Consider the following 57,671-nt stretch of genomic DNA (forward strand, 5'->3'; position numbering starts at 1 on the left):
GTCCCTGCCTTTTGATAGAAACGCCTTTTATCAGCAATTAGAACAACAACTCACAACGACCCGTGCTGAAGGGCTGTATAAAAATGAGCGGATCATCACTTCCGCGCAGCAAGCAGATATTGCTGTGGCGGATGGTCGCCATGTCATTAATTTTTGTGCCAACAACTATTTGGGTTTGGCAAACCATCCTCGCCTGATCGCAGCGGCCAAAAATGGCATGGATACTCATGGCTTTGGTATGGCCTCGGTGCGGTTTATTTGTGGTACTCAAGATACCCATAAAGAGTTGGAACAGAAGCTGGCCAGTTTCCTTGGCATGGAAGACGCCATCCTTTACTCATCTTGTTTTGATGCTAACGGCGGTTTGTTTGAAACCCTGCTGGGGCCAGAGGATGCCATTATTTCTGATGCGCTGAATCATGCTTCGATCATTGATGGTGTGCGGTTATGTAAAGCCAAGCGCTATCGCTATGCCAATAATGATATGAGCGAATTGAAAGCACAGTTGGAGCAAGCTAAAGCAGACGGCGCGCGCCATATTATGATTGCTACTGATGGCGTGTTTTCCATGGATGGTGTGATTGCTAACCTGAAAGGCGTTTGCGATCTGGCTGATGAGTACCAGGCATTAGTGATGGTCGATGACTCCCATGCCGTCGGTTTTGTTGGTGCGAATGGTCGTGGTACTCATGAATACTGCGAAGTGATGGATCGCGTTGATATCATCACTGGCACCTTGGGCAAAGCACTGGGTGGAGCATCAGGCGGTTATACGGCTGGCCGCAAAGAAGTGGTTGAGTGGTTGCGCCAGCGCTCACGGCCTTATTTGTTCTCAAATTCATTAGCCCCAGCAATAGTAGCGGCTTCTATTGAAGTGTTATCACTATTGGAAAACGGTGCTGAACTGCGTGATCGCTTATGGTCAAATGCACGTTTATTCCGTGAGAAAATGAGTGCCGCCGGTTTCACCTTAGCCGGTGCTGATCACGCCATTATTCCCGTCATGCTCGGTGATGCGACACTGGCGCAAGAGTTTGCCAATGCATTGTTGAAAGAAGGTATTTACGTTACAGGTTTCTTCTATCCGGTGGTGCCGAAAGGTCAGGCGCGGATCCGTACCCAGATGTCGGCCGATCATACGCCAGAGCAGGTTGAGCGGGCTGTTGAAGCCTTCATCCGTATTGGCAAACAGCTTAACGTTATTGCGTAAGGGATTTTGATGAAAGCACTATCCAAACTAAAAGCAGAAGAAGGTATTTGGATGACCGACGTGGCGCAGCCGGAGCTGGGCCACAACGACATCATGATCAAAATTCGCAAAACGGCTATTTGTGGTACTGATGTGCATATTTATAACTGGGATGAATGGTCACAAAAAACTATTCCTGTTCCGATGGTCGTCGGCCATGAATATGTCGGTGAAGTTGTGGCTATCGGTCAGGAAGTTAAAGGTTTTAGTATTGGTGACCGGGTGTCTGGCGAAGGTCATATCACCTGTGGGCATTGCCGTAACTGTCGCGGCGGCCGTACCCATCTCTGCCGCAATACCGTGGGTGTCGGTGTGAATCGCCCGGGTTCTTTTGCCGAATATCTGGTGATTCCGGCCTTTAATGCCTTCAAAATTCCTGACAATATTTCTGATGAACTTGCGGCCATTTTTGATCCCTTCGGTAATGCGGTACACACCGCGTTATCCTTTGATTTAGTTGGTGAAGATGTGCTGGTTTCCGGTGCTGGGCCAATTGGTATCATGGCTGCTGCGGTGTGTAAGCATGTCGGTGCTCGCCATGTTGTCATCACCGATGTGAATGAGTACCGTCTGGATCTGGCGCGGAAAATGGGTGTGACTCGCGCGGTTAACGTCAACAATGAAAATCTGAATGATGTGATGGCCGAACTGGGGATGACTGAAGGATTTGATGTCGGTTTGGAAATGTCCGGTGCGCCGCCAGCATTCCGTGCATTGCTTAATTCAATGAATCACGGTGGTCGTATTGCGATGTTGGGGATACCGCCATCTGATATGTCTATCGACTGGAATCAGGTGATTTTCAAGGGGCTGTTTATCAAAGGGATTTATGGCCGCGAGATGTTTGAAACCTGGTACAAAATGGCTGCATTGATTCAATCTGGTTTGGATTTAACCCCGATTATCACCCATCGTTTCTCCATCGATGAATTCCAGCAAGGCTTTGACGCCATGCGTTCGGGTAAGTCGGGTAAGGTAATATTAAACTGGGATTAAAATACCCTTCGGCCTTGAAGTTGCAAAGATGAAAGCGGGGCAGTCAGGTGATGGCTGCCCCGTTTTATTAAGGTTTATCCTCTTTAGGTTTATCAACCGGAGTCACGGGTGCCGCTGGCGGGAAATATTGCTGCCAATGTTTCTGCACAAATGTCACTGCCGGGCTTTGCATCAAGCTCTCACCTAAAACAATAAACATCTTATCGGCGTAGATTTTCTCTGGAGCATAGCCAGCTTTAGCGTTGCATTGCTTGATAGCTTTCAGGCGCTGGCCTTTTGCTGGGTCACGCGGCTTTGATTTACCCGGTGAAACAGTGCTGCTGCCACTATTATTATGTTCAGTAATATTGTGTGCCGGTTCATTCAGCAGAGCACTTGCTTTGACCAATACAATATCCGCAGGTAATTGAGGCAACATCTGTTGCAGCACTTTAATGGTGGCCGGATGCGGGTGCCCAATCGCAATCGCCGAGCCATTACGGCGCGCCAGCTCTACTGCGCGGTTAAACTGTTGGCGGATCGCAGCTTCATTTTGTGAGTCATCCAAAAAGACTTTGCGCTTAATCACTTTGACGCCAGTGCCTTCTGCAGCACGGCTGGCCTGGCTATTGCCTATGGTCACACTGTCGAGAAAATAGAGTTGATAGTGCTCCAGTACCTGCATGACTTTCTGCATGCCCGGTAAGCTGGAGGTCATGGCGCTACCCATGTGGTTATTCATACCGGTAGCGTAAGGGACGTTATTAACCGCCTGGCGAATGATACGCTGGATCTCTTCGCTACTCATTGATGGCTGTAATGTATCGCGCTCCAGCGGTTGCTTGCTCAGCGGTGCCATCGGCAGGTGGATCAGGATTTCTCGCCCTTGATTATGGGCTTTGATAGCCATCTCTTTGGCGTAGGGGGCGTTAGGTAATATAGCCACCGAAATAGGCAGTGGCATCTGTAACACCTTGTTTTCGTTCTGCGGGCGATAACCAAAGTCATCAATAACAATGGAAAGTTTACCCGCCAGTGCGGTGTTAGCGATGAGTAGGGTGGATACGATGATTAACCGACGTGTATTGAAATAGCGCAATAGGTGTTCCCTAATGTTGTTCTCTATCTTCCTAACCAAGGTTGTGGGTTAACGGCTTGTCCCTGACGGCGAATTTCGAAATAGAGTGATGGCTCACCCTGACCGCCACTGGTGCCGACCAGTGCTATCGGCTGGCCTGCCTTCACCTGAGCGCCAACATTGACCAGCGCGCTTTGGTTATAGCCATATAAACTCATATCACCTTTGCCGTGCTCAACCACCACGACCAGGCCATAACCCTGCAACCAGTCTGCCAGTAGCACCCGGCCATCCGCAATCGCTTTGACTTCGCTTCCTTCCGGTGCGGAAATGACCATACCTTTCCAGCGGAGCTCACCTTGCAAGGCTTCGCCGAAGCGATGGGTTACGTTACCCCGAACAGGCCAGACGGCTTGACCACCTGGACGCCCCAAACCACCCGTTCGCGCCATTAATGAGCGTTCACTTTCACTTGGTTTGTAGCTGGAACCGGTTTTCTTGGCTTGTTGCTCTTTGGCTTTAACTTGTTCGCGTACACGGGCCGCTTCTTTCGCTTCCCGCTCTGCACGGGCTTTGGCTTCACGTTCGGCTTTGGCGATTTGATCACGCAAACGTGATTCGTTCAGTTTTAGCTCCGCCAGACCTTGTTGATCTTTTTCCAACGAGGCTTCCAACGAAGTGAGGGTTTTCTTGCGCGCAGTTCGAGCTTCTTCCAGCTTTTGCTGCTGAGCTTTCTGCTCATCCAATAAAACTTTTTGCTGGTTTTTCTTTTGCTCCAGCGTTTTTTTCTCAACAGATAAATCGGTGCGGGTTTGTTTCAACTCCTCAATGGATTTTTGTCTAGCTTCATTGAGATAACTGAAATAGGCCAAAATACGCTCACTGCGTTGGCTCTCTTCACCACTTAAAATGAGTTGTAAACCACTGTGCTGACCTTGCTTAAAGGCTGCATCAAGTTGTTTTGACAGCAAGTTTTGCTGTTGGGATTGCTGCGTTTGTAGCTTACCAATCGAGGCAGTGAGACTGGATATTTCTTTATCCAGTTCCGTCAATGTACTTTGAGTTTCGCGCAAGCTGCGACTGGCCTGAGCAATAGTATTTTCTTGTTGTTTCAATTGGTCGAGCAAGGCACTACGTTGCTGCTTTTGTTGCTGGACACTTTTTTCTTTTTCAGCGATATCTTGCTGAATAGTTTTCAACTGGGTTTTGTTATCTGCTGTTTTTGCAGCTGGGGCATCAGCAGCATGGCTGGATAATGGCAACAACAATACGCCAGCGCAAAAAACGCTGGCGTACAGTGCTGACCACGGACGACGCATCAATTTATTCGGCAACGCAGACAAGCGCCTTGTATTGCCGGAGATGGTATCTTCCGTAACCATTGATATAGCAAATGACGCCTTTTCCTTCATAACGAAGGATTATTCCACGATGAACAGCGGCTTACCAGTCATCTCTTGCGGGATTTCCATTTCCATCAGTGACAGCATGGTTGGTGCGATATCAGAAAGTTTGCCACCTTCGACTGCTTTCACTTCTTTATTGCCGACATAAATCAGCGGAACAGGCAGGCTGGTATGGGCGGTGTGCGCCTGACCGGTCGCCGGGTCACGCATCTGCTCAGCATTGCCGTGGTCTGCGGTAATAAGCAATTGGCCATCCACTGCTTTCACGGCGGCAACCACCTGTTCAATGCAATTATCCAGAGTTTCTACTGCTTTTACTGCGGCATCGTAATCACCGGTATGGCCGACCATATCGCCATTCGGGTAGTTACAAATGATCACATCATATTTGCCGCTGGCGATAGCCCCGACCAATTTCTCAGTCAGTTCTGCTGAACTCATTTCTGGTTGCAGATCATAGGTTGCCACTTTTGGTGAGTTAATCAGAATGCGATCTTCACCTTTAAATGGTTCTTCAACGCCGCCGTTATAGAAGAAAGTGACGTGAGCATATTTTTCGGTTTCAGAAATGCGCAACTGTGTTTTGTCATGCTTCATCAGCCACTCACCGAAGGTATTCTCCAGAGAGGCTGGCGGATAAGCACAGGCAACTTTAATATCTGCCGCATACTCAGTTAGCATCACAAAATCGCCGAAGTTAACCACTTTATCGCGTTTGAAGCCGTCAAAGTCGGCATTCACAAAGGTGCGGGTGATTTGGCGGGCGCGGTCAGCACGGAAGTTCATGAAAATCAACGCATCACCATCGTTCATGGCCGCATCGGGTTCACCTGCGGCTTGAATAACGGTTGGTTTGACGAATTCATCATTTTCATTACGTGCGTAAGCGGCTTGCAAGCCGGCAACCGCGTTATCTGCGGTGAACTCGCCTTTTGCCTGAGTCAGCAAGTCGTAGGCCAGCTGTACACGATCCCAGCGGTTATCGCGATCCATGGCATAGTAGCGGCCAATGATAGAGGCAATGCGGCCTTTACCCAGCGCTGCAAATTTTTCAGTGAATCGTTTCAGTGAAGGCTCAGCACTACGCGGCGGGGTGTCACGTCCATCGAGGAATGCATGTAGGTAAATTGCTGTGGCACCACGTTTGGCTGCCAGTTCAACCATCGCCAGAATGTGGTCTTCATGACTATGCACACCACCGGCAGATAGCAGGCCCATGATATGGACAGCTTTGCCTGCTTTAACCGCTTTATCCACGGCGGCAGTCAGGGTTGGGTTGGTGAAAAAATCACCGTCTTTGATTTCTTTGTCGAGGCGGGTCAAATCCTGGTAAACAATACGACCCGCGCCCAGATTGACGTGACCCACTTCGGAGTTACCCATTTGCCCATCTGGTAAACCAACATCCAGACCTGAAGCGGCAATCAAGGTATGAGGCTGTTGCTGCCATAAACGATCCATAACCGGAGTTTTAGCATTCAGAATGGCATTATCTTGCTGCTCTTCGCGGTGGCCATAGCCATCCAGAATTGTCAGAACCAGCGGTTTTTTAGTGCTCGACATTGCATAACCTCTTTCTTATTAGAAAGGCGGTAATTTACTACAAAACCGGTTAAAAATAGCCCAAAGAGATCAACATTGGTGTGGGGTTTTGCGTAAAAATCACCAAAGGGACGATAAAACTTCCCGAGATTGCTCGCAGTTTCTGCAATAGCACTTGCATATTGGCTGTATTTGCCGCAACGCGCAGGTATACTCTGTGACCTTGAATATTATCCCCTAACTAACGGGAGTTTTTACCCCCATGTTGCAAGAAATTATGCAATTCATTAGCCAGCATCCGGTGTTGAGCTTGGCTTGGGTGGCGTTGTTCGTCGCCGTCATTTTCACCAGCTTTAAAACGACGCTGTCAAAAGTCAAAGAGATTACTCGTGGTGAAGCGACGCGCCTGATTAATAAAGAAGATGCGGTGGTGGTCGATATCCGCACTCGTGATGATTACCGCAAGGGTCATATCGCCAGCTCAATTAATTTGCTGCCAAGTGATATTAAAAACGGCAATCTGGCGGAGTTGGAAAAGCATAAAGCACAGCCTATCATTGTAGTTTGTGCCACAGGGACAACCTCCCGTGCTTCTGCTGAGCTGCTGAGCAAAGCTGGTTTTGAGCGGGTGTTTACCTTGAAAGAAGGTATCTCCGGCTGGAGTGGCGAGAATCTGCCACTGGCGCGCGGTAAGTAATATTTATATTCGCTATATCAATAGATTGTAACTTTAACTGAGGTGTACCATGGCGAAAATTGAGATTTATACCAAAGCAACCTGCCCATTCTGTCACCGTGCTAAAGCGCTACTGAACAGTAAAGGCGCCGCTTTTCATGAAATCGCAATTGATAACGACCCAGCCAAACGTGAAGAGATGATTGCTCGCAGCGGGCGGACGACGGTGCCTCAGGTATTTATTGATGGGCAGCATATCGGCGGCTGTGATGATTTACACGCCCTGGATGCGCGCGGTGGGCTTGACCCGCTGCTTTAACTCGTCAGTGGGCCCCATTAATGTAATGGAAAGAGCCCACGGCGAAAGTGCTGTTTAATAAGGACGTCTAACTTTAGGGTATCTATACACATGTCAGAACAAAACAACACCGAGATGGCTTTCCAGATCCAACGTATCTACACCAAAGATATCTCTTTCGAAGCACCAAATGCTCCGCAGGTTTTTCAGCAGGATTGGCAGCCAGAAGTTAAACTTGATCTTGATACTGCTTCCAGTCAGCTGGCTGAAGATGTGTATGAAGTAGTACTGCGTGTGACTGTAACGGCCTCTTTGGGCGAAGAAACGGCATTCCTGTGTGAAGTACAGCAGGGCGGTATCTTCTCCATCGCAGGTATCGACGGTACTCAGTTGGCACATTGCTTAGGTGCATACTGCCCGAACATTCTGTTCCCGTATGCGCGTGAATGCATCACCAGTCTGGTTTCTCGCGGTACTTTCCCACAGCTGAATCTGGCACCGGTTAACTTTGATGCCCTGTTCATGAACTATCTGCAACAGCAGGCTGAAGGCGAAGGTGCTGAACAACGTCAGGATGCCTGATGAACACCACCCATGCTTCAATGACTGTCATCGGTGCCGGATCTTACGGCACCGCATTAGCCATTACGCTAGCGCGTAATGGCCATCAAGTCGTGTTATGGGGTCACGACCCTAAACATATTCAAACTCTGCAACACGACCGTTGTAACCAGGCCTTCCTGCCCGATGTCCCTTTCCCCGACACCTTGTTATTGGAAACTGACCTGGCACGTGCGCTGGCTGCCAGTCGTGATGTGCTGGTGGTAGTACCCAGCCATGTCTTCGGGGCGGTATTGAACCAGCTCAAACCACACTTACGCCCAGATGCGCGTATTGTTTGGGCAACCAAAGGGCTTGAGGCAGAAACCGGCCGCTTGCTGGCTGATGTCGCGAGGGAAGTGCTGGGAGAGAGCATTCCGCTGGCTGTGGTTTCTGGGCCGACCTTTGCCAAAGAGCTGGCCGCCGGTTTACCCACTGCAATTGCACTGGCATCGACTGATGTGCAGTTTAGTGAAGACCTGCAACAGCTGTTGCACTGTGGTAAAAGTTTCCGCGTTTACAGCAATCCTGACTTTATCGGGGTGCAACTTGGTGGCGCGGTTAAAAACGTGATTGCGATTGGTGCCGGGATGTCCGATGGTATTGGTTTTGGCGCAAATGCGCGAACCGCATTGATAACCCGTGGTTTGGCAGAAATGACGCGTCTTGGTTCTGCATTAGGTGCGGATCCCTCCACCTTTATGGGCATGGCAGGGCTAGGTGATTTGGTGCTAACCTGCACAGATAACCAATCCCGTAATCGTCGGTTTGGCATCATGCTTGGTCAGGGATTAGGCGTACAAGAGGCGCAGGATAAAATTGGTCAAGTGGTTGAAGGTTACCGCAATACCAAGGAAGTTCTGGCGCTGGCTCAGCGTAATGGTGTAGAGATGCCAATCACTGAACAAATTTATCAGGTGCTGTACAGCCACAAAAATGCGCGTGAAGCGGCACTGACCTTATTGGGTCGGACCAAAAAAGACGAGAAAAGCGGCATTTAGTTGTTCAGCTGAAATAAAATAATAAAGATATACCCACAATCCTTGGTGTTGTTTCAGGAGCTTAGGGTATCAGTCGCTTCGGTCGTTCCCCGAAGTGGCTTGTTTATGGGCAGGAGTAGGCAATGTCGTCAGAAGAGTTAGAGCTGGTTTGGAGTAGCATTAAATCAGAAGCGAGAGCACTGGCCGAGTGTGAACCCATGCTGGCAAGTTTTTTTCATGCGACATTATTGAAGCATGAGAATTTAGGCAGTGCACTGAGCTATATTCTGGCGAATAAATTGGCAAATCCTATCATGCCTGCTATTGCCATCCGCGAAGTGGTTGAAGATGCCTATCGTGCTGATGCACAAATGATTGTGTCTGCTGCCCGCGATATTTTGGCGGTACGATTGCGCGACCCGGCGGTTGATAAATATTCCACGCCGTTGCTATACCTGAAAGGTTTCCATGCTTTACAGGCTTACCGTATCGGCCACTGGTTGTGGGCGCAGGATCGTAAAGCACTGGCAATTTACCTGCAAAATCAAGTTTCTGTTGCTTTTGGTGTGGATATCCACCCTGCGGCAACCATTGGTTGCGGCATCATGCTAGACCATGCGACTGGTATTGTGATTGGTGAAACTGCCGTGGTTGAGAATGATGTTTCCATTCTACAATCTGTCACCTTGGGGGGGACCGGTAAAACCAGTGGCGACCGTCATCCGAAGATCCGTGAAGGTGTGATGATTGGCGCGGGTGCAAAAATTTTGGGAAATATCGAAGTCGGCCGTGGTGCCAAAATTGGTGCGGGGTCAGTGGTATTGCAGGCTGTACCTCCCCATACGACAGCCGCCGGTGTGCCAGCTCGCATTGTCGGTAAACCAGAGAGTGATAAGCCATCGTTGGATATGGATCAGCACTTCAATGGGATGAGCCACGGGTTTGAATACGGCGACGGCATCTAATCCCCTTCGTCCTTGAAGCTGCAGGGGTGTTGGCTACGTTCGTTACTCGGCCCGTCCATGGGCCTCGCCTCTGCGAGGCCGCTGCAAACAGCGTTCAAATCGGTTCCCGACCGATTTGTCACCCGAATCACTGACTTGTCGTTGATCTTAGATAAATAAGCTCATCGGGATGAGTTCGTTTGCTGCCTTGCTACAACTCCAATTACTTTGGATAGACACCTTTCTATTGAGTTGCCAGCCGACCGCCGACATATTTTGGTCAAAAAAACTACTCTTTCAGTAACGCCCCCGGATAACCTAATTGCCGCCAGGCTTCGTACACCACTACAGATACGGCATTTGACAGGTTCATGCTGCGGCTGGCGGCAAGCATTGGAATTCTGATTTTCTGTTGGGCAGGTAATGCATCCAGAACATTGGGTGGTAAGCCGCGGGTTTCTGGGCCAAACAGCAGATAATCATTCACCTGATAATTCACTGCGCTGTGGGCCGGTGTTCCTTTGGTCGTCAGGGCAAATAAACGAGCCGGATTTGTGCCAGCAGATTGTGCGCCGTCGAGGTTTTCACTGTCTAAAAAGGCTTGATAGTCATGGTGGTGCTTAATATTAGCAAACTCATGATAATCAAGACCCGCGCGGCGTAAGCGTTTGTCATCCCAGGTGAAACCTAAAGGTTTAATCAGATGGAGCTGGCAGCCAGTATTCGCACATAACCGGATAATATTGCCGGTATTCGGCGGGATTTCGGGTTCAAATAAAACGATATTAAGCATATGTCCCCCCAAGAATGAGGGGCGTAGGTTACCAGAAACCCCCTCCCTGTGCAGCGGTTGCCTATTCTTGATGGATGTCGTAAAACAAAAATTTGAAAGCAAGGAGTGGAGTGTACCTACCGTGGTGTTTTTATAAGCTGATCACCATAGTCAGTATCAATGGGGTATTCATCATGACATCAGTTAGGGGAATTATAGACAATGCACCGGACCCACGTTGGGTTGCCATTGTTAACCGTGATAAAACCGCCGATGGTCAGTTTGTTTATGCGGTGAAAACCACCGGTGTATATTGTCGGCCCTCATGCTCGTCCCGTCAGGCTAAAGTAGAAAACATTGAATTCTATGCTGATAATGATGCAGCAGAGCTTGCCGGTTATCGGCCATGTAAACGTTGCCGGCCTACTCAGTTATCCCAAGCGCAGCAGCACGCAGAGAAAATCAGCCAGGCATGTCGATTAATTGAGCAAGCCGAAACGCCCTTTACACTTGATGCATTGGCGGCTGAATTGAATCTCAGTACTTTTCATTTCCACCGGTTATTTAAATCCATTACCGGGCTAACTCCCAAAGCGTATGCCTCCGCGACTCGCAATGCGCGCATTCGTCAGCAATTAGCGGGGAAAGGTTCGGTGACAGATGCAATTTTTGAAGCCGGGTATAACTCTAATGGTCGTTTTTACGAGCAATCTAATCAGTTATTGGGCATGACGCCGACTCGCTACCGCCAGGGTGGCCGCGATACCACACTGCGTTTTGCTGTTGGGGAAAGCTCTCTCGGCGCAATCCTGATGGCAAAAAGTGAACTGGGGATATGCGCTATTTTGTTAGGTGATGACCCGGCTCTACTGGTGCAGCAATTGCAGGATAAGTTTCCTCAGGCGGAGTTGATCGGTGGGGATGCTGAGTTTGAGCAATGGTTCGCGCAGGTGGTAGGGTTGGTCGAGGCTCCGCAGCTTGGGCTGGATTTGCCACTGGATATTCGTGGTACGGCATTCCAACAGCGGGTTTGGCAAGCATTGCGAGAAATACCGGCTGGAGATACTGCCAGCTATGCTGATATCGCCGCTAAAATTGGCGCACCGAAAGCGGTACGAGCAGTGGCGGGTGCTTGTGCTGCCAACATGTTAGCTGTTGCTATTCCTTGCCACCGGGTCATTCGCCAGGATGGCGCATTGTCAGGCTATCGCTGGGGGATTGAGCGCAAGAAGCGGTTACTGGAAAAAGAGCAGCAGGAAGCCTGGGATCAGCCCGATCCGGCATGATCGGCTTGTCGAGATGATACCTTGCGCACTTGGCATTACAGCTAATAAGCCAGGTGCGCAAGAAACGTATTAAACTTTAAGTGGATGCAGTGGCAGCCAGATTATCAGGCGCAGCCCGCCTAATGGGCTGTCCTCGGCTCGCACCCAACCGCGATGCTGATTAACCGCCGTTTCCACAATAGCCAATCCCAAACCTGTCCCGCCAGACTCACGATCTCGCGCTTCATCAGTGCGGTAGAATGGCCGGAATATCTGCTCACGGTCCTCTGGGCTGACACCTGGCCCATCATCATCGACAGTGATAGTTACCCCTTGATTATCCGAACTGAATGCCACAGCAATGTGATGATGAGAGTAACGCAGTGCATTACGCACGATATTCTCTAGCGCGCTGTCAAGGGCCGCAGGATTGCCAAATAAGGTCCAAGGCCCCGGAGGGGAAGTCACTTCCAATGTTTTGCCCATTTGGTCGGCTTCGAACTGTGCGTTTTCCAGCACATCAGACCAAAGTTCATTGGCCTTAATCGGCTCGCGATGTAACTCGTTTTTATGCTGACTACGGGATAACACCAGTAAATCGTTGATCATGCTATCTAGCCGTTGCGCTTCCATTTCGATGCGCTCCAGTTCCTTACCTTCACCATGACGGCGGCGCATCAGCGCAGTCGCCAATTGTAGGCGGGTTAGTGGAGTACGCAATTCATGGGAGATATCAGAAATCAGCCGTTGCTGGGCTACAACCATCCTGTCGAGTGCACTGATCATCTGGTTAAAACTGGCACCGGTGGCCAAAAATTCTTGTGGCCCGGACTCCAGCTCAGGGTGCTGTTTCAGGTTACCTCGCGCTACATCATCAGCGGCATTTTTCAACTTACGCGCCGGTTTTGCCAGACTCCATGCCAGCCATAGCAGCAGCGGTGCACTGATGAGCATGGTGGCAATCAATAACAACAGCGGCCGGTCAAACATCAAATTAATAAAATCTGATTGTGGGCTGCTGGCAGGGCGCAGCAGATAGAGTTGATAGTTATCCTCTCCATCGCGAATAGAGAATGGCCCGACCATCTCAACGCGGCCATATTTTTTCTTTTTCGGCTGATCTGAGTTATCTGACTGCCCGATAAAGTTACGCACCATTTGCATTTCGTGACGCTGAGCCCCGATGACACGGCCCTCGGTGGTCACTAATACTAAATGTTGACCCGGCGGCGCCCACTTTTCGATGGCGCGATAAAGCCTGCGCCACCACATGAGATCGTTGGCCGGGTCGCTGGCCAGTTCGGCCTCAATGTGTTGCTCCAGCATCGTTCCCTGACGCTGTTCGCTATCGAGCAAGGTGGTCATTTGACGTGAATCGAGCTTTGGCACCATCAACACCAGCATTAATACCAGCGCTAAGGTAAACCAGAAAATCGCAAAAATTCGCGTCGTTAAACTGTTAATCATGTTTCAGAGACCATCAGATACCCGCGTCCGCGCAGGGTTTTAAACCAAGGTAGCCCGTCTTTACGGTCCGGCAATTTGCGGCGCAGATTTGAAATATGCATATCAATAGCACGATCAAAAGGTGTCAATCGTTTCCCCAGCACTTCCTGGCTGAGGTGTTCGCGTGATACCACTTGGCCGAGATGCTGGGCCAACAGGTAGAGTAAGGTAAATTCAGTCCCGGTCAGTTCCAGAGACTGCCCTTCAAAGCTGGCTTCTTGACGGCCCGGATTCAATTGCAGGCAATCAACTTCCAGTGTTGGCGCGCTTTGATCGACATTTTGCTGCTGCTCACTCCAGTTCGAGCGGCGCAAGATAGCCCGAATGCGAGCCACCAGTTCACGGTCATTAAACGGTTTTGCGAGATAATCATCCGCCCCCAGCTCCAGACCCAGCACCCGATCTAAATCACTACCACGAGCCGTCAGCATAATCACTGGGGTCTGGTGGTGTTGACGTAACTCTTTCAAGGTTTCGATACCATTTTTGCGTGGCATCATAATATCAAGTAATAACAAGTCGATAGAACTGTCCAGCAGGTTCAATGCTTGTTCACCATCGTGAGCAACAACAACATTAAAACCTTCCATTTCCAGTAATTCTTTCAATAGCGACGTCAGTTCACGATCATCATCAACCAATAGGATTTTATGCATAATTGTTTCTCCTCTTGACGCAAAATACGTTATCAATTGCCGGTATTCCATGACTTTACTTAGCTTTACATGCCCTGACCCCAGTTTTACATGCACTGACGCTAGTTTGCAGCCGGGCCGGTAGACTGCTCCTCATTGAATCGCAGAGCAGTAAATCGCTTAGCAGATAGAAACCAGGAGTTAAATGATGCGCAAAGTAACTAAAGTAGCAACGTTAATCATGGCGTCAATGTTAGTTCTCGGCTCTCAAGCCGCCTTCGCCGGTGATAAGGCTGGGGCCACTGATGGCTGGTGCCACGGTGACGGTGCGATGATGAACAAGAAAGACGGTCGCGGTCACCATAACATGTTTGATGGCGTCAATCTGACCGAACAGCAACGCCAGCAAATGCGTGACCTGATGCGTCAATCTCGCCAAGACCAACCTCGAGTTGATCTCGCTGACCGTGAAGCAATGCACAAGCTGATTACCGCAGACAAATTCGACGAAGCTGCTGTGAGAGCGCAGGCCGAGAAAATGTCTAAAGACCAGATTGACCGTCAGGTCGAAATGGCCAAGGTGCGTAACCAAATGTTTAACTTGCTCACACCAGAGCAAAAAGCTGCCCTGAACCAAAAGCACCAGCAGCGCATTGAGAAAATGCAGCAGGCGCCAGCAGCACAACCCTCTTCTGCCCAGAAGTAAGTAGTACCCAGTAATACCCTGTTTTCCTTGCCATAGACACCATCCCTGTCTTTCGCCCTCCATGATGGAGGGCTTTTTTTTGTCTCAATTCCGTTATACTAATAACCCCTGAATATTATTCGGAATGAGTTATGGATCCGCAATATGCGCGCCTGGTTAAAGCTGCTGCGCTCAGTGCCACTGTGCTGGCATCAATCTTACTGATAATTAAAATTTTTGCCTGGTGGCATACCGGATCAGTGAGTTTGTTGGCCGCGTTAGTTGACTCACTGGTGGATCTGGCTGCCTCTTTGACCAACCTTTTTGTGGTGCGCTACTCGCTGCAACCAGCTGATGAAGAACACACTTTTGGTCATGGTAAGGCCGAATCACTGGCCGCGCTGGCGCAAAGTATGTTTATTTCCGGTTCGGCATTATTCCTGTTCCTGACTGGTTTTCAGCATCTGGCCTCACCGGAGCCATTGCAAGACCCAGGCCTTGGTATCTGGGTCACATTAATCGCATTATTCAGTACATTGATATTAGTTACTTTTCAGCGCTGGGTGGTACGAAAAACGCAAAGCCAGGCTATTCGAGCTGATATGTTGCACTATCAATCTGACGTCATGATGAATGGTGCTATTCTTATTGCATTGGCATTGAGTTGGTATGGGTTTCATCGGGCGGATGCGTTGTTTGCATTGGGGATTGGGGTTTATATTCTCTATAGCGCACTGCGTATGGGGTATGAGGCGGTGCAAGCCTTGCTGGATCGCGCATTACCCGATGATGAACGGCAGGAAATTATCAATATTGTGACGTCATGGCCGGGGGTGATTGGCGCTCATGATTTACGTACTCGCCAGTCGGGGCCAACACGTTTTATCCAACTCCATCTCGAAATGGAGGATATGCTGCCGTTGATGGAAGCGCATATTTTGGCGGATCAAGTGGAACGGGCATTATTACATCGGTTCCCAGGTGCCGATATCCTTATCCATCAAGATCCTACTGCGGTGGTGCCAAAAGAACGTCATGCGCATTGGGAGTTATAATTTATTCATCAGTTATTGCTACATTAACTACAGGTAAACTGTGGTTACATAATGGTTCAATCATGAAGAAAATACCGCCAAATGGCATGACTTGAATCAATTCAGCTTGGTCTTTTTGCTATAATATTCAATATTAAGCTCATCAAGCTGATTTTCTGTACTGTTCGCCTGTGCAAGACATAATCGGCAAATAAAGAATTTTAAAAAATCGCATCTACAAGTTCAGAGGTAGTCATGGTCAAGAAAATCGGTGTACTAACAAGCGGCGGTGATGCGCCGGGTATGAATGCAGCCATTCGTGGGGTTGTTCGTGCAGCTTTGTCAGCAGGATTGGAAGTTTACGGTATTGAAGATGGCTATCTTGGCTTGTTTGAGAATCGCATGAGGAAGCTGGACCGCTATAGCGTGTCAGATATGATTAACCGCGGTGGTACTTTCCTCGGTTCAGCGCGTTTCCCAGAGTTCCGTGATCCGGAAAAACGTAAAGTCGCCTTACAGAACATGAAAGAGCGTGGCATTGATGGCCTGGTGGTTATCGGTGGTGACGGTTCTTATGCTGGTGCAGACTTGCTGACCAAAGAAGGTGGTATTCACTGTGTCGGTTTACCGGGCACCATTGATAACGATGTGGCTGGTACTGACTACACTATTGGTTTCTTCACTGCATTGGGTACTGTAGTAGAAGCTATTGACCGCTTACGTGATACTTCTTCTTCACATCAGCGCATTTCCATCGTTGAAGTGATGGGCCGTTATTGTGGCGATTTGACACTGGCGGCGGCGATTGCCGGAGGTTGCGAGTTTATCGCGATCCCTGAAGTTGAATTCAAACGTGAAGATTTGGTTGCTGAAATCAAAGCGGGCATCGAGAAAGGTAAAAAGCACGCTATCGTTGCTATTACCGAAAAACTGGACAATATCGACGAGCTGGCTAAATACATTGAACAAGAAACCGGCCGTGAAACTCGTGGCACAGTGTTAGGTCATATCCAGCGCGGTGGTGCTCCGGTTCCTTATGACCGTATTCTGGCTTCCCGCATGGGCGCTTATGCTGTTGACCTGTTGTTGGAAAATCATGATTACTCACGCGGCGGCTTCTGCGTGGGTGTACAGAACGAGAAAATGGTGCATGAATTAATCTCCGTTTGTATCGCGCCAGAAAACAAGAAAAGTAAATTTAAAGAAGATTGGTACGACACGGCGAAAAAACTGTTTTAAAACAGTTAATAGCCCGAAAAAAAAGCCTCCGCTCGCGGGGGCTTTTTGCATTTAACAGGTTATATATTTCATATTGGTATAATCAAAAATTTTTTATTCTTTAATTGGCAGGAAAGTTTCTGGCACGCTCAGTATCAGGCCAACCAATTTGGTTAATAACAATAAATCTGGGGAGCGGGTTAATGCGTAAATGGGGTGTAGGTCTTTCATTACTGCTGCTGGCATCAGGTGCCATAGCAAAAGATATTCAATTACTGAATGTGTCATATGATCCGACACGTGAGTTTTATCAACAATATAACCAGGCATTTAGTAAGCACTGGCAAGAGCAAACCGGTGACAAAGTGACTGTGCGCCAATCACATGGCGGTTCTGGTAAGCAGGCGACCTCGGTGATTAATGGTATTGAAGCTGATGTTGTGACTCTGGCTCTGGCTTATGACGTCGATGCTATTGCTGAGCGTGGTCGTATTGATAAAGACTGGATTAAGCGCCTGCCGGATAACTCAGCACCTTACACATCAACTATCGTCTTCCTGGTACGTAAAGGGAACCCAAAACAGATTCATGACTGGTCGGATTTAGTGAAACCGGGCATCTCGGTCATTACACCGAATCCGAAAACTTCTGGCGGTGCGCGCTGGAACTATTTGGCAGCATGGGCCTACGCGTTAGAGCACAACAATAACGATCAGGCTAAAGCGCAAGAGTTTGTCAAACAACTGTATAAGAATGTGGAAGTATTGGACTCTGGTGCACGTGGCGCAACCAATACCTTTGTTGAACGTGGCATTGGAGATGTATTGATTGCCTGGGAAAATGAAGCCCTGCTGGCGGTAAATGAAGTGGGTAAAGACCAGTTTGATATCATCACGCCAAGTATCTCTATTTTGGCTGAACCGACGGTTTCGGTCGTGGATAAAGTGGTTGATAAACGCGGCACCCGTGAAGTGGCTGATGCGTATCTGAAATATCTGTATTCACCTGAAGGTCAGACTATCGCCGCGAAGAATTACTATCGCCCACGTGATCCGGCGGTAGCGGCCAAGTTTGCCAAGGAATTCCCGCAACTGAAGTTAATTACCATTGATGATGTGTTCGGTGGTTGGACAAAAGCCCAGCAGGTGCATTTCGCAACCGGCGGCGTATTTGACGAAATTAGTAAGCGATAAAGTAAGAAAATATAAAATAATGATTTGATAGCAGTAGTAGACTCAGCGCCCGTAAGTTAATGCTTACGGGCGTTTTGTTTTATCAGCCACGTCCATGCTTTGATTATTTTCACAACTTATCTCTTTCTTCCCGATTTGTTTGGAAGTACTAAAAAAAAACCGGAGCATCTGCCCCGGTTCAATAAACAGCTTAAAACCTAAATTAGGCTTTTTTAGCTGCTGCGGCTGCTTTCACGATAACCGCGAAAGCATCAGCTTTCAGTGATGCACCACCCACCAGCGCGCCATCGATATCAGGCTGAGTGAACAGTTCTGCTGCGTTCTTATCGTTAACAGAACCGCCGTACTGGATAATAACTTGTGCGGCAATGGCAGCGTCTTGTTTGGCGATATGGTCACGGATAAATTTGTGAACCGCTTGAGCCTGTGCAGGAGTTGCTGATTTGCCAGTACCGATAGCCCAGATTGGCTCATAAGCGATAACCGCGCCTTCGAATGCTTTAGCACCCAAGGTGTTCAGTACTGCGTCTAATTGCTTAGCGCACACAGCTTCAGTTTGACCAGCTTCGTTTTCTGCTTCGGTTTCACCGATGCACAATACCGGGGTCAGGCCGACTTCTTTCAGTACGCCGAATTTTTTCGCGATGAATTCATCACTTTCTTTGTGATAAGTACGGCGTTCAGAGTGACCGATGATGATGTATTGAGCACCAATATCTTTCAGCATTTCAGCAGAGGTTTCACCAGTAAATGCACCAGACAGATTCACATCAACGTTCTGTGCGCCCAGTGCGATACGGCTGCCTGATAATGCATGTTTAGCCTGGCTCAGATAGATAGCTGGTGGGGCAATAGCCACGCCACAACCTTCAACAGTGCTCAGTTCTTTACGCAGGTTAGCGATAAGCTCGTTAACCATGTGAGTGCTACCGTTCAGTTTCCAGTTACCCATAACTAATGGATGACGCATGTTTCTTCCTCCAACAAAGGGACACGAGGGTCAATAATAATGACTGCCCGACAGGCAGTTTACCTGTCCAACAGTATAGAGATGATTAGCGGTAATGGCTTTGCTTTTCGTCATTAATTGCGGCGAGATTATGCTTCAGATAGTGACAGCTTAATCGGTTCAACAGCGAAGGTAAGCCCCTTTTCGCCATTATCTGCCACCACATAGCGAATTGCGCCGACAGGATGGGCGAAGAAAGGTGATCCTTTGCCCTGGGTCAGCAGTTGCTGCACATTACTGATACTTTGTTCGAGTGTGAGTGTGGGTTCAAACTGACGCATCAGTGCTGCCATATAATTTACCGCGACCAGTCGGGCGGCTTTTTCTTCACTACCTTTGATCGGCAAATAAGTAATTTGTATGGTTTTTATCTTACCCGTACCCCTTTCTAACGCCGTGGAAGCATAGAGGTTTTCATTAATCTTGCTGGCTGCCCGGGTTAGCGGGGGCGCATCATCTTTTACCGTGATGGCGTGAAACTCACTGATTGGCAAGCTGGGGTTGGCGTGATTATACCGCTCACGGAATTTCACCAGAGTTAAATCAAAAGTTGGTGCGCCAGAAAGTAGATAAGGTGCCGTTGGTTGAGTCTCTTCAGCCTGTTGATAAGTGCCAGCATCGGGGTCGGCATGAGCGCGGCTAACCGTTGCTATTAGCAGCAGTATTGTCAGCATTGCGGTTATTTCTTTTCTCATGGCTACGCCGTTGTTAAGAGTGTGTGGAGGGAATTAAAACGGTAATTGGTGGTGATTGTCAAAATTCACTGCAAAGATTATAGGTTAGTTGCGGCGTTGGGTTACTCTATTGTGTATATCAACTTTAGGCTATATCAGTTAAATGGATCGAGTTATTGATGACAATACAGCAGTGGTGTTTTTCGTTTAAAGGTCGTATCGGGCGGCGTGATTTTTGGATCTGGATTGGCCTATGGCTACTGGCAATGCTGATTATTTTCGCATTAGCAGGGCAGAATTGGTTGCCAACTCAGACCGCCGCTTTTGCTATCGTATTTTTACTGTGGCCCACGGCGGCAGTGGTGGTTAAACGGCTACATGACCGCAATAAAGCCGGTTGGTGGGCATTATTGGTGGTACTGGCATGGATGCTGATGGCCGGTAACTGGCAGATGCTCGCGCCTGTCTGGCAATGGGGTGTTGGGCGATTTATTCCCACACTTATTATGGTCATGATGTTTATCGACTGTGGCGCATTTCTTGGCACTGAGGGGGAAAACCGCTTTGGCCCAGAGGCCGTGCCGGTGAAGTTTTTGGCTGAAAAAGCACAGCAGTGAATCAGATTTAATAAAGGAAAAGAGCTATTGCCCCTGAGGTTAATCATAACTCAGTGAGTGAAGGGTTTACCGTACCTAGGGGCACTTCGACGGCTTACGCCGTTACGACCCCAACGGCACGATTCCCCTTCATTTGACTTTGTTAGCTGTCCACGGGCGCTATTGCGCCCTTGAATATAAGGTACTGAGTCTTACCAGTACCGTTTGTTACCAATATTGTTCGCTGGTCATATGCCCTGGTTTACGGCGTAAATGTTTACGCATCCCGCGTTGTTCTTTCAGTATTTGCTGAGTATCACGTACCATTTGCGGGTTACCGCACAGCATGACGTGGCTATCTTCCGCATCAATTTTCAAGCCGACTGCCGCTTCCAGTGAGCCATTTTCAATCAGTGCGGGGACTCTGCCGGTCAATGACCCTGGGGATTCTTCACGGCTGACAACCGTCTGGATACGCAATTTGCCGTTATAGCGCTGCTCGAGCTGTTGCATTAGCGGCAGATAACTAAGGTCGCGGGCAAAGCGAGCTGCATGAACCAGCACCAGATTTTTAAAGCGCTCCAAATCACGCCCTTCCTGCAAAATAGACAGATACGGGCCAATGGCCGTGCCGGTTGCCAGCATCCATAACGTGTCGCAATCCGGAATTTCTTCCAACACAAAGAAGCCCGCCGCTTGCTTGGTCACCATCACTTCGCCACCCACTGCCAGTTGGTCAAGTCGTGGGCTGAGTTTCCCCTCTGGCACGGTGACCAGATAGAACTCCAGATTCTCGTCACTTGGCGCATTGACGTAGGAATAGGCCCGCTGTACCCGCTCGCCGTCAATATCTAAAGCCAGCTTGGCAAATTGACCGGCAGTAAAGGGATCAATTGGCGCATTGACCCGAATACTGAACAACGCGTCCGTCCAGTGTTCAATGTGAGTAATTTTGCCGCTAACCCATTCAGCCATAATTCTGATTCCCTTTATTCAAATACTTATCGAAAGGAGTACCTAAAGCGCAGGCGATATTTTAGGTCATTTGGTTGAAAAGTATTATCGATTACGTGTGACACCCTTCGCTCTTGCTGTAGCCACGAAATATGGACAGTTAACTTTACGACAATGGTGTTTTTATCTGCCAGTTGGCTATTTGGCAATATGTCGTGCTGGCTCGCTAAAAAATCTGAATTTGTTAGCTTATGCGCCCAGTAAGTGGTGTCGCAAAAATAGTGAGGTGTGTCGCAAAATATGGCTTTCGCTGCCAGGTATATGTGACACGAAGTCCGGCTAACAATTAGTTAAGATTATGAGAAAAATAGAAAATTTCCACCTGCTGGTGATGTTGATTCTGTTAGTTGCAGTCGGTCAAATGGCACAAACCATTTACGTTCCTGTTGTCGCGGATATCGCCCGCGACCTCTCGGTGCGTCCCGGCACTGTGCAGCGCGTGATGGCGGCCTATTTATTAACCTATGGCTTCTCGCAACTGATTTACGGCCCACTATCTGACCGGGTTGGGCGTCGGCCAGTCATATTGGCGGGCATGATGATATTTATGCTGGGTGCATTAGGTGCCTGGTTGGCAAATAGCTTGTCTCTGTTGGTCGCGGCCAGTGCTTTGCAAGGTATGGGGACGGGTGTCGCAGGTGTGATGGCACGAACCATGCCGCGAGATTTATATGCTGGCACCGCACTGCGTTACGCTAACAGTATGCTGAACATGGGTATTTTAGTCAGCCCGCTCATGGCTCCGGTCATCGGTGGGGTGCTGGCAAGCCTGTTTGGCTGGCGTGCATGCTATGCTTTCCTGCTTTTTTTATGTGGTGGCGTGGCATTTTGCATGTTCCGTTGGTTGCCAGAAACTCGCCCGGAGCAGACTGAGAAGCGGCGCATGCTGGCCAGCTTCCGCTTATTATTATCAGACCGCGCCTTTAGCTGTTATTTGGTGATGCTGATTGGAGCATTGGCGGGAATTGCAGTGTTTGAGGCCAGCGCCGGTGTGTTGATGGGCGGTGTGCTGGGGTTGAGCGGGGTGACGGTCAGTATCTTATTTATCCTGCCCATTCCTGCCGCGTTCTTTGGTGCATGGTATGCCGGTCGCGATGGTAAAACCTTCCATAACCTGATGTGGCATTCAGTGATCAGTTGTCTGCTGGCGGGCTTGATGATGTGGATACCTGGCTGGTTTGGCATTATGAATATTTGGACGCTGGTGATACCGGCGGCGCTGTTCTTCTTTGGTGCTGGGATGTTATTCCCGCTTGCCACGACAGGGGCGATGGAGCCATTCCCTTATCTGGCCGGTGCGGCGGGGGCTTTGGTCGGCGGGTTACAGAATGTCGGTTCAGGTCTGGCGACCTGGTTATCAGCGATGTTGCCGCAAACCGGGCAATTCAGCCTGGGGCTGCTGATGTTTGCTATGGCAGTCTTGATTTTGCTGTGCTGGTGGCCGTTATCTCACCGGATGCAACCGCAAGAACATCGGGTTTAACTGCGAAGAGATTCTTGTGAGCGAAGGGGTTAACGCACCTGGGGCGCTCCGGCGACTGGCGTCGCTACGACCCCAACGGCACGCTTCCCCTTCGTTTAACTTTATCAGCCGCCACCATTTTAATTTTTTGCTAAAGAATTCGTGAGACGAATTACAGCAAGAACTCATGCAGTGCCGGGTCTTTGCGATCAAGGAAATGGGTGGAGCGGATACGGCGGATAGTGCGGGATTTACCGCGAATCAGCAGTGTCTCGGTGGTTGCCATGTTCCCTTTGCGATAAATGCCTTCCAGCAGATCACCTTTGGTAATGCCGGTGGCAGAGAAAATCACATTATCATTACGGGCCATATCACCCAGTAACAGCACTTTACCTGCCTCAATACCCATTGATTTGCAGCGCACCAGTTCTTCTTCACCAATGCGACGGTTGTCTTCGTTATCACCTTTTACTTGATGACGAGGTAGCAAACGGCCTTGCATATCACCATCCAGGGCGCGGATGACCGCCGCAGAAATCACTCCTTCAGGTGCTCCGCCGATGCAGTACATCACATCCACTTCACTTTCTGGCATGCAGGTTAGAATGGAAGCCGCAACATCGCCATCGGGGATAGCGAACACTTTGACACCCAGTTGCTGCATTTCGGCGATGATGCCGTCATGGCGCGGTTTAGCGAGCGTAATAACCGTTAAATCAGTCAATGGTTTATTCAGCTTGATAGCCACATTGCGCAAGTTGAGTTCCAGCGGCAGATTAAGGTCGATAGCGCCTTTCGCTCCGGGGCCAACCACCAGCTTTTCCATATACATATCCGGCGCATGTAAAAATGTGCCTTTATCTCCCACCGCCAGCACGGCCAGTGCATTAGCCTGACCCATTGCAGTCATACGGGTGCCTTCAATGGGATCTACCGCGATATCAACCGCATCGCCTTGGCCTGTGCCGACATTTTCGCCGATATACAGCATTGGAGCTTCATCGATTTCACCTTCGCCGATAACAATCTGCCCATCAATATTGACCTGATTGAGCATAATACGCATGGCCTTTACAGCAGCACCGTCGGCAGCATTTTTATCGCCCCGACCCAGCCACTTATAACCTGCCAGCGCGGCAGCTTCGGTGACACGGGAAAACTCGATGGCTAATTCACGTTTCATCATTAACCTGTTAATTGAGGTGGTATAGAAGAATGGAAGCCGGAATTCTACCACCTTTGTGACGTGAAGCCGCAAGAGTGTCTTTTGGTGAGGTGGGATTTTTCATAATAAAAACGCCCCATCGGGGGAGTGATGGGGCGTCGATTGCAAAAAACATTTCAGCATAAAACAGGCGAGCCGTTACTCTTCGTGCTCTTCCCACGCTTGGGCGCGGGCCACCGCTTTCTTCCAGCCTCTGTAGCGGAAATCACGCTCAGTAGTTTCTATTCCTGGGCGGAACTCACGCTCAATGGTGGCTTTGCTCTTCACTTCATCCAAATCATTCCAGAAGCCAGTTGCCAAGCCCGCCAGGAATGCGGCACCCAGAGCTGTACTCTCACGTACCTCTGGACGCTCAACACGCGTGCCAAGAATATCGGCCTGGAACTGCATCAGGAAGTTATTCGCCACCGCACCACCATCAACACGTAGCGATTTCAGGCGCTCACCGGAATCCGCTTGCATAGCATCCAGTACATCACGAGTCTGATAAGCAATAGATTCGAGTGTTGCACGGATGATGTGATTGCTGTTAACCCCACGGGTCAGGCCGAAAATTGCACCACGTGCATACGGGTCCCAATAAGGAGCTCCGAGGCCGGTGAAGGCCGGCACCACATACACGCCGTTGCTGTCTTTCACTTTGGTGGCGAAGTATTCAGAGTCATCAGCATCGCTGATAAGTTTCAGTTCATCACGCAACCATTGGATGGATGCACCGCCAATAAATACCGCACCTTCCAGTGCATAGTTAACTTCACCGCGAGGGCCGCAGGCGATGGTGGTTAGCAGACCATTCTTGGATTGAACTGCTTCTGTACCGGTGTTCATCAGCAGGAAGCAGCCGGTGCCGTAGGTATTTTTTGCCATCCCTGGTTGGACACAAAGCTGGCCAAACAGCGCGGCTTGTTGGTCACCGGCAATCCCGGCGATAGGAATACGAGTCCCTCCTTTACCACCAATGTTGGTCTGGCCGTAAACTTCTGAGGATGGGCGAACTTCAGGTAGCATAGAGCGCGGGATATTCAGCGCTTTCAGCATACGTTCATCCCACTCTTTGGTGCGGATATTAAACATCATGGTACGTGATGCGTTGGTGTAATCCGTTACGTGTACGCGGCCTTGCGTCATGTTCCACACTAGCCAGGTGTCAACAGTACCAAACAGTAACTCGCCGCGCTCAGCACGGTCACGCGCGCCTTCTACGTTATCAAGGATCCATTTCACCTTGGTGCCGGAGAAGTAAGGGTCGACCACCAGCCCAGTGTTGTGGCGGATATACTCTTCCAGCCCTTCTTTTTTCAGTTTTTCACAGATATCGGCAGTACGGCGGCATTGCCAGACAATGGCGTTATATACCGGTTTACCTGTTGTTTTGTCCCAGACAATGGTGGTTTCACGTTGGTTGGTGATACCGATGCCAGCAATTTCGTCAGAACTGATACCGGCTTTGGCTAGCACTTCGACCAATGTCGAGCTTTGGGTAGCCCAGATTTCCATTGGGTCATGCTCAACCCATCCTGCTTTTGGGTATATTTGCTCAAATTCGCGCTGAGATATACTCACGATATTGGCATTGTGATCCAACACCACAGCTCTGGAACTGGTGGTTCCTTGATCAAGTGCGACAATGTATTTCTTTTGAGTAGTATTTTCAGTTGTCATAATTAGCCTACTTTTAAGTTGCCGTTTATACCCACAATTCCAATTACAGTGGGTATATTCTTCCAGTATCTATTATTTACGCTTTGCGTTCTGTGGTCGTAACCGTGGTTTCTTCATCGTCAGCGACACATACATCGCATGGCAAATGGCGACCAATCAGGGCGCGATAACCGAATGCACCGACCAATGCGCCAACGATAGGCCCAAAGATTGGCACCAGGAAGTAAGGAATATCACGACCGCCAGTGAAGGCGATTTCGCCCCAGCCTGCAAAATAAGCAAATAGCTTTGGACCAAAATCACGAGCAGGGTTTAATGCGAACCCAGTCAGTGGCCCCATCGAACCGCCAATAACGGCAATCAAAATACCAATCAGCAGTGGCGCCAATGGGCCGCGTGGAATGCCGTTGCCATCATCAGTTAGCGCCAGGATCAGACACATCAAAATAGCGGTAATGACGGTTTCAACCAGGAAAGCCTGGAAAACAGAAATGTGCGGATTTGGATAAGTAGAGAAAATACCGGCCAGATTCAGACTCTCAACACTGCCACGTGCTATCTGATGAGTTTGTTCAAAATCGATAAACAGATTGTAGTAGAGGCCGAACACTAAGGCCGCGGCACAAAATGCCCCGGCAATCTGCGCCAAAATGTAGGGAATCACTTTGCGGCGATCGAAGCAGGCAAATAACCACAATGCAATGGTAACTGCCGGATTAAGATGAGCGCCTGAAATGGCAGCGGTTAAATAGATGGCCATGGCAACACCCAGGCCCCAGATAATACTAATTTCCCACTGCCCAAAACTGGCCCCAGCCAACTTTAATGCAGCGACACAGCCCACACCAAAAAAGATGAGTAGAGCAGTACCGAGAAACTCCGCGATACATTGGCCCTTCAAGGTCGAACTAGCGGTTTGGCTCATAGTAGATGTCCTAGAGACAGAGATTTATAGGGTATTTCTTATTTTTACCCTTCGAATTATAAAAGGGGTGATGTAAATTTATCGTTAACGAGCACAAACGAGAAATAGCGAAATCAAAATGTGTGTGGTACGTCATAAAAATGAGCGATTTCGCGTTATTCACGGCCGTTAAGGGACTTTAAAAGTGTGATCAGACCAGTGCTTTCTTCCTCAGTTGTTAAAGCCGTGTATAACTTTACAGGATTGGTCATCGGGATTTTTCAGTTTTTACTGATGGCTCTTGGCATGAAATTGCAACAGAGTGTGGTTTGTACCGGCATGGCGCTAGACAGGGGGGGGCTGGCTACATACAATCGCTTTACAAGGGCGGCGCTTTACAAGACCATCGTTTATCAAGCTGCGTCACTTGGGCGATGGGACGTCTAAAATAGAGTGCTTGTTGCACTTGTTTGATGGATATATAGCGCGATAAATAAGTATTCACAGCAGTTTCATTTATCGATAGTTGCTCCCGCTTATGTGGCAACTGAAGTTAACAATGATGACTGCGATCAAGAGATGTACGCCTTGCGACTCATAAGGGGACCGAAGAATGTCATTTGAAGTATTTGAGAAATTGGAAGTTAAAGTTCAGCAGGCGATTGATACCATCACTTTGTTACAGATGGAAATTGAAGAGCTGAAAGAGAAAAATAACACCCTGTCCCAAGAAGTTCAGGAAGCGGCTGGTGGTCGTGAAGCGCTAGTGCGCGAAAATGAGCAACTGAAACAAGAACAGCATGTGTGGCAGGATCGTCTGCGGGCACTGTTGGGAAAGATGGAAGAAGTCTGAGTGCCAGTTGGCTTAAAGTATCACCAACACGTTGTTAAAAGCCGCTAGTCATGTCGCCATTCCTGATCGGAAAGGCAAAAAGGGCGATATCAATATCGCCCTATCTAATGATTATTATCTGTGAATCAGAGGGATATTACTCAATATCCAAAGGTTCTTCTGACAAAATGATCCCGGTATTGTCTGCATACAAGTGGTCACCGGAGAAGAAAGTCACCCCGCCAAAATTAACGCGAATATCACTCTCACCAATACCCTCATCTGCAGCACCGACTGGAATTGCGGCCATCGCCTGGATACCAATATCCAATTCGGCCAGTTCATCAACCTGACGAACAGCGCCGTAAACAACGATGCCTTCCCACTCGTTTTTCAATGCTAAATCAGCAAGTTCAGCATTGATTAATGCACGGCGCACAGAGCCACCGCCATCGACAACTAAAACACGGCCAAGACCATTTTCTTCGAGTAGGTCAAACAACAAGCCGTTATCTTCGAAACATTTTACAGTGGTTATTTTGCCACCAAATGAAGTACGTCCGCCAAAATTGGAGAACAGTGGTTCTACCACATTTACCTCTTCATGATAGATATCACAGAGTTCGGAAGTATCATATTTCATAGGATTAACGTCTGGTTGCGGCTGGGATGCTAAGTATATCCCTTTCTGGCCGCTGTTGGCAAAATCATCAATTGTTAAATTTCTCCGGGCAGATTTTATCGACCACAACCCGGAGAAAAAAGAGGCGGGATTAACTCAACACCAGACCGATAGCAAACAGGATATTGGTTAGTAGTGCGGCTTTGACCATATGTTCGAGCATCGGGCGCATACCAGCGGCGGTAGGCTCACGCAGTACAAATAGCGCGTGTCTGGCTAACAAGGGAATCGCCAGAACAAAAATCCAACCTGCCCAGCTATGCAGATAAAGAATATTGAATAATGTCAGGCAGAAGATAGCCGCAATAATCAGCAGGACATGGTAATAACGTGCGACGACCGGGCCTAAACGCACTGCCAGTGTGTTTTTGCCATTTGCTTTGTCATTTTCGATATCGCGCAAATTATTAATATTCAAAACAGCGGTTGCCAGTAAACCACAAGCGGTAGCCGGTAGCATGACGATACTGTCAAAGTGGCCAGCCTGAAGATAGTAAGTCCCGGCGACACTTAACCAGCCGAAGAATACTAATACCGAGATATCACCTAACCCCATATAGCCATAGGGTTTGCTACCCACGGTGTAGGTAATTGCAGCCACAATTGCCATCAGCCCGAGCAGTAAAAAACCTAAAACGTCGCTGGGTTTTTCACAAGCCACGGCAATGAGTGCGATACCTGAGATAACGGTCAGACTCACCGTGATGATTAGCGCGACTTTCATCTGGTGACGCGTAATTATCCCTTTTTGCATACCGCGCAATGGCCCGATACGTTCTTCGGTATCACTGCCCTTAATCGCATCGCCATAATCATTGGCGAGATTGGACAAAATTTGCAGCAGGCCGGCGGTTAATAAGGCGAGCAATGCGACTGCCGGCTTGAAACTATCGAGCCAGACAGCCAGCGCTGAACCGGTAACGATAGAGGCAAAGGCCAGTGGCAATGTTCTTGGCCGCAGGCTTTCCAGCCAAGCCTGGGTCTGGCTGGTGCTGGTTAAGCGGGTATTAGTTGATTGGCTCATGTTCTGCTTCATTGTATAGGAGTCTGGTCCGCCCATATCGGCGAGTTAAAAACTTCAAAGCGATCATACGATAAAAATAAGAGTGGGAGGCAGCGCCTCCCACTCTTAATTTGGCGAACCATTTTATCCAGCAAAGGCTTATAAAGCGAATTATAGGATAAAACGACTCAGATCTTCATCTGCAACCAACTCATCCAGGTGCTTACCGACATATGCCGCATCAATAGTTATGGATTGACCATTACTCTCGCTGGCGTCATAAGAGATATCTTCCATTAGACGTTCCAGCACAGTATGCAAACGGCGTGCGCCGATATTTTCGGTGCGCTCATTAACCTGCCATGCCGCCTCAGCAATTTTACGGATACCTTCACGGGTAAACTCAACAGTCACCCCTTCAGTTGCCATCAGCGCTTTATACTGCTCAGTTAGTGAAGCACTCGGTTCGGTCAGAATGCGCTCAAAATCATCTGTTGTCAGGGCCTGCAATTCTACCCGAATTGGCAAACGACCTTGCAATTCAGGGATGAGGTCTGACGGACTGGAGACCTGGAATGCACCGGAGGCAATAAACAGGATATGGTCAGTTTTCACCATGCCGTGTTTAGTTGATACGGTGCAACCTTCCACCAATGGCAGCAAGTCACGCTGCACACCTTCGCGAGACACATCTGGGCCTGACGTTTGACCACGTTTACAGATTTTATCGATTTCGTCGATAAATACGATCCCGTGCTGCTCGACCGCATCAATCGCCTGCTGTTTCAGCTCTTCTGGATTAACCAGTTTCGCCGCTTCTTCCTCAATCAGCAGTTTAAATGCTTCTTTGATTTTGATTTTGCGCGGTTTTTGTTTTTGCCCAGCGATATTCTGGAACATGGATTGTAACTGATTAGTCATCTCTTCCATGCCCGGAGGAGCCATGATTTCGACGCCGACCGGTGCAGCCGCCAGATCGATTTCAATCTCTTTATCATCCAACTGACCTTCGCGCAGCTTCTTACGGAAGGCTTGACGTGTCGGCGATGGCTCTTGGGTCTCTTCCGGCTGGCCCCAGTTATTCTTGGCCGGCGGGATTAACACATCCAGAATACGTTCTTCGGCTAACTCTTCAGCCCGATAACGCATTTTTTCAATGGATTGATGACGAACCATTTTCACTGCTGCATCGGTCAGATCGCGGATAATAGAGTCCACTTCTTTACCAACATAGCCAACTTCGGTGAATTTGGTCGCTTCTACTTTGATGAAAGGTGCATTGGCCAGTTTTGCCAGACGGCGGGCAATTTCAGTTTTACCCACACCGGTTGGGCCGATCATCAGAATGTTTTTAGGGGTAACTTCATGGCGCAGCTCTTCGCTAAGCTGCATCCGACGCCAGCGGTTACGCAGGGCAATAGCTACTGCACGTTTAGCTTTATCCTGGCCGATAATATAGCTATCAAGTTCGCTGACGATTTCGCGTGGGGTCATTTCAGACATGTCACTCTATCCTTACGCTCTGTATGTTAATAACGTCTAGTACGTTAATTCTTCAATGGTTTGGAAGCGGTTGGTATAGATACAGATATCCCCCGCAATGCTCAGAGATTTCTCAACGATATCTCGTGCACCCAATTCGGTATTTTCTAGCAGCGCGCGCGCAGCAGACTGGGCATAAGGCCCGCCTGAGCCGATAGCAATCAGGTCATCTTCTGGCTGAACCACATCGCCGTTACCGGTAATGATGAGTGATGCCGTTTCGTCCGCGACTGCCAACAATGCCTCGAGTTTGCGTAACATGCGATCGGTGCGCCAATCTTTGGCTAACTCAACGGCAGCTTTAGTCAGGTGGCCCTGATGCATCTCCAGTTTGCGCTCAAATAGCTCAAACAGGGTAAAGGCATCAGCAGTACCGCCAGCAAAACCAGCAATGACTTTATTGTTATAAAGGCGGCGTACTTTTTTAGCATTGCCTTTCATTACGGTATTACCCAGAGTGACCTGGCCATCACCACCGATAACGACATGACCATTACGGCGTACACTTACAATTGTTGTCACGAGCGGACCCTCGTTGCAGACTGAATGAGTCCCCATACTGAATTCAGAAAAACAGTATGGGGTATATTGAGATTATAAATGGGGGAGGATTATGGCTTTTCAACCCCCAACAGCGAGGGGAATGCATCCTGATTGACCTGCGCCTTTCAAACGCTGTAAGGCTTTATCGGCCGCAGCCTTGGTGCTGTAAGGGCCGAGTACCACGCGATTCCAGCCACCGCCGGCGGTAATGCGGCTTTCGATGCCTTCGAATGCCAATTGGGCGCGAATAGATTCAGCCTGATCAGCGGCTTTGAATGAACCACATTGCACCATCCAGCGTTGTGCTTTTTCTTTCTCTTTTTCCGGCTTCGGCGGTGTTGCTGCCTGTGCGACCGGCGCAGTAGGTTGCTGTGTGCGCGGTGGCGTGACCTGCGGCTGTACTTGTACCTGTGGTGCCGGTATTGGCTGCGTCGTCGTCTGACGTGGCTGCGTTAAGGGTTGCTGCTGCATATTGGTGACCGGTGGTTTGATGGTCACTGCTGAACGTGGCACCGGCATCCCTTGGTTATACGGTACTTCTGAAAGCTGCGTCGGTTGCTGGCGCATATCCGCTTGCATCTGCTCAAGCAATTGGCGCTGCTCATTGGTCAGTTGTGTCTGAGAGTTGACTTCGCCACCAGCAGAGGGTTCAGTTGGTGTTGGCACACCAATTTGACGATTTTCCAACTCCTTAATATAACGCCAACGCTCTTCCGGTTTTGGCGGCAAGCCATTTCCGGTGCGCGGGTCATGGCTAGGCAGTAGCGGAAGCTCACCCGGTTTATTGTGGGTGATGAAATAAAGTCCACCAACAAATACCACTAATAGCGCGACGGCCAGTGCCATCACGGTTTTGGATACTGCTGGAGCACTGCGTTTTTTCCGGCTGGTGCTTTTGCGCCGCGCTCCTGAGCGCCCTCGGCTTACATAATCTCTTTGTGCCACTATCGTTTCGCTGCGTCGTGATGATGGAATAAGTCCGTCATGTTACTGAACCCTTGAATATTTGCCTAGCGTTTAGGCGCAGCAGTACTTTCCCTGATGATTAATTCGGTGTCTAACAAGCGGGAGCCACTTTGTACTGAATGCCCTTGTAACTGTTCAAGCAATAGTAGCATGGCTTGCTGACCAATTTGATAGCGTGGTTGTGCCACGGTGGTCAAGGGGGGATCGCAATACTGTGACAGTTTCAGGTCGTCGAAGCCGACCACTGAGATATCCTGCGGGACACGTAGCCCCATTCTCTTGGCCTGCCACATCGCCCCTATTGCCATGACATCATTGTGACAAAATATTGCTGTAGGGGGGTGAGGTAGCCCCATTAGAGTGGCAAAGGTTTCCGCTCCAGCCTCATAACTAAAATCACCGCGAATAATATAGTCACTGTCTATCGTAATACCATTACGGCGGAGCGCCTGGATATAACCCTGTAGCCGATATTGGCATAGAGGAAAATTCTCCGGCCCGGCAACACAGGCAATACGTTTGTGACCTAACTCATGCAGATAATTAACGGCTTCATAAGCGGCGGTCAGGTTATCGATATGTACGGTGGGCAGTTCCAGTTCTGGTGCAAACTCATTTGCCATCACCATCGGCGGTAAATTGCGTTGTTCTTCCTTGCTGGCATCAAACGGCAGGTTAGAGCCTAGCAGCAACATGCCATCAATTTGTTTGGTGATGATGAGATTAACAAAAGTTCGCTCTTGCTGGGTTTGTTGTGCGCAATCACCAATTAAGATCAGATAACCTTGTTGGGCTGCGGCATGTTCAATGCCCTGGATGATGTCAGCAAAAAAGGGGTCGCTGATATCTGGAACGATAACCAGAATAGTGCGCGACTCATTACGTTTAATATTGCGAGACAAAGCGTGAGGAGAGTAACCGACAGCCAGAACAGCTTGCTCCACTTTTTGCCGAGTCACTGTTGAAACCTTTTCCGGGTTCATCAATGCGCGCGATACCGTCGCAGTTGAAACACCTGCCATTTCGGCAACGTCTTTCATGGTGGCCATGGTGAATTCTTTCTTATGTTCCAACGCCTTTCTCCTTGCTCTGGCTCCGAGCCAGCACTCATGCTTAATGCAGGCTTTCCGTCATTCTATACAGATAGTGAGGGCAATTTGTTACCTAATTTGCATTAAAAGTGTGATGGAAGTGGAGTTTTTCGCACTAGCTCGCATAAAGCAGTGTAAACGATTGCTTTGTGATGCAGTTCTACGGCAAAAATTATTGGCGTTACAGCTAATATCGTGGTGGCATCAGCCGCTTAGCTGTCTATGGGGTCAACATCTAATGTCCACTTAACTTTCCGTGCCTGCGGCAAAGTATTGATCAGCGGCTGAGATGTTTTAATCAGTCGTTGCAGTAATTGCCGCGAGGGGTGCTGTAACAATAATTGCCAACGGAAGCGGCCACCTCGTTTTGCCTGTAATGCCGGAACCGGCCCCATAATCCATAATGCATCATCTTTCAACGGGCTGGCTTCCAGTAAATTACGCAATTGTTGCAAAAACAGTGCCGATTGCTGGTTATCGTGGTCTTCACTGCGCACGATGATATGGCTGGTATAAGGCGGTAAAAATACGCTTTTGCGCTCAGCTAGTGCTTGTTTGGCAAAGGCATCGTAGCCCTGTTGCAGCAGAATTTGCAGCAATGGATGCTCAGGGTGATGGGTTTGTAAGATGACCTCGCCTTGCTTACCCGCACGACCAGCACGGCCTGACACTTGCGTGTAGAGCTGCGCAAAGCGCTCTGCCGAACGGAAATCTGCCGAGAATAGTGCACCGTCGACATCCAGCAATGCCACCAGAGTCACATCGGGGAAGTGATGGCCTTTCGCCAGCATTTGGGTGCCAATCAATATCCGCGCTCCCCCTTGATGTACATCAGCCAGATGTTGTTCCAATGATCCTTTGCGGCTGGTGGTATCGCGGTCAATACGGGTGATCGGCGTATCTGGGAACAGCGGTGCCAACTCATTCTCTAACTGTTCAGTACCGACACCCACTGATACCAAATGAGTCGAGCCACATTTAGGGCATTGCTGTGGCACTGGGCGCTGACTGTCGCAGTGGTGGCAGCGCAATTGGCGGTAATTCTGGTGCAGGGTGTAATAGTGGTCACAGCGCTGACATTCTGCTATCCAGCCACACTCATGGCACAGCAGTGCTGGTGCATAACCCCGGCGGTTGAGGAACAGAATCACCTGATTGTCAGCCTGCAAATGGGTTTTCATCCGTTTTAGTAGCGGCTGAGACAGGCCGACTTTGAGTGGCAACCCTTTGAGATCTAACAAGTGCTGCACTGCCGGTTTGGCATTACCTGCTCGTTTCGATAGCGTTAACTGGCGATATTTACCCATTTGCACATTATGTAAGGTTTCCAGCGCGGGGGTTGCCGTCCCCATCACGATGGGAATGCCTTCTTCGCGCGCACGGAATACCGCTAAATCGCGGGCATGGTAACGCCAGCCTTCTTGCTGTTTATAGGAGCTATCATGCTCTTCATCAATAATGATGACGCCGAGACGGGAGAATGGTGTGAACAGCGCGGAGCGAGTCCCTATTACAATGGCGGCTTCACCGTTACGCGCACGTAGCCAGACGGATAAGCGCTCGCTGTCGTTTAAACCGGAATGGAGCACTTCAACTGGCGCATTGAAGCGCTCGCGAAAACGGGCGATAGTTTGTGGTGTTAGGCCTATTTCAGGAACCAAAACCAGCGCCTGACGGCCCTGCGCCAGAATATTTTCCAGCACACTGAGATAAACTTCGGTTTTACCCGAGCCAGTCACCCCGGCCAACAACCAGGCGGCAAACTGAGTATCTTCACTGCGAATCGCTCCGACGGCGGTGGCTTGCTCGGTATTGAGCCGCAGGCGTTCGCCCAACACGGAAAAGCCGTTGCGCCAGTCAGTGGTTGCCACTTCTTGCGCCCGCAGGTCAATTAGCCCTTTGCTACGCAATGCTTGCAGTGCGCTTTCTGTTAATGCCATTTCATTAACTTGATGGCGATAAACTGGCTTTTGTAATAATGCGGCCAGAGCTTGCTGCTGCTTAGGGGCGCGTTTTAAACTTTCCGGTGGTGTGGCACGACCTTGTTCGGTGGCAAACCATTGCCACAAGGGGGCTGACTGCGCGGGCTTTCCTTGACGCAATAGAATGGGCAAGGCATGGAACAGCACTTCGCCTATCGGATAATGATAGTACTCTGTTGCCCAACAAAGAATGCGCCACAGGCTGGGTGGAAATAAGCTGTCACCGTCCAGCACCGCATCAATAGCTTTGAGTTGTTCAAGGGGAAATGCACTGGTCTCGCTGATACCCACGACAATACCGATGGCGTTGCGTTTACCAAATGGCACACTGACGCGAGCACCTACTACCGGGCAGCCCATGGCACTGTCAAGGCGGTAGTCAAAGGTACGAGCCAGAGGAACGGGTAACGCCACTTGAACAACGGGCATGTGTTTTCATCCTGATAACTAAAGTTGGTCTAAATAAATACAATTGGCCTATACCCAAAATAATTCGAGTTGCAGGAAGGCGGCCAGCGAGAAAATCCCGATGAGCTTACATAAGTAAGTGACTCGGGTTATTGAGCACAGCCAACGCACATGCAACTTGAAGTATGACGGGTATAAATAAAGATTGAACAGTTTACACCGCATGCTACACAATGTGCGGATTCGATTGCGCGGCTTGGTCAAATTCTGTATTATTCGCCGCCTTTGATATAATTCGATATCAAATTCTGCTAACAACCGTTGTTTATTTTATCAGCGATTGTTCGTTAGCAATCAACTATTCGTTAACGATAAATTCTTATTTATCAATCGTGTGGTGTCTGGCGGAGTAGGGCTGGATAGCGACACGGCCTAAATATAGAGGTTTTCCATGAAAAAAGGTATCCACCCTAAATACGATTTAGTTACTGCTTCTTGCTCTTGCGGTAACGTTATCAAGATCAACTCTACTGTTGGTCATGACCTGAATCTGGACGTGTGCGGCGAATGCCACCCGTTCTACACTGGCAAGCAGCGTGATGTTGCGACCGGTGGCCGTGTTGACCGCTTTAACAAGCGTTTCAGCGTGCCGGGTGCTAAGAAGTAATTATTGCCCGTCAGACGAAAAAAAGGCCTCCAGGGGCCTTTTTTCATTTCTACTCTCAGATCCAGATTGGACCGGACGGTAGCTGGAAATCAATATTCCCAGGTATCGGGATCAACACCCAATTCACGCATTAAAATCTTCGCGGCTTCCGGGATTTCATCACTGCGTTCTTTGCGCAGATCTTCGTCATTCGGTAGCGGCTGACCGGTAAATGCATGCAAAAAAGCCTCACACAACAACTCACTGTTGGTGGCATGGCGCAGGTTATTCACCTGACGGCGAGTCCGTTCATCGGTGAGGATTTTTAAAACCTTCAGCGGAATGGATACCGTAATCTTTTTGACTTGCTCGCTTTTCTTACCGTGTTCAGCGTAAGGGCTGACATACTCGCCGTTCCACTCAGCCATGGGACACCTTAAATTTGTCGGAAAAATACAAAGTTCTGAAAACCGGCTAATTATGCCCGATCTTCGCTGTTCTCACTAAATAAATGTCAATTTTACTAGACTAATGTCACTGAAATAACCTTTTTTGCTATTTATTGATAGCTATTACCTTTCTATGCCATCTTTGTGGTTAAACAAATTCATGGTTAAACAAGGCACCACTGAAACCTGACTGACATCATAAGGATATCTAAAACCTCTATAATTTTAGCGGTTATTATCCCATTGCTCAATCTATACGCAAAGAAGTTTAGATGTCCAGATGTATTGACGTCCGTAATTTGTGCGTCTACTCTGGCGTAACATTTTCTCGATATCCGGTTGGTGGAAATCCATATGACGCGTAAACAGGCAACCATAGCAGTGCGTAGCGGGTTGAACGATGACGAGCAATACGGCTGTGTTGTCCCCCCGATTCACCTCTCCAGTACTTATAATTTTATCGATTTTAATCAGCCACGTGCCCATGACTATTCACGTCGCGGCAACCCGACACGCGATGTGGTACAGCGGGCATTGGCTGAGCTGGAAGGGGGTGCTGGTGCGGTAATGACCAGCAGCGGGATGTCGGCGATTCATTTGGTCTGCACCACCTTCCTTAAACCCGGCGATCTGCTGGTTGCTCCGCATGACTGTTACGGGGGTAGCTATCGTCTGTTTGACAGCTTAAGCAAGCGCGGCGCGTATCGGGTGCTGTTTGTTGACCAGGGCGATGACGTGGCATTGAGTCAGGCATTGGCTGAAAAACCCAAGCTGGTTTTGATTGAAACCCCGAGTAACCCGCTGTTGCGAGTGGTGGATATTGCCGCTATCTGTAAAGCCGCTCATGCCGTCGGTGCATTAACGGTTTGCGATAACACCTTCCTCAGCCCGGCGCTACAGCAGCCACTTGCTCTGGGGGCGGATCTGGTGGTGCATTCCTGTACCAAATATCTGAATGGTCATTCTGATGTGGTGGCGGGCGCGGTCATTGCCAAAGATCCTGAGTTGGCTGTCGAACTGGCGTGGTGGGCGAATAATATCGGCGTGACCGGTGCGGCATTTGACAGCTACTTGTTATTACGTGGGTTACGCACGCTGTCACCGCGTATGGCTCAACAGCAGCGTAACGCAGATGAAATTGTCCGCTATTTAGAGCAACAGCCTTTAGTGAAAAAGCTGTATCATCCTTCTCTGCCACAACATCCCGGCCACGAAATTGCTCGCCGTCAGCAGTCAGGTTTTGGTGCGATGCTCAGTTTTGAGCTTGATGGTGATGAGCAGGTATTGCGTCGTTTCCTCTCTGCCCTTGAATTATTTACCCTGGCAGAGTCTTTGGGAGGCGTTGAAAGCCTGATTTCCCATGCCGCGACCATGACCCATGCCGGTATGGCGCCAGAAGCGCGCACGGCCGCCGGTATTACTGATAGTTTATTGCGAATTTCCGTGGGTATCGAAGACAGCGAAGATTTGATTGCCGATTTGGAAAATGCTTTCCAGTTGGCGAGACCGAGGTAAGTATGAATGCAACAGCGGTAGCAGCGGCGGTGACCGGCCGTCAACTGCATAAATTTGGTGGTAGTAGTCTTGCGGATGTGAAGTGTTACCTGCGGGTGGCCAATATTATGGCCAACTACAGTCATCCCGGCGACCTTATGGTGGTGTCTGCGGCGGGTAGCACCACTAACCAGCTGATTAGCTGGTTGAAACTCAGTCAAACTGACCGGCTTTCTGCTCATCAGGTGCAGCAAAACTTGCGTCGTTACCAACATGACCTGATTAGTGGTTTATTGTCACCAGAAATGGCTGAGCCGTTAATTAGTGAATTTATTCATGATTTGGAACGGCTGGCTGGCCTGTTGGACAACAAAGTCGATGATGCAATCTATGCCGAAGTGGTTGGTCATGGTGAGATTTGGTCGGCCCGACTGATGTCTGCGGTATTGAACAAACTCGATATGGATGCCGACTGGCTCGATGCTCGCAGTTTCCTGCGTGCTGAACGCGCGGCACAGCCACAAATCGATGAAGGTCGTTCATATCCGTTGTTGCAGCAATTAATGGCACAACACCCACACCAACGTCTGGTGGTGACGGGGTTTATTTCGCGCAATAACGCCGGTGAAACAGTGTTGTTGGGGCGTAACGGCAGTGACTACTCGGCCACTCAGGTCGGGGCGCTGGCAGGGGTCGAACGTGTTACCATCTGGAGTGATGTGGCGGGGGTATACAGTGCTGACCCGCGCAAAGTTAAAGATGCCTGTTTGTTACCTTTACTGCGGCTGGATGAAGCCAGTGAACTGGCTCGGTTGGCAGCGCCGGTACTGCATACCCGCACCCTACAGCCGGTTTCCGGCAGCGATATTGATTTACAACTGCGCTGTAGCTATCAGCCAGAACAGGGTTCAACCCGTATTGAGCGGGTGCTGGCTTCAGGGTCAGGTGCCAAAATTGTCACCAGCCATGATGATGTCTGCCTGATCGAATTACAGATTGCCGGCCACCATGATTTCTCGCTGGCACAGAAAGAGATTGATTTGCTGCTCAAACGCGCGCAAATCAAGCCGCTGGCTACCGGTATTCATCCTGATCGTAATCTATTGCAACTTTGCTATACCTCCGAAGTGGTTAACAGCGCATTAAGAGTGCTGGAGGATGCCACGCTGCCGGGGAAATTATCCCTGCGCGAGGGGTTGGCTCTGGTCGCTTTGGTCGGCGCTGGGGTTTGCAAGAACCCTTTGCATAGCCACCGTTTCTATCAACAACTGAAAGATCAGCCAGTTGAGTTTATTTGGCAGGCGGAAGACGGCATCAGTATGGTTGCGGTGTTGCGTCTCGGGCCGACTGAGCACTTGATTCAGGGCTTACACCAATCACTGTTCCGCGCCGAGAAGCGCATTGGTTTGATGCTGTTTGGTAAAGGTAATATCGGTGCTCGCTGGTTGGAGCTATTTGCCCGTGAGCAGAAGAATATCTCAGCTCGCAGTGGTTTTGAGTTCGTGCTAGCCGGTGTGGTAGATAGCCGCCGTAGTTTGTTGAGTTATGACGGGCTGGATGCGAGTCGGACACTGGCATTTTATGATGATGAGGCCAAAGAGCAGGATGAAGAATCCTTGTTCTTGTGGATGCGTGCACACCCATTTGATGATTTGGTGGTGTTGGATGTGACCGCCAGTGAGTCACTTGCCGAGCAGTATCTGGATTTCGCCAGCTATGGTTTCCATGTTATCAGCGCCAATAAATTAGCCGGAGCCTCCAGCAGCAATAATTACCGCCAAATCCGTGATGCTTTTGCCAAAACCGGCCGCCACTGGTTGTATAACGCCACGGTGGGCGCGGGGTTACCGGTGAACCATACCGTGCGCGATTTACGTGATAGCGGTGACAGTATTCTGGCGATCAGCGGTATTTTCTCGGGCACTCTGTCTTGGTTATTCCTGCAGTTTGATGGCACCGTGCCCTTTACCGAGCTGGTGGATCAAGCCTGGCAACAGGGCTTGACCGAACCCGATCCGCGTGTCGATCTCTCCGGGCAAGACGTGATGCGTAAGCTGGTGATTTTAGCTCGTGAAGCCGGTTACGACATTGAACCGAATCAGGTGCGGGTGGAATCGCTGGTGCCAGCCGGTGCCGATGTTGGATCGGTGGATCAATTCTTTGAGAATGGCGAGGCATTGAATCAGCAAATGATTCAGCGCTTAGAAGCCGCTAATGAAATGGGTCTGGTGCTCCGCTACGTCGCGCGCTTTGATGCCAATGGTAAGGCGCGAGTGGGCGTTGAGGCAGTACGTGCTGATCATCCATTGGCTTCCTTGTTGCCGTGCGATAACGTTTTTGCCATCGAGAGCCGTTGGTATCGCGATAACCCATTGGTTATTCGTGGCCCAGGGGCCGGGCGTGATGTCACCGCCGGTGCCATTCAGTCTGATTTAAACCGGCTAGCCCAGTTGTTGTAACGAACGCGATATTAACCTGAAATAAACAGACGCCCGAAGCAATTAATCGGGCGCTTGTTGACTTTGTTATTTGAACAATAACATATCGGACAAATAAACATCATTTCTTAGTATGGCATGCTTATCTGGGGCAGATAATAATAAGTTTACCGTGTGTCTGTCTTGGGATTTGACATGCTGGTCAACCCATTTGGTTAGATGTACTTTATTTATCGCACTCATTTTTTGAGGATTTCTGGCCCAGGTAGGCGATATAATTGTATTTCTCAGTCCCTTTGATTTAGAGGTTGCAGCGATGAATGTGAGTAAAAAAGCATATTCATCAGCTGATTTTAAGTATTTCACTACATCTTTGTTATTTGAAAGTTCAGAGTGTTTATCATAAATATTATGTAGTAAATCAGAAGTAATATAATGCTTTGTATATATACATGGCTCACCATATATTTTGAATTTTACTGTTGAGTGGTTGCTGTGAGTATCTTTTGATATTCTGTCTTCAACATCAATAAAATTAATCTGTTTACCATCATAGGTAGTATTTTCTGGTTTGATATCTCTTAGATAACCGTTTTGTTTATGTAGTGTCTTTAAGTCATTGACGGCATTCTTAAACGCCTCGCAAGGGATTATGTTTCCACACTTTATATATTTTGAAACACAAATTCCGGCATTGGCAGCAATGATCAGCTTTGTGCTAACGGCCAGCCCAGTCTTAATACTACGTATATTGTTTATATCATTGAAGTTATTATCTGTTTCAAACCGATCACTTATATCGACTGGTTCCAGCGCGACAAAACGGTGATCTTTTCTGGTAAGTGTTTTAAAACTGCCGTTTTCCACACCAACAGATATCTCATTAGGTTTATATACGATAGGATGGTCTTTATTTCTACTGTGGTAGTATTCTCTATTATAAATGGATTTATCATTGCCTTTATAGGTTGTTTTTATAAATCCTTTATTGGTGTAAAGGCCATTTTCCTCCATGTTCTCCAATTTTTTCAAATGAACTCTAAAATAGTGTTTAATTTTATTTGCTGAAATGACCTCTTTGCTATTGATATTACTATCTTTATCTAAATGTTTTTGCGGCACATTCAATTCAAAATTGTTTTTTTCACAAATTTTAGTTATTGTTTTAGATAAAATTAACGGGTTTTTCTGGAATTTTCCTTGTATTTTATTTTGTTGGACGATCGCCGGTAGATGTTTTGCAAGTCTATTATAGAACTGAATACGCTCTCTAACGTTCATAATAACTCCCTTTAAATATATCTAATAATTCACAACAGTATTCCAGCATGACATATAGGCAATATTCGTGAATATAATAAAACGAGGATTGAATGAACAATTAATAGCAATAAAAGAGAAACCCAAAGATAATAAATTGATAAATAAGAAATTTTATTAAAAGGAACTGCACATGAATCTCCCTCATGTTGTAGGTGAATACTCATCATCACGCCAGACTTATTTAACAGTTGACTCTTTAACCAACTTCGTTCATCTTGCTATTTAGACGTCTAAACGTATAGACGCTTATAAAATGACAGATAACATAAGTCGTCAAAATGATGACAATAGGCAATGGGGTAACAGGGTATGAGTTTTTTCCACGCAAACCAGCGGGAAGCGCTGAATCAAAGTTTGGCAGAGCTGCAAGGCCAGATTAATGTTTCTTTTGAGTTTTTCCCGCCGCGTACCAGCGAGATGGAAGAGACCCTGTGGAGCTCAATTGACCGCCTGAGCACGTTGAAACCAAAATTTGTCTCGGTGACTTATGGTGCTAACTCCGGTGAGCGTGATCGTACCCACAGCATCATCAAAGGGATTAAAGAGCGCACCGGGCTTGAAGCCGCGCCGCATCTGACCTGCATTGATGCCTCTCCTACCCAGCTACGTGAGATTGCGACCGATTACTGGAACAGCGGTATTCGCCATATCGTGGCGCTGCGCGGTGATTTACCGCCCGACAGCGGCAAGCCGGAGATGTATGCTTCTGATTTGGTCGGTTTATTAAAGGACGTGGGTGATTTTGATATCTCCGTTGCCGCTTACCCAGAAGTACATCCCGAAGCCAAAAGCGCGCAAGCTGATCTGATTAATCTGAAACGCAAAATTGATGCCGGGGCTAACCGCGCTATCACTCAGTTTTTCTTTGATGTGGAAAGTTACCTGCGTTTTCGTGACCGCTGTGTAGCGACCGGTATTGATGTTGAGATTGTGCCGGGTATCTTGCCAGTATCTAACTTTAAACAGCTCCAGCGCTTCGCCACCATGACCAATGTGCGGGTGCCTAATTGGATGACCACTATTTTTGAAGGGCTGGATAACGACCCTGAAACGCGCAAAATGGTCGGTGCATCAGTAGCGATGGATATGGTGAAGATTCTTAGCCGCGAAGGGGTGAAGGATTTCCATTTCTATACCCTCAATCGTGCAGAATTGAGTTATGCGATTTGTCATACGCTGGGGGTAAGGCCGTAATTAAAATGATTAAAGTAGTTAGCAGTATTATAAGTCCTGTCGTTAATTTTTAATTTAATGATTAGAGTTTGCTTTACTCCCCCCCTTGAAGGCCAGCAAGTTACGGGCCGCTATCTGCAAAGTAATGATAAAGATAGCGGTTTGTGTCTGGCTTTTCTATACAAAGACTCCCCCGCTGCCGTTATTAAAAAACCTTAAATCCATAGAGTGAGTGAATCGTTTTATTAAAGTTTTGTTTGAGTCTGCCTCTTATAATCGCGGTAACTAGAAAATTATTTATAGCTGCCTGCTTCTTGCGGGAAGCTCTTAACAGGAACTTTATCGATGAATATAAGTAGCACAAGTAAAAGCAGCGGACTGATCAATACCGCTAAACTGCCAGATAAAGAGGCGTTAATTAAACAAGAAAACAGGTTGGGTGCTTGCATAAAGAGTGTCACACATGCGATAGCAACTCTTACAAAAGAAATTAGCACCTCGCAGAGTGATATTAAGAAGAATAACTCTTTTTTGACAAGTCTGAAGGGTATTGCAAACAAACATGGTAATGATGCCAACATCCGCTTTAAAAACGATCATTTTAAGTTTGGGCAGGGAAGCAATTTTCTGAAAAACTTGATAAATGGCGGCCGTTACAAACTTGAACAACAAGCGGCAGCTAGCAAATTGGAGGTGAAGGGAAGTGCAGTTTCTGCTGGCATCGGCATGTCAGCTCTTTCACAATTAATTGGTAACAAGACTGAAAGTGTGGCTTCTTCCCAGACTAAGAGAACAGATAATCAAACCAAACTTAGTCAGTTGACGACGGAGAAGGCAGATATCGGTAAGCAAATAGATGCTATTGAGACAGCTGAAGTCAATGCGGAAAAACTAGCTAAAGAACATAAAGAGCTCCGTAATAATTTTTCTATGGTTTATCAGAGTAATGAAGGTTGCGGAGCTATTAATGCCGAAGCTCGCTATCAGTTTGGTAGTGCGAACCAGCCTGTAAAACTAAATGGAAACAAAGTAATAGCTGAGTATGTAAAAACACACGGTGATAGCATCTTCAGTGGGGGGAATGCACCGATCAAATCGGCCATACAGTTCCATTGCTCTAATTTATCCACGCTGGTCAAGGACGTTGCTAAGGCTTGGTATACCCCAACTGACACCAAGACTACATCTCACCGTGGGCAGGGAATGACTCAAGATGGGATTAATAAGTTAATTACTCAATTCAAGAATGATAGTGCGGGATCTGTATATAAATTGGGACAGTTCTTCTCCACTTCAAAAGATGTGGGTGTTGCTAAGGATTTCGCTGACCGAACCGGGGATAGCGTCAAGATCATGTTCGAAGTTAAAGGTAATAGTGGTAGGGGAATAGTGGTATCAAATGGGTTGAAGTTTGAAAATAACGAACGTGAAGTACTGTATTCTCCATTGGCCTGTTTTGCTGTCACTAATATTAAGGGGAACGACTCCAAAGGCTATACCATTAAGCTCAACGAAGTTGGGCAAGATACTAAGGCTAAGTTGTTGCCGTACTGATTTCTTATTACATTGTTTTATTATAAAAAGGCAAAACGGGCACTCGGCCCGTTTCTGTCTTTTTATATCGTGCGATTGGCGACTAGCCGGTATTGCGCATCCCTGCTGCTACCCCAGCAATGGTCACCATCAATGCTTGCTCAACACGGGCATCTGCGGCATTTTCTTGCTGGCGCGAACGGTGCAACAGCTCCGCTTGCAACACGTTTAGTGGGTCGGTATAGACATTACGCAGTGCAATCGACTCAGCAATCCACGGCAAATCCGCCATCAAGTGATCATCGTTGGCAATGGCCAGCACCACTTTAATATCAGATGCCAGTTGGTCGCGTAATTGCTGGCCTAACGGCCACAATGATTTATCCACCAGACGCTGATCGTAATATTCAGCCAGCCACAAATCGGCTTTGGCAAACACCATTTCCAGCATACCGATACGGGTTGAGAAGAACGGCCAGTCACGACACATGGTGGCTAATACTTCTTTCTTACCGGCATCGATGGCTTTCTGCAAACCGGCACCGGCACCCAGCCAGGCGGGTAACATCAGGCGGTTTTGGGTCCAGGCAAAGATCCACGGAATAGCACGCAGGCTTTCTACCCCGCCATTCGGACGGCGTTTGGCTGGGCGTGAACCCAATGGCAGCTTGCCCAATTCCAGTTCAGGGGTGGCGGCGCGGAAGTAAGGAACGAACTGTGGATTCTCACGAACATAGCCGCGATACATCTCACAAGAGGCATCAGACAGAATATCCATCACCTCATTCCACTCTTTCTTCGGTTCCGGCGGCGGTAACAAATTGGCTTCCAGCACCGCACTGGCATACAGGGCCAGACTGCTGATGGTGACTTCCGGCAGACCAAACTTAAAGCGAATCATCTCACCTTGTTCGGTGACGCGTAAGCCGCCTTTCAGGCTGCCCGGAGGCTGAGAAAGCAGCGCGGCGTGTGCAGGAGCACCACCACGGCCGATAGAACCGCCGCGACCATGGAACAGTGTCAGGGAGATACCGGCTTTCTCACAGGTTTTGATTAATGCATCCTGCGCGCGATATTGCGCCCAGGACGCCGCCATCACACCGGCATCTTTCGCTGAGTCAGAATAGCCAATCATCACCATCTGCTTGCCTTGGATCAGGCCGCGATACCAGTCGATATTCAGTAGCTGGGTCATCACGTCATCGGCATTGTTCAGGTCATCGAGCGTTTCGAACAATGGCGCGACTGGCAGAGTGAATGGGCAACCGGCTTCTTTCAGCAGCAAATGCACCGCCAGCACATCCGATGGCACTTTTGCCATGGAAATCACATAAGCGGCGATAGAACCTTGCGGCGCTTCGGCAATCACCCGACAGGTTTCCAGCACTTCTTGGGTATCGGCACTGGGTTCCCATTTCAGCGGAACCAGTGGGCGCTTGGAATTCAGTTCGCGGATCAGGAAGGCTTGTTTGTCCGCTTCAGACCAGCTTTCATAATCACCGAGGCCCAGATAGCGGGTCAGTTCAGCAATAGCATCGGTATGACGGGTGCTTTCCTGACGCACATCGATACGCACCAATGGCACACCAAAGCAGCGCACACGGCGCAAGGTATCGAGTAACTGGCCGTTGGCGATAATCTCCATGCCACAGGCTTTCAGGGATTGATAACAGGCGTATAGCGGATCCCACAGTTGGTCATTGCTGACCAGTAAATCCGTTGGCGGTAATACGCGCTCGCCCTTCAGGCGTGCTTCCAGATAAGCCTGAGTATTGGTCAACTGAGTGCGCACGCGCTTCATCAGCTCACGATAAGGTTCGAGCACCTCTTCGCCGCCTGCCAATTCACGCAGTTCCGGCGTACATTCCGACATGGAAAGCTCTGACACCAATACCTGAATATCACGTAGGAACAAATCGGTCGCTTTCCAGCGGCTCAGTAATAGCACATGGCGGGTAATTTCAGCGGTGACATTCGGGTTACCGTCACGGTCGCCACCCATCCATGAAGTGAAGCGGATCGGCACCGCTTCTACCGGCAAGCGGTAATCGAGAGAGTTTTGCAACTGCTCGTTAAATTCACGCAGGAAAGCTGGCACACCTTCCCATAAGCTGTTTTCAACCACCGCAAAGCCCCATTTGGCTTCATCAACCGGGGAGGGGCGAATTTTACGAATTTCATCAGTATGCCATGATTGTGCGACTAATTGCCGCAAACGACGCATGATCTTGTTGCGTTCGTAATCGGCTAAATCATTGTGATCCAACTGGCTCAGGCAGGTATTCACTTCGACCAGTTTATGAATCAGGGTACGGCGGGTAATTTCGGTTGGGTGAGCGGTCAATACCAGTTCAATGGATAACTCATCAACCGCGCTGCGCATGTCTTGCTCGCTCAGCTTTTTGTCTTTTAAGCGGGTGAATAGTTGGGCCAGAGCTTCCGGGTTACTTGCGGCTTCGCCATGCGGTGAAATGCTGTGATATTGCTCTGCCGTATTCGTCAAATTGAGGAATTGGCTAAAAGCACGGGCGACCGGCAGCAGTTCGTCGTTGGATAAATTTTGCAGCGTTGTCAGCAGTTCCTGACGGCTCGCTTCATTACCGGCACGCGAAGATTTGGATAATTTACGGATGGTTTCTACTTTTTCAAGGATGTGTTCACCGAGCGCTTCCTTGATGGTGTCCCCGAGTAGCGTACCGAGCATACTGACGTTACTTCGCATTGCGGAATATTGTTCGTTCATATGATTTCTTTTAGTACCCTTCGTAACTTGATGAGTATGTAAATTAATTTCACCCAAGACGCTGAGATGGAAAAATCCACTCGCCACATTCAATTCCATACCCCAATTGACACTATTTTCAGCAAAAAAACATCATTTTTGGGGATATTTCTGAAATTTAATTACCAGAGGCAGGTTATCAGTCTTTCTAATGGGCAAAATTGATCACCTACCCCATAAGAGGTAACTATTGCTGACAGAAATGATCGACTAATTGACCAATCAGCTCACGCGTTGGCTCGATAAAGGCCATGTCGATAAATTCATCCGGCTGATGGGCTTGATTGATGGAGCCTGGCCCCAGCACCAATGTCGGGCAGATTTGCTGAATAAACGGGGCTTCGGTGCAGTAGTTCACCACCGCCGTGCGCTCACCCAGTAATTTCTCGATAACCCCGACCATATGATGATCTGTCGGACATTCATAGCCCGGAATTGGTGGATGCAGTTGGTCAATACTCAAGCGACCCGGCCAGCGCGCACTAACAGGAGCCAGTGCTTCGGTCATCAATTCATCCAGATCACTTAATGTCAGCCCCGGCAACGGGCGGATATCCATATGTAATTCACAGCAAGCACAGATACGGTTCGCAGCATCACCGCCATTAATATGACCGAAATTCATTGTCGGATAAGGGATGGCAAATGCCGGGTTGTTATAACGCTCTTGCAAAGTGGTACGCAGCTTCATTAGTTCGGTAATAGATTCATGCATCAAATCAATAGCATTCACGCCACGCGCCGGATCACTGGAATGGCCGGACTGACCGGTAATACGAATCGCATTGGAAATATGGCCTTTGTGCGCGCGCACCGGTTGCAGTGATGTTGGCTCACCGATAATGGCAAAGTCAGGGCGTAATTGGGTGGAAGCGGCAAAATAGCGTGCGCCCGCCATGGTAGTTTCTTCATCAGCGGTTGCGAGGATATACAGCGGCTTACTCAATGTGCTGGCATCGATATCACGCACCGCATCAAGAATAAAGGCAAAGAAGCCTTTCATGTCGGCAGTACCCAGACCATACAATTTATTGTCATGTTCGGTCAGCGTGAAAGGGTCGCGTGTCCAACGGCCTTCATCGTAAGGTACGGTATCGGTATGACCGGCCAATAGTAGCCCTCCATTGCCCTCACCGCTGTTTTTTTCACCAATAGAGGCAAGTAGGTTAAATTTGTGGCGTGTATCCGGTACTGGCTGGATTTCGACGCGAAAACCCAGATCAGCAAACCATCCGGCCAACAAGTTGATTAACGCCTCATTGCTTTGATCGAGGGCGCTATCGGTTGCGCTGATCGATGGCGTTGCGATTAGCGCCCGATACAGCTCAATAAATGGAGGTAATTTCATCTTCACTGTTGACAGCCTTTGGTTAGGGTAGTATCAATATTCATGCATTAATTATGAATAAAAATACATTAAGCCTGAACGTAAGGGAACCTAAAAACACCCTTAAATTTACGAAAATGTCAATGCTCAATCACGTGGGGGAACAGTAAAACCTTGCTGAGAACCCAAATGTCGGTTTTGACTACTTATGTCTTTATACCGAATAACATTTTTATACCCAAAGCACGAAGGGCAAGGTGAACTGAACCCATGTTGAATACGCTAATTGTTGGTGCCAGCGGCTATGCCGGAGCGGAGCTTACCGCTTACCTTAATCGTCACCCACATATGAACATAACCGGTTTAACGGTTTCAGCGCAAAGTGCAGATGCAGGAAAATTACTTTCTGATCTGCATCCGCAACTAAAAGGCATTATTGATCTTCCGCTACAACCCTTGGTGGATGTGGCTCAAGCGGCAAAAGGTGTGGATGTTGTCTTCCTCGCTACCGCTCATGAGGTCAGCCATGATTTAGCGCCACAATTTCTGGCAGCGGGTTGTGTGGTATTCGATCTCTCCGGTGCATTCCGCGTCCAGGATACGGCGTTTTATAGTCAATATTACGGTTTTGAGCATCAACATGCCGATTGGCTGGATAAAGCAGTTTATGGATTAGCTGAATGGCAGGCTGAACAAATTAAACAGGCTCAATTGATCGCAGTACCAGGTTGTTATCCAACCGCATCCCAACTAGCGCTTAAGCCGTTGGTTGATGGTGATTTGCTCAATGATGCGCAATGGCCAGTGATTAACGCCGTCAGCGGAGTCAGTGGCGCAGGGCGTAAAGCCAGTATTGGCAACAGTTTCTGTGAAGTGAGTTTGCAACCCTATGGTTTGTTTAATCATCGTCATCAGCCGGAAATTGTCGCCCACCTTGGTACGCCAGTGATTTTTACCCCACACTTGGGGAATTTCGCCCGCGGTATTTTGGCGACCATTACCTGCCGTCTGAATGCGGGTGTGACAGCACAAGATATCGCTGAGGCATACCATAATGCCTATCAGGATAAGCCATTAGTGCGGCTCTATAAGCAAGGCGTACCGGCGCTAAAAGCGGTGGTGGGTCTACCTTTCTGTGATATCGGTTTCTCTGTGCAGGGTGAACATTTAATTATTGTCGCGACAGAAGATAACCTGCTCAAAGGCGCGGCGGCCCAGGCGGTGCAATGCATGAATATACGTTTTGGCTTTGCGGAAACCCAATCTCTGTTGTGAGCAATAAAACGCTAAGCAGCAGAGGTTATAACCGAGCCGGAACTGACATTTTTTTCAATTATATCGAGGCGAAACATGATAAACCCGTTGGTCATTAAATTAGGTGGCGTGTTGCTCGACAGCGAAGAAGCGCTGGAACGCCTGTTTACTGCATTGGTGACCTATCGTGAGAAGCATGAGCGCCCGCTTGTGATTATGCACGGTGGTGGTTGTCTGGTTGATGATCTGATGAAAAAACTCGCGTTGCCGGTGGTGAAGAAAAACGGCCTGCGTGTGACACCAGCAGATCAAATTGACATTATTACTGGTGCATTGGCGGGTACTGCCAACAAAACATTGCTGGCCTGGGCGGTGAAACATGACATCAATGCTGTTGGCTTATGTTTGGGTGATGGTAACACCGTGTCGGTCACCCCGCTGGATGCAGCACTTGGTCATGTGGGCAAAGCCGAAGCTGGCTCACCGGCTTTAGTACAAACCTTACTGGCCGCAAATTACATGCCTATCATCAGCTCTATTGGTATTACTAAAGAGGGCAGCCTGATGAATGTAAATGCCGATCAGGCCGCGACGGCTTTGGCCGCGACATTGGGAGCCGATTTAATTTTGCTGTCCGATGTTAGCGGGATTTTAGATGGTAAAGGCCAGCGCATTGCTGAAATGACCGCACAGAAAGCCGAGCAACTGATCGCGCAGGGCATCATCACTGACGGCATGGTGGTTAAAGTGAATGCGGCGCTGGATGCGGCTCGTTCATTGGGCCGTCCGGTGGATATCGCCAGTTGGCGTCATGCAGATCAGTTACCGGCGCTGTTTAACGGAGTGCCAATTGGCACGCGTATTTTGGCCTAAATACCCTTCTTATTTGAAGTTGCAGCGGTGTTAGCGGCTCTTACTCACCCGAATCACTGACTTGAGTCAGCTCAACGGGATTCGTGCGTTTGCTGCCTTGCTGCCACTCCAACTACTTTGGGTATATTATGAGTTTTTATTCTGAAATTAGGGAAGAAAGATTATGGCATTGTGGGGCGGACGGTTCAGTCAGGCGGCAGATCAGCGTTTTAAGCAATTTAACGATTCCCTGCGGTTTGATTACCGACTGGCAGAGCAGGATATTATAGGTTCTGTTGCCTGGTCGAAAGCACTGGTCACGGTCGGCGTTTTAACGGCGGCAGAACAGCAACAACTTGAGCAGGCGCTCTCTGTTTTATTAGAGGAAGTTCAGGCCGATCCACAGGCTATTTTGAACAGTGATGCGGAAGATATTCACAGTTGGGTAGAAACCAAACTGATCGATAAAGTCGGTGATTTAGGCAAAAAACTGCATACCGGGCGCAGCCGTAACGACCAGGTGGCAACTGATCTGAAGTTGTGGTGCAAATTTCAGATAACCGAATTGGAAACCGCCGTGCAGCAATTGCAACAAGCGCTGGTTATCACTGCCGAAGCCAATCAGGATGCTGTGATGCCGGGTTATACCCATTTGCAGCGTGCTCAACCTGTGACCTTTGCACACTGGTGTCTGGCCTATGCTGAAATGCTGGCTCGTGATGAAAGCCGCCTGCAAGATACCTTGAAACGCCTGGATGTCAGCCCGTTAGGCAGTGGCGCTTTAGCTGGAACGGCCTACGCTATCGATCGCGAACAACTGGCGGGTTGGTTAGGTTTTGCTTCGGCGACTCGTAATAGTCTGGACAGCGTTTCTGACCGTGACCATGTGTTGGAATTACTGTCTGATGCCAGTATTGGTATGGTGCATTTGTCCCGTTTTGCTGAAGATCTGATTTTTTTCAACAGCGGCGAAGCTGCTTTCGTTGATTTATCGGATCGTGTTACGTCTGGCTCTTCCCTGATGCCGCAAAAGAAAAATCCAGATGCGCTGGAATTAATCCGTGGGAAATGTGGTCGGGTGCAGGGTGCATTGACTGGGATGATGATGACGCTCAAAGGCCTGCCTCTGGCTTATAACAAAGACATGCAAGAAGACAAAGAAGGGCTGTTTGATGCGCTCGATACCTGGCTTGACTGCTTGCATATGGCGGCGCTGGTATTGGATGGCATTCAGGTGAAACGCCCGCGTTGCAAAGAAGCGGCTGAGCAAGGTTATGCCAATGCGACTGAGTTAGCTGATTATCTGGTTGCCAAAGGAGTGCCATTCCGTGAGGCACACCATATTGTTGGTGAAGCGGTGGTTGAGGCTATTCGTCAGGGGAAAGCATTAGAGGCTTTATCACTAAGTGACTTGCAAAAATTCAGTGCAGTGATTGGCGATGATGTTTATCCGATTCTGGCATTGCAATCTTGTTTAGATAAGCGAGTTGCTAAAGGCGGCGTGTCACCCCAACAAGTCGCATCGGCCATTGCTGAGGCTAAAGCGCGTTTATTTTAATTCGCAGAGTATTGGTTAATGTTGCAGCGGGCCACAATTAATGTGGCCCGTTTTGCGTTATAAATGCTTAAATATATTTTATTCGTTACTGGTTTTATTTATAAATCTTTAATCCACGTAACAGCTATCGCTATTTATCCATTATTTATTTCTTCTACTAAATCAATATCATCAGTAACCTGCCATTTTATTCTTAATAGACAGTTGAGTTTATAACCACAAATGATTATGATAATCATTATCAAATAATGGCGATATAGTAAAACCTCTACTAGCATTAAAAAAATAAATGAATATTACTTAGGTGAAATAATAGTAGATCTTACTGAAAAATATTATTGAATCCTCTAATAAAGTAACTACTTTATTTTTAAATTTAATGCCCCATTTATTTGATGACGTAACTTATTTAGCCCATGCAATAAAATATCATTTTAGTCACCGGATATTTTTTATTATTTGGCGGTAATCCTATGGCTAAATTTCATAGTGAATACCATTTAAACAATGGCTAATAATTAATTGACGTATTGCTTTTATACTAATAAGGATGAAATCTTATAAATGGATAATATAGTAAGAGATAAAAGAATAACAATAAATACGATAAATAGAGTTACATTCGGTATATTCTTGGCGTTAGCCACTCAGGGCTATTCAGAGAGAATCAATGCTGAAACCACCGTAATACCCGCCAATGAACATGACATAGTATTAGATGAGCTAAAAGTTGAGGGAACCAGTAACGCTCATGAGGGGGACTGGGTTTACGATGAGCTCCGTTCTGTTAGTGAAATTTCTCGCGAACAGCTCGATAGTCGACCAGCTCGCCATGCGGCGGATATATTGGAACAAACCTCCGGTGTCTATTCCAGCGTTAGTCAACAAGACCCTGCACTTTCAGTGAATATTCGTGGCATTCAGGATTATGGCCGCATCAATATGAATATTGATGGCATGCGGCAAAACTTTATGAAAAGTGGTCACGGTCAGCGCCATGGTGTGATGTATATCGATCCGGAAATATTGGATAATGTGGTGATTGAAAAGGGGGTTACCAGCGGTATTGGCGGCGCGGGGGTAATAGGAGGTATTGCAACGTTCAATACAATTAATGCCAGTAACTTTCTTGAACTGGGGAAAGAAATTGGCGGCCAAATCCGCGTTCTTACCGGTGATAATGGCACAAATTTTATTGGCAGCGCCGTGCAGGCATTGGGGAATAAATATGGCGATATATTAATTGCTATCAGCGAGCGCAATTTAAGCGATTATTGGCCGGGTAATAAAGGAACTTTGGGAGATATTCGATTTGGCACCGCCACAGAGAAGTTTAATTATGATATTAAGAATAATAAAGTGCCGTTCACCAATTATAGAATGCAGTCGCATCTGGCCAAGTTGGGCTGGAATCTACCCGCCGATCAACGATTGACATTTAGTTATCTACAAACACAAATACATAGTCCTAATACTGGTTTTATGACTAACGTAAAAGAAGGCCCAGGAAAAGGAAGGCATGGCTGGATAAGCAGCAGTGTGAGTGATGTGCTGAATCGCAATATTGGGCTGGATTATAGCCTCAATCCCGGGCATATCGCCTGGCTGGGTATGACGGCAAAAATCTATTACGTTGATACCGATGATAAAACAGATACTCATAATGCCAATATTGTTTTCCGTGATAAATTTTGGACTCAAACCCGCTTAAGTACCCGTGGTTTACAACTGCAAAATACTAGTTTTTTTAGCCTTGCCGACTACCATCAATTCCGTCTCAACTATGGTCTTGAGTGGTTTAGTGACCGCTCCACCGGCAACTCAACGCATGCATCAATGCTTGGCATCACCCCGCCCGGCAAGCGCACCATTACCAGCACCTTTGCCCAGCTTAACTACAACTATCATGATTGGCTGCGGCTGGAAGGCGGGCTGCGTTATGATCAATTTCGCTTACAGGGCAATACCTGGATGTACAGCAAAAATTTCCTCGGAGACTATACCCGTGAAAATCCCTGCCACAAAAAGAGACATGAGCAACATCTTGAAATGAGAAAACGATGCTCATTTAACTGGCCGTTGAAAATGACCTGGGATATAGATCGCCGTGAACAACAACTGTCACCCACAGCAGCTCTCGGCATCAAACCCGGCGTGCAGTGGCTGGAGTTTTTTGGTAATTACGGCAAATCCTGGCGGCCACCGGCAATTACTGAGGTGCTGGCCACGGGGAGCGCACATGGTCATGGTTGGATCTTACCCAATCCTGTGTTGGCAGCAGAGCATTCCAAAGCCTGGGAAGCTGGCATGAATATTCAACACAGCCATCTGTTTATTGCAGAAGATCGCTTAGTCGCCAAGCTGGCCTACTTTGATACTCGCGTTACTGATTATATCAATCTTGAGCTATCCAAGACTAAACCACTGCATGGCGGCGGGAGCTTTACCAATGCGACTTATATTAATAATTTACTTGTTACTCGTTTTCGAGGCCTGGAATATCAATTAAGTTATGATATGGGGTTGTTTTATACCAGTTTAAATTATACCAGAATGATTGGTGTAAATACTTTTTGTTCAAAAAGGGCCTGGCTAGGCGGTGTAAAGAATATAGCAAGTAATGGAAACTACTCTATTGATAGAGATGATATAAATAATAGAGTTGATTGCCTTGAAGCAAAGAACTTATTTGGTTCCTCTGCCTATTTACCGGGTGATCGCGGTAGCTTAACTTTAGGTGGAAGACTTTTTGATAAAAAGCTGGATCTCGGCACCGTTATTCGTTATAACAAAGGACACCAAGATAAATCAGTTATCAATAACAAAGGCCATGCTAATACCGCTTATGTTGCTGATTGGCCCAAGTATACCATATTTGATGTTTATGCCAGTTATAAGGTAACTAATAATTTAACTTTGCGTAGTTCAATCGAAAATATAACTAACCGCGCTTATCTTATTAGTTATGGTGATTCACTTTCTTTCGCGCCAAATCGTGGAAGAACTATTCAGGGTGGTTTTGAATATAAATTTTAGTTATTAAAATAAAGAGACTAAATATTTAATTTAAAATATTCAGATGGAATAATAATTTCATCTGTAGTCACGTGACTCAATGATGAGTCATATTATTGTTGTTAACGATAAGGAAATTTATTATGACAGTAACTATCAAATATCAAAGTCAATTCAGTAATGATACTCTAACTTCTTATACTAAACAGTGGGCCACGGCTCATGGTGATATAAAAGATACCCAAGCCGAGGGTTATTCCAAGGACTTTGGGCAATTTGCCGGTGGTACTATGTTTGATGGTACTCAATATTCAGTTGGCAGCTCGCACAGTGGTGTTAGTACTGCGATGATTGTTGAAGGAAATCTGGAGTACACCTTTATGCCTCAGCATACGTTCTACGGTAAAATAGACAGTCTGGAGTTGGGTGAGAACTTGAGCGATAATGCCAATGGCATTGGTAAACGGCTTGACAAACTGCAATTGAAGATGTCCGATTTAGATATTACCGGTGGATTTGACCCTAGTAAGAATATGGCAGAGAACCATCAAGGGGATATGCATAAATCCATATATGGACTTATGCGAGGTAATGCCGATCCACTGTTGGAAGTACTCACCGCTAAAGGCATTGATGTTAATACCCCACTGAAAGATATGGCTATCGCCAGCCAATTCGAAGTTATGGTATCAGATATGCCAATGATTGATACCGTTGGTGTAGTTGAAAGCAGTGATATGTTATTAGCTGCTTAAGTAAGACTTCCGGAAAAGGATTTTCTGGTCGGATCTAGCTGTTGTGCAATAAGTGTTAGTGTAGTTGTAATAATAAGTGTAATAAGTGTAATAAGTGTAATAAGTGTAATAAGTGTAATAAGTGTAATAAGTGTAAGTGCGCCACCACCGTACTTTGCTATATTGGGTGCGGCGGTGGTTCATATTTTATAAAAGGATTTAAATATGACAATTACTATTAAATATCAGGAAGAATTTAAATACGAAACTATTTCCTCTTATACTTATTGGTGGGCCAATGACTTTGGTGACGTAGTTTCGGAATCGAGTGAAAAAAAACATCACATATACTCGGCTGGGCCAACTCTTCCCACTGTTGGTGTGAAATATGCAATTGAAAGCACTTCCCCTCAAAGTAAAGCTGCAATAGTGATGGAATCTAAGGGAATGCATGCGGCGACGGTACTTAAAGCTAATGGAATCAAGGAATCAATGCAACCCATCTTAATTCCTGGTGAGTGTGAGGGTTTGCAGTTTGGCAATTATTTAATCCCTATTCCAGATGCTGATTTAAATTCTCCTCAATATCATCAACTTCAACTCCAACAAGTACAATTGGAATTCAGTGGGCTAGCTATTTCAGATGACATTGATATTTCGATGGTTGAGGTTATTTTTGCGATGTTTGTCAACAATGAATATCCAAGCAATATGGAACTTGGTGTATACGGTCTGCTGAGAGGAAATAATGCTCATATATTGGAAATTCTTCAATCCCAAGGAGTTGACGTCAATACACCGCTCAAAGATTTAGCAATTGCCAGTCAGTTTGATGTTGTTACTAATATTCCAGTGATTGATACAGTGGGTGCAACAGATGAAAGCAGTATATTATTAGCTGCTTAAGTTGTTCCTTGGTGTAATTATGAATCATAGATTAATCATTAACAAAAGGGTGTTGTTATGACTGTAACTATAAAATATAGTAAATTAATTAAAGATGAAACAATCTTAACCTATACTCAACAGTGGGCCACTGCTTATGGAGACTTGACTCATGCATTTAATATTGAGGAACTATATGGTTTCTCTAGAGGCACAGACATCAGTAATAATAAAATCGCCATTGCTGGATTTCAAAGCCCTTATGAGAATGAAGCAATAATTATTGGAGGGACTTTAATGGGTGAAGATGGACGAATGTCTAGTGAGAATTATATCCAATATCTTGAATTTGGTGATTTATTAATTCCTCATACTGATAATACTGCAATGCAGCTTGAGCAAGTACAGTTGAAGATAGATGGTTTAAATATTAAAAATGACTTTTATAATTCAGTATGTTCATTGTCTCGTACCATGAGTGCCGTACCAGAAAGGCCTTACGAAGGTGGCGAGGATCAAGGTACGTACAATTTATTGAGAGGTAATCCCATCCCAAT

The 57,671-nt window shown here is 47.8% G+C and carries 50 protein-coding genes (2 of these 50 cut by a window edge); 27 read left to right on the top strand and 23 right to left on the bottom strand.

Annotated features, from left to right (window positions below; translation table 11 throughout):
- Window positions 1-1,210: the 3' portion of a glycine C-acetyltransferase gene (gene kbl / locus FTB31_RS21155; protein ID WP_400189188.1), read on the top strand. It extends 38 nt beyond the left edge of the window; 1,210 of the gene's 1,248 nt are visible here — the last part of the coding sequence; its start codon lies off the left edge, out of view; the stop codon is at window positions 1,208-1,210.
- A 9-nt stretch (window positions 1,211-1,219) separates the two neighbouring features.
- Entirely contained in the window at window positions 1,220-2,245 is a 1,026-nt protein-coding gene (gene tdh, locus FTB31_RS21160; RefSeq protein ID WP_227726593.1) for an L-threonine 3-dehydrogenase, read from the top strand.
- A gap of 67 nt (window positions 2,246-2,312) precedes the next feature.
- Here tdh and FTB31_RS21165 read toward each other — a convergent pair whose 3' ends face one another.
- From FTB31_RS21165 to gpmM, 3 genes are read right to left on the bottom strand one after another with little or no spacing between them, the layout of a single operon-like run.
- Window positions 2,313-3,323, bottom strand: a complete 1,011-nt coding sequence (locus tag FTB31_RS21165) for a divergent polysaccharide deacetylase family protein (protein ID WP_077175575.1) — start codon at window positions 3,321-3,323, stop codon at window positions 2,313-2,315.
- A gap of 23 nt (window positions 3,324-3,346) precedes the next feature.
- Entirely contained in the window at window positions 3,347-4,714 is a 1,368-nt protein-coding gene (gene envC, locus FTB31_RS21170; RefSeq protein WP_077295664.1) for a murein hydrolase activator EnvC, read from the bottom strand.
- A 9-nt stretch (window positions 4,715-4,723) separates the two neighbouring features.
- Window positions 4,724-6,271 carry a 2,3-bisphosphoglycerate-independent phosphoglycerate mutase gene (gene gpmM / locus FTB31_RS21175; protein WP_050076939.1) on the bottom strand — a complete coding sequence of 516 codons (1,548 nt, stop codon included), beginning with the start codon at window positions 6,269-6,271 and terminating at the stop codon, window positions 4,724-4,726.
- 241 nt (window positions 6,272-6,512) lie between these two features.
- On the opposite strand from gpmM, the gene FTB31_RS21180 reads away from it, so the two are divergent.
- From FTB31_RS21180 to cysE, 5 genes are all read left to right on the top strand, one after another.
- Window positions 6,513-6,947 carry a rhodanese-like domain-containing protein gene (locus tag FTB31_RS21180; protein WP_050076940.1) on the top strand — a complete coding sequence of 145 codons (435 nt, stop codon included), beginning with the start codon at window positions 6,513-6,515 and terminating at the stop codon, window positions 6,945-6,947.
- 49 nt (window positions 6,948-6,996) lie between these two features.
- Window positions 6,997-7,245 carry a glutaredoxin 3 gene (gene grxC, locus FTB31_RS21185; protein WP_005164717.1) on the top strand — a complete coding sequence of 83 codons (249 nt, stop codon included), beginning with the start codon at window positions 6,997-6,999 and terminating at the stop codon, window positions 7,243-7,245.
- A 90-nt stretch (window positions 7,246-7,335) separates the two neighbouring features.
- On the top strand, window positions 7,336-7,806 hold the full coding sequence (secB, locus tag FTB31_RS21190) for a protein-export chaperone SecB (RefSeq protein ID WP_005164715.1): 471 nt from the start codon (window positions 7,336-7,338) through the stop codon (window positions 7,804-7,806).
- Window positions 7,806-8,825: an NAD(P)H-dependent glycerol-3-phosphate dehydrogenase gene (gene gpsA, locus FTB31_RS21195; RefSeq protein ID WP_050076942.1), complete on the top strand. Its 1,020-nt coding sequence runs from the start codon at window positions 7,806-7,808 to the stop codon at window positions 8,823-8,825. Before secB ends, gpsA begins: the two co-directional genes overlap by 1 nt.
- Window positions 8,826-8,947: 122 nt before the next feature.
- Window positions 8,948-9,769: a serine O-acetyltransferase gene (gene cysE / locus FTB31_RS21200; RefSeq protein ID WP_005175907.1), complete on the top strand. Its 822-nt coding sequence runs from the start codon at window positions 8,948-8,950 to the stop codon at window positions 9,767-9,769.
- 268 nt (window positions 9,770-10,037) lie between these two features.
- Here cysE and trmL read toward each other — a convergent pair whose 3' ends face one another.
- A complete protein-coding gene (gene trmL, locus FTB31_RS21205) occupies window positions 10,038-10,541 on the bottom strand; it encodes a tRNA (uridine(34)/cytosine(34)/5-carboxymethylaminomethyluridine(34)-2'-O)-methyltransferase TrmL (protein ID WP_019080299.1) in 504 nt (167 codons plus the stop codon).
- Window positions 10,542-10,735: 194 nt separating this feature from the next.
- On the opposite strand from trmL, the gene ada reads away from it, so the two are divergent.
- A complete protein-coding gene (gene ada / locus FTB31_RS21210) occupies window positions 10,736-11,806 on the top strand; it encodes a bifunctional DNA-binding transcriptional regulator/O6-methylguanine-DNA methyltransferase Ada (RefSeq protein ID WP_155410446.1) in 1,071 nt (356 codons plus the stop codon).
- Window positions 11,807-11,875: 69 nt separating this feature from the next.
- On the opposite strand, the gene cpxA is transcribed toward ada, so the two are convergent.
- Together cpxA and cpxR are read right to left on the bottom strand one after the other, a co-directional pair.
- Window positions 11,876-13,252, bottom strand: a complete 1,377-nt coding sequence (gene cpxA / locus FTB31_RS21215; protein ID WP_050076944.1) for an envelope stress sensor histidine kinase CpxA — start codon at window positions 13,250-13,252, stop codon at window positions 11,876-11,878.
- Window positions 13,249-13,947, bottom strand: a complete 699-nt coding sequence (gene cpxR / locus FTB31_RS21220) for an envelope stress response regulator transcription factor CpxR (protein ID WP_050076945.1) — start codon at window positions 13,945-13,947, stop codon at window positions 13,249-13,251. The genes cpxA and cpxR overlap by 4 nt, the downstream gene beginning before the upstream one ends.
- Window positions 13,948-14,134: 187 nt before the next feature.
- Here cpxR and cpxP point away from each other — a divergent pair, with 187 nt between their 5' ends.
- From cpxP to FTB31_RS21240, 4 genes are all read left to right on the top strand, one after another.
- The gene (cpxP, locus tag FTB31_RS21225; RefSeq protein WP_019080295.1) at window positions 14,135-14,632 is read left to right on the top strand and encodes a cell-envelope stress modulator CpxP; all 498 of its coding nucleotides are present in this window, start codon (window positions 14,135-14,137) and stop codon (window positions 14,630-14,632) included.
- 131 nt (window positions 14,633-14,763) lie between these two features.
- The gene (fieF, locus tag FTB31_RS21230; protein ID WP_005175896.1) at window positions 14,764-15,666 is read left to right on the top strand and encodes a CDF family cation-efflux transporter FieF; all 903 of its coding nucleotides are present in this window, start codon (window positions 14,764-14,766) and stop codon (window positions 15,664-15,666) included.
- Between the two features lie 234 nt (window positions 15,667-15,900).
- On the top strand, window positions 15,901-16,884 hold the full coding sequence (gene pfkA / locus FTB31_RS21235) for a 6-phosphofructokinase (protein WP_005165334.1): 984 nt from the start codon (window positions 15,901-15,903) through the stop codon (window positions 16,882-16,884).
- 182 nt (window positions 16,885-17,066) lie between these two features.
- Window positions 17,067-18,056, top strand: coding sequence for a sulfate ABC transporter substrate-binding protein (locus FTB31_RS21240; RefSeq protein ID WP_050076946.1), 990 nt, complete (start codon window positions 17,067-17,069; stop codon window positions 18,054-18,056).
- A 202-nt stretch (window positions 18,057-18,258) separates the two neighbouring features.
- On the opposite strand, the gene tpiA is transcribed toward FTB31_RS21240, so the two are convergent.
- Together tpiA and FTB31_RS21250 are read right to left on the bottom strand one after the other, a co-directional pair.
- Window positions 18,259-19,026, bottom strand: a complete 768-nt coding sequence (gene tpiA / locus FTB31_RS21245) for a triose-phosphate isomerase (protein WP_050076947.1) — start codon at window positions 19,024-19,026, stop codon at window positions 18,259-18,261.
- Between the two features lie 128 nt (window positions 19,027-19,154).
- Window positions 19,155-19,760 carry a DUF1454 family protein gene (locus tag FTB31_RS21250; protein WP_050076948.1) on the bottom strand — a complete coding sequence of 202 codons (606 nt, stop codon included), beginning with the start codon at window positions 19,758-19,760 and terminating at the stop codon, window positions 19,155-19,157.
- A gap of 158 nt (window positions 19,761-19,918) precedes the next feature.
- On the opposite strand from FTB31_RS21250, the gene FTB31_RS21255 reads away from it, so the two are divergent.
- Entirely contained in the window at window positions 19,919-20,356 is a 438-nt protein-coding gene (locus tag FTB31_RS21255) for a DUF805 domain-containing protein (protein ID WP_077175580.1), read from the top strand.
- A 207-nt stretch (window positions 20,357-20,563) separates the two neighbouring features.
- Here the strand turns inward: FTB31_RS21255 and fpr are convergent, their stop codons facing one another.
- The gene (fpr, locus tag FTB31_RS21260) at window positions 20,564-21,310 is read right to left on the bottom strand and encodes a ferredoxin--NADP(+) reductase (protein ID WP_227731762.1); all 747 of its coding nucleotides are present in this window, start codon (window positions 21,308-21,310) and stop codon (window positions 20,564-20,566) included.
- 337 nt (window positions 21,311-21,647) lie between these two features.
- Between fpr and emrD the strand changes: the two genes are divergently transcribed.
- Entirely contained in the window at window positions 21,648-22,832 is a 1,185-nt protein-coding gene (gene emrD, locus FTB31_RS21265; protein WP_077295670.1) for a multidrug efflux MFS transporter EmrD, read from the top strand.
- Window positions 22,833-22,983: 151 nt separating this feature from the next.
- On the opposite strand, the gene glpX is transcribed toward emrD, so the two are convergent.
- The 3 genes from glpX to FTB31_RS21280 form a co-directional block, all read right to left on the bottom strand.
- The gene (gene glpX, locus FTB31_RS21270; RefSeq protein ID WP_011815289.1) at window positions 22,984-23,994 is read right to left on the bottom strand and encodes a class II fructose-bisphosphatase; all 1,011 of its coding nucleotides are present in this window, start codon (window positions 23,992-23,994) and stop codon (window positions 22,984-22,986) included.
- Between the two features lie 180 nt (window positions 23,995-24,174).
- Window positions 24,175-25,698, bottom strand: coding sequence for a glycerol kinase GlpK (gene glpK / locus FTB31_RS21275; RefSeq protein ID WP_050076952.1), 1,524 nt, complete (start codon window positions 25,696-25,698; stop codon window positions 24,175-24,177).
- Window positions 25,699-25,774: 76 nt separating this feature from the next.
- Complete coding sequence (locus FTB31_RS21280; protein ID WP_050076953.1) at window positions 25,775-26,623, bottom strand: MIP/aquaporin family protein; 849 nt, start codon at window positions 26,621-26,623, stop codon at window positions 25,775-25,777.
- A 592-nt stretch (window positions 26,624-27,215) separates the two neighbouring features.
- On the opposite strand from FTB31_RS21280, the gene zapB reads away from it, so the two are divergent.
- Window positions 27,216-27,455 (top strand): septal ring assembly protein ZapB, encoded by a 240-nt coding sequence (gene zapB, locus FTB31_RS21285; RefSeq protein ID WP_004392238.1) that lies wholly within the window; start codon window positions 27,216-27,218, stop codon window positions 27,453-27,455.
- A gap of 136 nt (window positions 27,456-27,591) precedes the next feature.
- Here the strand turns inward: zapB and rraA are convergent, their stop codons facing one another.
- The 7 genes from rraA to priA all read right to left on the bottom strand — a co-directional run bounded on the left by rraA (window position 27,592) and on the right by priA (window position 35,672).
- Window positions 27,592-28,077 carry a ribonuclease E activity regulator RraA gene (gene rraA, locus FTB31_RS21290; RefSeq protein ID WP_038637991.1) on the bottom strand — a complete coding sequence of 162 codons (486 nt, stop codon included), beginning with the start codon at window positions 28,075-28,077 and terminating at the stop codon, window positions 27,592-27,594.
- A gap of 130 nt (window positions 28,078-28,207) precedes the next feature.
- Entirely contained in the window at window positions 28,208-29,140 is a 933-nt protein-coding gene (locus FTB31_RS21295; RefSeq protein WP_050076954.1) for a 1,4-dihydroxy-2-naphthoate polyprenyltransferase, read from the bottom strand.
- A gap of 150 nt (window positions 29,141-29,290) precedes the next feature.
- Window positions 29,291-30,622 carry an HslU--HslV peptidase ATPase subunit gene (gene hslU / locus FTB31_RS21300; protein WP_050076955.1) on the bottom strand — a complete coding sequence of 444 codons (1,332 nt, stop codon included), beginning with the start codon at window positions 30,620-30,622 and terminating at the stop codon, window positions 29,291-29,293.
- Between the two features lie 36 nt (window positions 30,623-30,658).
- Window positions 30,659-31,183, bottom strand: coding sequence for an ATP-dependent protease subunit HslV (gene hslV, locus FTB31_RS21305; protein WP_004714422.1), 525 nt, complete (start codon window positions 31,181-31,183; stop codon window positions 30,659-30,661).
- A 99-nt stretch (window positions 31,184-31,282) separates the two neighbouring features.
- On the bottom strand, window positions 31,283-32,149 hold the full coding sequence (ftsN, locus tag FTB31_RS21310) for a cell division protein FtsN (RefSeq protein WP_050076956.1): 867 nt from the start codon (window positions 32,147-32,149) through the stop codon (window positions 31,283-31,285).
- A gap of 65 nt (window positions 32,150-32,214) precedes the next feature.
- Window positions 32,215-33,243, bottom strand: a complete 1,029-nt coding sequence (gene cytR / locus FTB31_RS21315) for a DNA-binding transcriptional regulator CytR (RefSeq protein ID WP_050076957.1) — start codon at window positions 33,241-33,243, stop codon at window positions 32,215-32,217.
- 230 nt (window positions 33,244-33,473) lie between these two features.
- The gene (gene priA, locus FTB31_RS21320) at window positions 33,474-35,672 is read right to left on the bottom strand and encodes a primosomal protein N' (protein WP_227722153.1); all 2,199 of its coding nucleotides are present in this window, start codon (window positions 35,670-35,672) and stop codon (window positions 33,474-33,476) included.
- A 430-nt stretch (window positions 35,673-36,102) separates the two neighbouring features.
- Here priA and rpmE point away from each other — a divergent pair, with 430 nt between their 5' ends.
- Window positions 36,103-36,318, top strand: coding sequence for a 50S ribosomal protein L31 (gene rpmE / locus FTB31_RS21325; protein WP_019080282.1), 216 nt, complete (start codon window positions 36,103-36,105; stop codon window positions 36,316-36,318).
- Between the two features lie 89 nt (window positions 36,319-36,407).
- Here the strand turns inward: rpmE and metJ are convergent, their stop codons facing one another.
- Window positions 36,408-36,725, bottom strand: a complete 318-nt coding sequence (gene metJ / locus FTB31_RS21330) for a met regulon transcriptional regulator MetJ (RefSeq protein WP_004392248.1) — start codon at window positions 36,723-36,725, stop codon at window positions 36,408-36,410.
- A 375-nt stretch (window positions 36,726-37,100) separates the two neighbouring features.
- Here metJ and metB point away from each other — a divergent pair, with 375 nt between their 5' ends.
- Entirely contained in the window at window positions 37,101-38,261 is a 1,161-nt protein-coding gene (metB, locus tag FTB31_RS21335) for a cystathionine gamma-synthase (protein WP_019084396.1), read from the top strand.
- A 2-nt stretch (window positions 38,262-38,263) separates the two neighbouring features.
- Window positions 38,264-40,699, top strand: coding sequence for a bifunctional aspartate kinase/homoserine dehydrogenase II (locus FTB31_RS21340; protein ID WP_077175582.1), 2,436 nt, complete (start codon window positions 38,264-38,266; stop codon window positions 40,697-40,699).
- Window positions 40,700-40,765: 66 nt separating this feature from the next.
- Here the strand turns inward: FTB31_RS21340 and FTB31_RS21345 are convergent, their stop codons facing one another.
- On the bottom strand, window positions 40,766-41,959 hold the full coding sequence (locus FTB31_RS21345) for a hypothetical protein (RefSeq protein WP_077295676.1): 1,194 nt from the start codon (window positions 41,957-41,959) through the stop codon (window positions 40,766-40,768).
- A gap of 351 nt (window positions 41,960-42,310) precedes the next feature.
- Here FTB31_RS21345 and metF point away from each other — a divergent pair, with 351 nt between their 5' ends.
- Both metF and FTB31_RS21355 read left to right on the top strand, forming a co-directional pair.
- Window positions 42,311-43,195 (top strand): methylenetetrahydrofolate reductase, encoded by an 885-nt coding sequence (gene metF / locus FTB31_RS21350; RefSeq protein WP_050076960.1) that lies wholly within the window; start codon window positions 42,311-42,313, stop codon window positions 43,193-43,195.
- A gap of 324 nt (window positions 43,196-43,519) precedes the next feature.
- Complete coding sequence (locus FTB31_RS21355) at window positions 43,520-44,728, top strand: ADP-ribosyltransferase domain-containing protein (protein WP_227724010.1); 1,209 nt, start codon at window positions 43,520-43,522, stop codon at window positions 44,726-44,728.
- Between the two features lie 82 nt (window positions 44,729-44,810).
- Here the strand turns inward: FTB31_RS21355 and ppc are convergent, their stop codons facing one another.
- Both ppc and argE read right to left on the bottom strand, forming a co-directional pair.
- The gene (gene ppc / locus FTB31_RS21360; protein WP_077175584.1) at window positions 44,811-47,450 is read right to left on the bottom strand and encodes a phosphoenolpyruvate carboxylase; all 2,640 of its coding nucleotides are present in this window, start codon (window positions 47,448-47,450) and stop codon (window positions 44,811-44,813) included.
- Window positions 47,451-47,676: 226 nt separating this feature from the next.
- Window positions 47,677-48,837: an acetylornithine deacetylase gene (gene argE, locus FTB31_RS21365; protein ID WP_050076962.1), complete on the bottom strand. Its 1,161-nt coding sequence runs from the start codon at window positions 48,835-48,837 to the stop codon at window positions 47,677-47,679.
- A 249-nt stretch (window positions 48,838-49,086) separates the two neighbouring features.
- On the opposite strand from argE, the gene argC reads away from it, so the two are divergent.
- The 7 genes from argC to FTB31_RS21400 all read left to right on the top strand — a co-directional run.
- Window positions 49,087-50,091, top strand: a complete 1,005-nt coding sequence (gene argC, locus FTB31_RS21370; RefSeq protein ID WP_077175585.1) for an N-acetyl-gamma-glutamyl-phosphate reductase — start codon at window positions 49,087-49,089, stop codon at window positions 50,089-50,091.
- A gap of 75 nt (window positions 50,092-50,166) precedes the next feature.
- Window positions 50,167-50,943, top strand: coding sequence for an acetylglutamate kinase (gene argB, locus FTB31_RS21375; RefSeq protein ID WP_019084401.1), 777 nt, complete (start codon window positions 50,167-50,169; stop codon window positions 50,941-50,943).
- A gap of 163 nt (window positions 50,944-51,106) precedes the next feature.
- Window positions 51,107-52,480 carry an argininosuccinate lyase gene (gene argH, locus FTB31_RS21380; protein WP_077295680.1) on the top strand — a complete coding sequence of 458 codons (1,374 nt, stop codon included), beginning with the start codon at window positions 51,107-51,109 and terminating at the stop codon, window positions 52,478-52,480.
- A 564-nt stretch (window positions 52,481-53,044) separates the two neighbouring features.
- Entirely contained in the window at window positions 53,045-55,516 is a 2,472-nt protein-coding gene (locus FTB31_RS21385) for a TonB-dependent hemoglobin/transferrin/lactoferrin family receptor (RefSeq protein ID WP_227731763.1), read from the top strand.
- Window positions 55,517-55,638: 122 nt separating this feature from the next.
- Complete coding sequence (locus FTB31_RS21390; RefSeq protein WP_227731764.1) at window positions 55,639-56,250, top strand: heme acquisition protein HasA; 612 nt, start codon at window positions 55,639-55,641, stop codon at window positions 56,248-56,250.
- A 204-nt stretch (window positions 56,251-56,454) separates the two neighbouring features.
- Window positions 56,455-57,135, top strand: coding sequence for a heme acquisition protein HasA (locus FTB31_RS21395; protein ID WP_227731765.1), 681 nt, complete (start codon window positions 56,455-56,457; stop codon window positions 57,133-57,135).
- Between the two features lie 57 nt (window positions 57,136-57,192).
- Window positions 57,193-57,671: the 5' portion of a heme acquisition protein HasA gene (locus FTB31_RS21400; RefSeq protein ID WP_227731766.1), read on the top strand. It continues 148 nt past the right edge of the window; 479 of the gene's 627 nt are visible here — the first part of the coding sequence; the start codon lies at window positions 57,193-57,195; its stop codon lies beyond the right edge, outside the window.

Source organism: Yersinia proxima (genome assembly GCF_902170785.1).
Taxonomy (GTDB): Bacteria; Pseudomonadota; Gammaproteobacteria; order Enterobacterales; family Enterobacteriaceae; genus Yersinia; species Yersinia proxima.

Coding starts and splice junctions, on each gene's coding strand:
- argH (WP_077295680.1), top strand. CDS start 51,107: ATGGCATTGTGGGGCGGACGGTTCAGTCAGGCGGCAGATCAGCGTTTT.
- priA (WP_227722153.1), bottom strand. CDS start 35,672: ATGCCCGTTGTTCAAGTGGCGTTACCCGTTCCTCTGGCTCGTACCTTT.
- grxC (WP_005164717.1), top strand. CDS start 6,997: ATGGCGAAAATTGAGATTTATACCAAAGCAACCTGCCCATTCTGTCAC.
- metJ (WP_004392248.1), bottom strand. CDS start 36,725: ATGGCTGAGTGGAACGGCGAGTATGTCAGCCCTTACGCTGAACACGGT.
- FTB31_RS21345 (WP_077295676.1), bottom strand. CDS start 41,959: ATGAACGTTAGAGAGCGTATTCAGTTCTATAATAGACTTGCAAAACAT.
- glpX (WP_011815289.1), bottom strand. CDS start 23,994: ATGAAACGTGAATTAGCCATCGAGTTTTCCCGTGTCACCGAAGCTGCC.
- tdh (WP_227726593.1), top strand. CDS start 1,220: ATGAAAGCACTATCCAAACTAAAAGCAGAAGAAGGTATTTGGATGACC.
- tpiA (WP_050076947.1), bottom strand. CDS start 19,026: ATGCGTCATCCATTAGTTATGGGTAACTGGAAACTGAACGGTAGCACT.
- secB (WP_005164715.1), top strand. CDS start 7,336: ATGTCAGAACAAAACAACACCGAGATGGCTTTCCAGATCCAACGTATC.
- zapB (WP_004392238.1), top strand. CDS start 27,216: ATGTCATTTGAAGTATTTGAGAAATTGGAAGTTAAAGTTCAGCAGGCG.
- cpxR (WP_050076945.1), bottom strand. CDS start 13,947: ATGCATAAAATCCTATTGGTTGATGATGATCGTGAACTGACGTCGCTA.
- FTB31_RS21250 (WP_050076948.1), bottom strand. CDS start 19,760: ATGAGAAAAGAAATAACCGCAATGCTGACAATACTGCTGCTAATAGCA.
- ppc (WP_077175584.1), bottom strand. CDS start 47,450: ATGAACGAACAATATTCCGCAATGCGAAGTAACGTCAGTATGCTCGGT.
- envC (WP_077295664.1), bottom strand. CDS start 4,714: ATGAAGGAAAAGGCGTCATTTGCTATATCAATGGTTACGGAAGATACC.
- argB (WP_019084401.1), top strand. CDS start 50,167: ATGATAAACCCGTTGGTCATTAAATTAGGTGGCGTGTTGCTCGACAGC.
- gpsA (WP_050076942.1), top strand. CDS start 7,806: ATGAACACCACCCATGCTTCAATGACTGTCATCGGTGCCGGATCTTAC.
- FTB31_RS21180 (WP_050076940.1), top strand. CDS start 6,513: ATGTTGCAAGAAATTATGCAATTCATTAGCCAGCATCCGGTGTTGAGC.
- FTB31_RS21340 (WP_077175582.1), top strand. CDS start 38,264: ATGAATGCAACAGCGGTAGCAGCGGCGGTGACCGGCCGTCAACTGCAT.
- FTB31_RS21390 (WP_227731764.1), top strand. CDS start 55,639: ATGACAGTAACTATCAAATATCAAAGTCAATTCAGTAATGATACTCTA.
- FTB31_RS21240 (WP_050076946.1), top strand. CDS start 17,067: ATGCGTAAATGGGGTGTAGGTCTTTCATTACTGCTGCTGGCATCAGGT.
- pfkA (WP_005165334.1), top strand. CDS start 15,901: ATGGTCAAGAAAATCGGTGTACTAACAAGCGGCGGTGATGCGCCGGGT.
- argC (WP_077175585.1), top strand. CDS start 49,087: ATGTTGAATACGCTAATTGTTGGTGCCAGCGGCTATGCCGGAGCGGAG.
- argE (WP_050076962.1), bottom strand. CDS start 48,837: ATGAAATTACCTCCATTTATTGAGCTGTATCGGGCGCTAATCGCAACG.
- metB (WP_019084396.1), top strand. CDS start 37,101: ATGACGCGTAAACAGGCAACCATAGCAGTGCGTAGCGGGTTGAACGAT.
- FTB31_RS21395 (WP_227731765.1), top strand. CDS start 56,455: ATGACAATTACTATTAAATATCAGGAAGAATTTAAATACGAAACTATT.
- FTB31_RS21280 (WP_050076953.1), bottom strand. CDS start 26,623: ATGAGCCAAACCGCTAGTTCGACCTTGAAGGGCCAATGTATCGCGGAG.
- rpmE (WP_019080282.1), top strand. CDS start 36,103: ATGAAAAAAGGTATCCACCCTAAATACGATTTAGTTACTGCTTCTTGC.
- fieF (WP_005175896.1), top strand. CDS start 14,764: ATGGATCCGCAATATGCGCGCCTGGTTAAAGCTGCTGCGCTCAGTGCC.
- trmL (WP_019080299.1), bottom strand. CDS start 10,541: ATGCTTAATATCGTTTTATTTGAACCCGAAATCCCGCCGAATACCGGC.
- FTB31_RS21255 (WP_077175580.1), top strand. CDS start 19,919: ATGACAATACAGCAGTGGTGTTTTTCGTTTAAAGGTCGTATCGGGCGG.
- FTB31_RS21385 (WP_227731763.1), top strand. CDS start 53,045: ATGGATAATATAGTAAGAGATAAAAGAATAACAATAAATACGATAAAT.
- hslU (WP_050076955.1), bottom strand. CDS start 30,622: ATGTCTGAAATGACCCCACGCGAAATCGTCAGCGAACTTGATAGCTAT.
- cpxA (WP_050076944.1), bottom strand. CDS start 13,252: ATGATTAACAGTTTAACGACGCGAATTTTTGCGATTTTCTGGTTTACC.
- glpK (WP_050076952.1), bottom strand. CDS start 25,698: ATGACAACTGAAAATACTACTCAAAAGAAATACATTGTCGCACTTGAT.
- gpmM (WP_050076939.1), bottom strand. CDS start 6,271: ATGTCGAGCACTAAAAAACCGCTGGTTCTGACAATTCTGGATGGCTAT.
- cysE (WP_005175907.1), top strand. CDS start 8,948: ATGTCGTCAGAAGAGTTAGAGCTGGTTTGGAGTAGCATTAAATCAGAA.
- FTB31_RS21295 (WP_050076954.1), bottom strand. CDS start 29,140: ATGAGCCAATCAACTAATACCCGCTTAACCAGCACCAGCCAGACCCAG.
- FTB31_RS21355 (WP_227724010.1), top strand. CDS start 43,520: ATGAATATAAGTAGCACAAGTAAAAGCAGCGGACTGATCAATACCGCT.
- cpxP (WP_019080295.1), top strand. CDS start 14,135: ATGCGCAAAGTAACTAAAGTAGCAACGTTAATCATGGCGTCAATGTTA.
- fpr (WP_227731762.1), bottom strand. CDS start 21,310: ATGGCTGAATGGGTTAGCGGCAAAATTACTCACATTGAACACTGGACG.
- rraA (WP_038637991.1), bottom strand. CDS start 28,077: ATGAAATATGATACTTCCGAACTCTGTGATATCTATCATGAAGAGGTA.
- emrD (WP_077295670.1), top strand. CDS start 21,648: ATGAGAAAAATAGAAAATTTCCACCTGCTGGTGATGTTGATTCTGTTA.
- metF (WP_050076960.1), top strand. CDS start 42,311: ATGAGTTTTTTCCACGCAAACCAGCGGGAAGCGCTGAATCAAAGTTTG.